This window comes from Pseudooceanicola sp. HF7, from assembly GCF_011806405.1.
In the GTDB taxonomy this organism is placed as follows: domain Bacteria; phylum Pseudomonadota; class Alphaproteobacteria; order Rhodobacterales; family Rhodobacteraceae; genus Pseudooceanicola.
The window spans coordinates 1-45989 of record NZ_JAATOW010000037.1 but is presented as its reverse complement, the minus strand read 5'-3'; the positions used below and the strand labels follow the sequence as shown (position 1 = coordinate 45989).

General features: G+C 61.5%; 48 protein-coding genes and 1 riboswitch. Of the genes, 11 read left to right on the top strand and 37 right to left on the bottom strand.

Translation table 11 applies throughout. The features are described 5' to 3' along the window. From HCZ97_RS17025 to HCZ97_RS17010, 4 genes are all read left to right on the top strand, one after another. Positions 1-297 (top strand): DUF2796 domain-containing protein (locus HCZ97_RS17025; RefSeq protein ID WP_167690259.1); only part of this gene is annotated, 297 nt, incomplete at its 5' end. A gap of 16 nt (positions 298-313) precedes the next feature. Then, complete coding sequence (locus HCZ97_RS17020) at positions 314-994, top strand: ABC transporter ATP-binding protein (protein WP_167690264.1); 681 nt, start codon at positions 314-316, stop codon at positions 992-994. Further along, on the top strand, positions 991-2241 hold the full coding sequence (locus HCZ97_RS17015; protein ID WP_167690258.1) for an ABC transporter permease: 1251 nt from the start codon (positions 991-993) through the stop codon (positions 2239-2241). The genes HCZ97_RS17020 and HCZ97_RS17015 overlap by 4 nt, the downstream gene beginning before the upstream one ends. Before the next feature lie 34 nt (positions 2242-2275). Next, entirely contained in the window at positions 2276-2785 is a 510-nt protein-coding gene (locus HCZ97_RS17010; protein WP_167690256.1) for a DUF3299 domain-containing protein, read from the top strand. Between the two features lie 124 nt (positions 2786-2909). Here the strand turns inward: HCZ97_RS17010 and HCZ97_RS17005 are convergent, their stop codons facing one another. The 4 genes from HCZ97_RS17005 to HCZ97_RS16990 all read right to left on the bottom strand — a co-directional run bounded on the left by HCZ97_RS17005 (position 2910) and on the right by HCZ97_RS16990 (position 7972). Then, positions 2910-3659 (bottom strand): ABC transporter ATP-binding protein, encoded by a 750-nt coding sequence (locus tag HCZ97_RS17005; protein ID WP_368484389.1) that lies wholly within the window; start codon positions 3657-3659, stop codon positions 2910-2912. A gap of 8 nt (positions 3660-3667) precedes the next feature. Beyond that, on the bottom strand, positions 3668-4720 hold the full coding sequence (locus HCZ97_RS17000; RefSeq protein ID WP_167690262.1) for an iron ABC transporter permease: 1053 nt from the start codon (positions 4718-4720) through the stop codon (positions 3668-3670). A 2-nt stretch (positions 4721-4722) separates the two neighbouring features. Further along, on the bottom strand, positions 4723-5733 hold the full coding sequence (locus HCZ97_RS16995) for an ABC transporter substrate-binding protein (protein ID WP_167690253.1): 1011 nt from the start codon (positions 5731-5733) through the stop codon (positions 4723-4725). Positions 5734-5835: 102 nt separating this feature from the next. Then, positions 5836-6026, bottom strand: a riboswitch (cobalamin riboswitch). Positions 6027-6193: 167 nt separating this feature from the next. Beyond that, positions 6194-7972, bottom strand: a complete 1779-nt coding sequence (locus HCZ97_RS16990; protein ID WP_167690251.1) for an SLC13 family permease — start codon at positions 7970-7972, stop codon at positions 6194-6196. Positions 7973-9033: 1061 nt separating this feature from the next. Between HCZ97_RS16990 and HCZ97_RS16985 the strand changes: the two genes are divergently transcribed. The 4 genes from HCZ97_RS16985 (at position 9034) to HCZ97_RS16970 (ending at position 14380) form a co-directional block, all read left to right on the top strand. Beyond that, entirely contained in the window at positions 9034-9702 is a 669-nt protein-coding gene (locus HCZ97_RS16985) for a hypothetical protein (protein ID WP_167690249.1), read from the top strand. Then, positions 9684-11876, top strand: coding sequence for an NACHT domain-containing protein (locus tag HCZ97_RS16980; protein WP_167690248.1), 2193 nt, complete (start codon positions 9684-9686; stop codon positions 11874-11876). Before HCZ97_RS16985 ends, HCZ97_RS16980 begins: the two co-directional genes overlap by 19 nt. Before the next feature lie 304 nt (positions 11877-12180). Next, on the top strand, positions 12181-13191 hold the full coding sequence (locus HCZ97_RS16975) for a hypothetical protein (protein WP_217701814.1): 1011 nt from the start codon (positions 12181-12183) through the stop codon (positions 13189-13191). Between the two features lie 337 nt (positions 13192-13528). Further along, positions 13529-14380, top strand: a complete 852-nt coding sequence (locus tag HCZ97_RS16970) for a hypothetical protein (protein WP_167690246.1) — start codon at positions 13529-13531, stop codon at positions 14378-14380. Between the two features lie 298 nt (positions 14381-14678). Here HCZ97_RS16970 and catB read toward each other — a convergent pair whose 3' ends face one another. From catB to HCZ97_RS16910, 12 genes are all read right to left on the bottom strand, one after another. Beyond that, positions 14679-15314: a type B chloramphenicol O-acetyltransferase gene (gene catB, locus HCZ97_RS20485; protein WP_167690244.1), complete on the bottom strand. Its 636-nt coding sequence runs from the start codon at positions 15312-15314 to the stop codon at positions 14679-14681. 975 nt (positions 15315-16289) lie between these two features. Continuing rightward, positions 16290-17480 carry an HNH endonuclease gene (locus HCZ97_RS16960; RefSeq protein WP_167690242.1) on the bottom strand — a complete coding sequence of 397 codons (1191 nt, stop codon included), beginning with the start codon at positions 17478-17480 and terminating at the stop codon, positions 16290-16292. Continuing rightward, the gene (locus HCZ97_RS16955; RefSeq protein WP_167690240.1) at positions 17481-17813 is read right to left on the bottom strand and encodes a nucleotide pyrophosphohydrolase; all 333 of its coding nucleotides are present in this window, start codon (positions 17811-17813) and stop codon (positions 17481-17483) included. It lies immediately after the preceding gene. A gap of 538 nt (positions 17814-18351) precedes the next feature. Further along, on the bottom strand, positions 18352-18714 hold the full coding sequence (locus HCZ97_RS16950) for a hypothetical protein (RefSeq protein WP_167690238.1): 363 nt from the start codon (positions 18712-18714) through the stop codon (positions 18352-18354). Further along, on the bottom strand, positions 18711-18986 hold the full coding sequence (locus tag HCZ97_RS16945) for a hypothetical protein (protein ID WP_167690237.1): 276 nt from the start codon (positions 18984-18986) through the stop codon (positions 18711-18713). Before HCZ97_RS16945 ends, HCZ97_RS16950 begins: the two co-directional genes overlap by 4 nt. A 10-nt stretch (positions 18987-18996) precedes the next feature. Next, positions 18997-19812: a M15 family metallopeptidase gene (locus HCZ97_RS16940; protein WP_167690235.1), complete on the bottom strand. Its 816-nt coding sequence runs from the start codon at positions 19810-19812 to the stop codon at positions 18997-18999. Between the two features lie 65 nt (positions 19813-19877). Further along, positions 19878-20372, bottom strand: a complete 495-nt coding sequence (locus tag HCZ97_RS16935) for a hypothetical protein (RefSeq protein ID WP_167690233.1) — start codon at positions 20370-20372, stop codon at positions 19878-19880. A gap of 3 nt (positions 20373-20375) precedes the next feature. Next, positions 20376-20576 (bottom strand): hypothetical protein, encoded by a 201-nt coding sequence (locus HCZ97_RS16930; protein ID WP_217701812.1) that lies wholly within the window; start codon positions 20574-20576, stop codon positions 20376-20378. Positions 20577-20687: 111 nt separating this feature from the next. Continuing rightward, positions 20688-21683 carry a phage late control D family protein gene (locus HCZ97_RS16925; protein ID WP_167690229.1) on the bottom strand — a complete coding sequence of 332 codons (996 nt, stop codon included), beginning with the start codon at positions 21681-21683 and terminating at the stop codon, positions 20688-20690. Continuing rightward, on the bottom strand, positions 21683-21892 hold the full coding sequence (locus tag HCZ97_RS16920) for a tail protein X (RefSeq protein ID WP_167690227.1): 210 nt from the start codon (positions 21890-21892) through the stop codon (positions 21683-21685). Before HCZ97_RS16920 ends, HCZ97_RS16925 begins: the two co-directional genes overlap by 1 nt. After that, complete coding sequence (locus HCZ97_RS16915; RefSeq protein ID WP_167690225.1) at positions 21892-22314, bottom strand: phage tail protein; 423 nt, start codon at positions 22312-22314, stop codon at positions 21892-21894. The genes HCZ97_RS16920 and HCZ97_RS16915 overlap by 1 nt, the downstream gene beginning before the upstream one ends. Before the next feature lie 29 nt (positions 22315-22343). After that, positions 22344-24941, bottom strand: coding sequence for a phage tail tape measure protein (locus HCZ97_RS16910; protein WP_167690223.1), 2598 nt, complete (start codon positions 24939-24941; stop codon positions 22344-22346). 49 nt (positions 24942-24990) lie between these two features. Here HCZ97_RS16910 and HCZ97_RS16905 point away from each other — a divergent pair, with 49 nt between their 5' ends. Next, positions 24991-25209 (top strand): hypothetical protein, encoded by a 219-nt coding sequence (locus HCZ97_RS16905; protein ID WP_167690222.1) that lies wholly within the window; start codon positions 24991-24993, stop codon positions 25207-25209. A gap of 180 nt (positions 25210-25389) precedes the next feature. Further along, a complete protein-coding gene (locus tag HCZ97_RS16900; RefSeq protein WP_217701809.1) occupies positions 25390-26046 on the top strand; it encodes a hypothetical protein in 657 nt (218 codons plus the stop codon). Positions 26047-26302: 256 nt separating this feature from the next. Here the strand turns inward: HCZ97_RS16900 and HCZ97_RS16895 are convergent, their stop codons facing one another. The 21 genes from HCZ97_RS16895 to HCZ97_RS16795 all read right to left on the bottom strand — a co-directional run bounded on the left by HCZ97_RS16895 (position 26303) and on the right by HCZ97_RS16795 (position 43889). Further along, positions 26303-26608, bottom strand: a complete 306-nt coding sequence (locus HCZ97_RS16895) for a phage tail assembly protein (protein WP_167690220.1) — start codon at positions 26606-26608, stop codon at positions 26303-26305. Positions 26609-26620: 12 nt separating this feature from the next. Continuing rightward, positions 26621-27127, bottom strand: coding sequence for a phage major tail tube protein (locus HCZ97_RS16890; protein ID WP_167690219.1), 507 nt, complete (start codon positions 27125-27127; stop codon positions 26621-26623). Between the two features lie 86 nt (positions 27128-27213). Then, positions 27214-28392: a phage tail sheath subtilisin-like domain-containing protein gene (locus HCZ97_RS16885; protein ID WP_167690218.1), complete on the bottom strand. Its 1179-nt coding sequence runs from the start codon at positions 28390-28392 to the stop codon at positions 27214-27216. A gap of 96 nt (positions 28393-28488) precedes the next feature. Beyond that, the gene (locus tag HCZ97_RS16880) at positions 28489-28992 is read right to left on the bottom strand and encodes a phage tail protein (RefSeq protein WP_167690217.1); all 504 of its coding nucleotides are present in this window, start codon (positions 28990-28992) and stop codon (positions 28489-28491) included. 55 nt (positions 28993-29047) lie between these two features. Further along, positions 29048-31489, bottom strand: coding sequence for a hypothetical protein (locus HCZ97_RS16875; protein WP_167690216.1), 2442 nt, complete (start codon positions 31487-31489; stop codon positions 29048-29050). Then, complete coding sequence (locus HCZ97_RS16870; RefSeq protein ID WP_167690214.1) at positions 31489-32166, bottom strand: phage tail protein I; 678 nt, start codon at positions 32164-32166, stop codon at positions 31489-31491. The genes HCZ97_RS16875 and HCZ97_RS16870 overlap by 1 nt, the downstream gene beginning before the upstream one ends. Next, positions 32159-33115, bottom strand: a complete 957-nt coding sequence (locus HCZ97_RS16865) for a baseplate J/gp47 family protein (RefSeq protein ID WP_167690212.1) — start codon at positions 33113-33115, stop codon at positions 32159-32161. Before HCZ97_RS16865 ends, HCZ97_RS16870 begins: the two co-directional genes overlap by 8 nt. Next, entirely contained in the window at positions 33112-33501 is a 390-nt protein-coding gene (locus HCZ97_RS16860; protein WP_167690210.1) for a GPW/gp25 family protein, read from the bottom strand. The genes HCZ97_RS16865 and HCZ97_RS16860 overlap by 4 nt, the downstream gene beginning before the upstream one ends. Position 33502: 1 nt before the next feature. Then, positions 33503-33706 (bottom strand): hypothetical protein, encoded by a 204-nt coding sequence (locus tag HCZ97_RS16855; protein ID WP_167690208.1) that lies wholly within the window; start codon positions 33704-33706, stop codon positions 33503-33505. A gap of 82 nt (positions 33707-33788) precedes the next feature. Continuing rightward, positions 33789-34376, bottom strand: coding sequence for a phage baseplate assembly protein V (locus HCZ97_RS16850; protein WP_167690206.1), 588 nt, complete (start codon positions 34374-34376; stop codon positions 33789-33791). Then, positions 34369-35151, bottom strand: a complete 783-nt coding sequence (locus tag HCZ97_RS16845) for a hypothetical protein (RefSeq protein WP_167690204.1) — start codon at positions 35149-35151, stop codon at positions 34369-34371. Before HCZ97_RS16845 ends, HCZ97_RS16850 begins: the two co-directional genes overlap by 8 nt. Continuing rightward, positions 35151-35522, bottom strand: a complete 372-nt coding sequence (locus tag HCZ97_RS16840; RefSeq protein WP_167690202.1) for a hypothetical protein — start codon at positions 35520-35522, stop codon at positions 35151-35153. Before HCZ97_RS16840 ends, HCZ97_RS16845 begins: the two co-directional genes overlap by 1 nt. After that, positions 35522-35950, bottom strand: coding sequence for a hypothetical protein (locus HCZ97_RS16835; protein ID WP_167690200.1), 429 nt, complete (start codon positions 35948-35950; stop codon positions 35522-35524). The genes HCZ97_RS16840 and HCZ97_RS16835 overlap by 1 nt, the downstream gene beginning before the upstream one ends. 130 nt (positions 35951-36080) lie before the next feature. Then, positions 36081-37070: a major capsid protein gene (locus tag HCZ97_RS16830; protein WP_167690198.1), complete on the bottom strand. Its 990-nt coding sequence runs from the start codon at positions 37068-37070 to the stop codon at positions 36081-36083. A 12-nt stretch (positions 37071-37082) separates the two neighbouring features. Continuing rightward, on the bottom strand, positions 37083-37463 hold the full coding sequence (locus tag HCZ97_RS16825; protein ID WP_167690197.1) for a head decoration protein: 381 nt from the start codon (positions 37461-37463) through the stop codon (positions 37083-37085). A gap of 3 nt (positions 37464-37466) precedes the next feature. Then, positions 37467-38531 (bottom strand): head maturation protease, ClpP-related, encoded by a 1065-nt coding sequence (locus HCZ97_RS16820; protein WP_167690195.1) that lies wholly within the window; start codon positions 38529-38531, stop codon positions 37467-37469. A gap of 45 nt (positions 38532-38576) precedes the next feature. Next, positions 38577-38846 (bottom strand): hypothetical protein, encoded by a 270-nt coding sequence (locus HCZ97_RS16815; RefSeq protein WP_167690194.1) that lies wholly within the window; start codon positions 38844-38846, stop codon positions 38577-38579. Continuing rightward, positions 38843-40423 (bottom strand): phage portal protein, encoded by a 1581-nt coding sequence (locus HCZ97_RS16810; protein ID WP_167690192.1) that lies wholly within the window; start codon positions 40421-40423, stop codon positions 38843-38845. The genes HCZ97_RS16815 and HCZ97_RS16810 overlap by 4 nt, the downstream gene beginning before the upstream one ends. After that, positions 40420-42384, bottom strand: coding sequence for a phage terminase large subunit family protein (locus HCZ97_RS16805; protein WP_167690190.1), 1965 nt, complete (start codon positions 42382-42384; stop codon positions 40420-40422). The genes HCZ97_RS16810 and HCZ97_RS16805 overlap by 4 nt, the downstream gene beginning before the upstream one ends. After that, positions 42384-43094 carry a hypothetical protein gene (locus HCZ97_RS16800; protein WP_217701808.1) on the bottom strand — a complete coding sequence of 237 codons (711 nt, stop codon included), beginning with the start codon at positions 43092-43094 and terminating at the stop codon, positions 42384-42386. Before HCZ97_RS16800 ends, HCZ97_RS16805 begins: the two co-directional genes overlap by 1 nt. Before the next feature lie 222 nt (positions 43095-43316). Continuing rightward, positions 43317-43889, bottom strand: coding sequence for a phage tail protein (locus tag HCZ97_RS16795; RefSeq protein WP_167690187.1), 573 nt, complete (start codon positions 43887-43889; stop codon positions 43317-43319). Between the two features lie 715 nt (positions 43890-44604). On the opposite strand from HCZ97_RS16795, the gene HCZ97_RS16790 reads away from it, so the two are divergent. Then, complete coding sequence (locus HCZ97_RS16790; protein WP_167690185.1) at positions 44605-45714, top strand: hypothetical protein; 1110 nt, start codon at positions 44605-44607, stop codon at positions 45712-45714. The last annotated feature ends 275 nt before the right edge of the window (positions 45715-45989 follow it).

The window sequence follows — 45989 nt, the reverse complement described above, 5'->3', positions numbered from 1 at the left end:
CACGACCACGACCACGACCACGACCACGACCACGACCACGACCACGACCACGACCACGACCACGACCACGACCACGAAGAAAGTCACGACGACCACGCCGAAGGCCACACGGAATTCCACGCCGAATATGCGATCGATTGCACCTCTCCGTCCGATCTTGCTCAGATTGAGTTTGCCTATTTCGACAACTTCCCGAACGCGCGCGAACTCGACATCCAGCTGCTGAGCGACACAGGCGCGCAAGCCTTTGAAGTCGACAGGGACACTCCGGTGCTCACCCTTGCCGGAAAGCTCTGATCTTCACACGCCGGCCATCGATCTTACCGGGGTAGAGTTTCACTGGGGCCGCAGGTCGGGCTTTTCGCTCGACGTGCCGCGCTTCCAGGTCGCGCGCCGCGAAAGTGTGCTTCTGCTGGGGCAAAGCGGCTCGGGAAAGTCGACGCTGCTGTCGCTCATCTGCGGTATCGTGACGGCCCAAAGCGGAAAGGTCACCGTCGGGGGTACGGATCTTGCGACCCTGCGCGCCGGGGCGCGGGACCGCTTCCGGGCAGAGCAGATCGGCGTGATCTTCCAGCAGTTCAACCTGCTGCCCTACGGCAGCGTGGCCGATAACATCCTGCTGCCGCTCAACTTCGCGCCAGAGCGGCGGCAGCGCGCCGGTGACGCCCATGCCAAGGCCGGGCACCTGTGCCAGGCCCTTGGCCTGCCGTCCGGGCTGCTTGCCAGTCCCGCCGGGCGGCTCAGCGTGGGTCAGCAACAACGGGTGGCCGTGGCGCGCGCGTTGATCGGAAACCCGCCGCTGATCGTCGCGGATGAGCCGACCTCGGCACTGGATGCCGCGACGCAGGACAATTTCCTTGGACTGCTCTTTGAACAGACTGCCGAAGCGGGCTCAGCCCTCTTGATGGTCAGCCATGACGAACGCCTCGCCCCGCGCTTCGACCGCGTGCTGCGGCTTGAGGACATCGCCCGCATCGAAAGGGCCGCCGCATGATCCTGCGCCTTGCTTTCGGCTCGCTCCGGGCCCGCGCGCTGACCGTGGGGCTGACCGTGCTTGCCATTGCCCTTTCGGTGGCGCTTTTCCTGGGCGTGGAGAAGGTGCGCACCGGGGCCCGCGCCAGCTTTGCCGACACGATCTCTGGCACCGACCTGATCGTCGGCGCGCGCTCGGGTTCGGTTCAGTTGATGCTTTATTCGGTCTTCCGCATCGGCAATGCCACCAACAACGTCACTTGGCAGAGTTACCAGGACATCGCGGCGCGGGACGAGGTGGACTGGATCGTGCCCATCTCCCTGGGGGACAGCCACCGGCAGTTCCGCGTCATGGGCACCACGCCCGCCTTCTTCGAGCATTACAAGTACCGCGGCGGCCGCGCGCTGCAGATCACGCCGGGGGCCGGCCTGGACGATCTCTATGATGCGGTCATCGGTGCTGATGTGGCGGCGGCGCTTGGCTATGCGGTGGACGATCCGATCGTGGTCTCGCACGGGCTTGCCTCCTTCACGGAGCATGACGATCAGCCGTTCCGCGTTGCCGGGATCATCGCCAAGACCGGCACGCCGGTAGATCGTACGGTGATCGTGAGCCTGCAGGCGATCGAGGCGATCCACGTCGACTGGCAGAGCGGCGCGCAGCAGCCGGGTCAAAGCACGCCGGTTGAACAGATCCGCCAGATGGACCTGACCCCCAAGGCGATCACCGCCGCCATGGTCGGGGTGAAATCGCGCCTGCAGGTCTTTGCGCTGCAACGCTGGATCAACGAATACCCCGAGGAGCCGCTGCTGGCCGTGCTGCCGGGCCTCGCGCTGCAGGAGCTCTGGCAGATTGTCGGCCTGGCCGAGACCGCGCTTGTCGGCGTCTCTGCCATGGTGGTGGTCACCGCGCTGCTGGGGATGACCGCGATGATCTTTTCAAGCCTGAACGAACGGCGCCGCGAAATGGCGATCTGGCGCGCCATGGGCGCCCGGCCGGGCGTGATCCTGGGCCTGCTTGTGCTGGAAGCGGTGCTGATGGCAGCGCTTGGAGCGCTGCTGGGAATGGCGCTGCTCTACGGGGCGCTGGCCCTGGCACGTCCCCTGATCGACGCGGCCTTCGGCCTCTGGCTGCCGCTCGACCCGCCGGGACTGCGAGAGCTCTGGGGAATGCTTGCCGTGATCGGCGCTGCGGCCCTCGCAAGCCTGCTCCCCGCGCTCAGGGCCTACCGCCTGTCTCTGGCCGATGGCATGATGGTGCGGATATGATCAGAACCGCCCCACCCGAACGGAGGTTAATGGAATGACTGCATCTCTCAAACGTCGCGCGTTCTGTGCCGGGACAGCCCTGCTTGCGGCCCTGCCCGCCTCCGTGCTGCGCGCCGAAAGCACCACGGTGCTGACCTGGAAGGACCTTCTGCCCGAAGGGGAAACCACCCTGCCCCCGTCGTTGCAGGGCATGGTGCAGCATGACCAGGCGCCGCTTGCCAGCCAGCAGCCGGAATCCTCCGGCGTGCGCACCGACTGGAACGGCGAGACGGTGCAGCTGTCGGGCTTTGTCGTGCCGCTCGATTACGAAGGGACCGCGATCACCGCCTTCATGCTCGTGCCCTACGTCGGGGCCTGCATCCACGTCCCACCGCCGCCGGCAAACCAGCTGGTGCTTGTCACATCGGCAAAGCCCTATGAATCCAGGGGTCTGTTCGAAGCCGTCACGGTCACGGGCATGTTCGGCACCGCCGCGACCGCCACCCAGCTGGCCGATGTGGGCTACGCGCTTTCGGCGGATCGGGTCACCCCCTACAGGGGCTGAGACCGCGCCGCACGCCGCTTGAGCGGCCTGGGCGTCCTGCATTGCGTCCCCTCAGATCGACTGCAGACCGTCGCCGTCTGGCTTGTCGCTGGCACAGAGGTCGTGCTGCCCCGGGTGCGCCTCTTCAAAGCGCATGCGAGAAATGAAGATGCGTTGCGCCGCCCTCAGAGACACTGCGCGTCGCGGCCACCCCGAAGACCTCCGCCAAGAGAGCCTCATCAAGGATGTCGGCAGGGGTCCCAACAACGACCAGACGTCCGCCTTGCATCACGCCGATACGGTCACAGGCCGCGGCCTGGTTGAGGTCGTGCAGCGCGACGACACGCGTGATGGGCAAGTCCCGGATCAGCGCCATCAGCGACAGCTGGTGGCGGATGTCGAGGTGGTTCGAGGGCTCGTCCAGCATCAGAAGTTCCGGATCCTGGGCGAGTGCGCGGGCGATATGGACACGCTGCCGCTCTCCGCCGGAAAGCGTGTGCCAAAGGCGCTCCGCAAAGGCGGTCATTTCCACCGCGCTCAGCGCGGCCTCAACAGCGGCGGCGTCCTCCTCGCTCCAGCCGCGCAGAGGCGACAGATAGGGCGTGCGCCCAAGCTCCACCGCCTCCCGAACTGTCAGGCGATCGGTCGTGTCGGCCTGCTGCTCAACGAAGGCAATGCGCCGGGCGCGGTCGCGGGCGGGCATTTTCCTCACCTCCGTCCCCTCCGCAAGAACCCGGCCCGCACTTGGCCTGCGCAGCCCGGCAAGGCATCGCATCAGCGTGGACTTGCCCGACCCGTTGGGCCCGACAAGGCCAAAGAGCTCTCCGCGCTCGATATGCAGGGAGATGCCCTGCAGAAGCGGTACCCGGTGAACCTTTGCGGATAGGGCGTGCACCTCGATCCTCATCGCCGCGCCCCCCGTACCAGGATCAGCGCAAAGGCGGGTGCCCCGACCAGTGCCGTCACCACGCCGATGGGCAAGACCTGGCCCGGCACGATGATACGGCTGATCACGTCGGCGGCGACCAGGAAGACCGCCCCTGCCAAGGCCGAGGCCGGGACCAACCGGTCGTGCCGCGTGCCCACCAGGAAGCGCATGGCATGCGGCACGACAAGACCGACGAAGCCGATCGCGCCCACCTTCGACACAAGAACGCCGACCATGATCGCGGTCGCCGTGATCAGACTGCCACGGAGGGCCTGCACGTTGATGCCAAGTGCCGCCGCGCCGTCTGCGCCAAAGGTAAAGGCATCCAGGCCACGCCTGTGCCACAAGCAAAGCGCCACGCCCCCAATCGACACGAAGATGCAGGCGCCCACGTCTTCCCAGCGGATGCCGGAAAGATTGCCCATCAGCCAGAACATGATGCCTCGCGCCTGTTCGGCATTGGCAGACCGGGCAATCGTGAAGGCGGTCAAGGCGTTGAACAACTGCGACCCGGCGATCCCCGCCAGAATGATCGCAGCGGCGGCCTGGTTCGCACGCCCACCGCCCGCGCCACCGCTCACCGCATGAGCCAGCAGGATGACACAGGCAAAGGCCAGAAGCGCCCCGCCCAAGGCCCCGAAGGACATGGAAACCGCGCCACCCCCGACGCCGGCAATGGTCACTAGAACCGCCCCAGTCGACGCCCCTGCCGAAAGCCCCATCAGGTAGGGATCAGCTAGCGGGTTGCGCAGAAGCGCCTGCAAGACGACTCCTGTCAGCGCAAGACCCGCCCCGCAGCAGGCCGCGACAATGGCCCGCGGCAGGCGGTAGCTCCAGATGATCCCGGCATCGATCCTGTCGACCGGATAGCCCGCCCCCCAAAGCTTGTTCGCCAATGTCTGCAGCACCGTCATGAGCGGCAACCGGGTCTCTCCGATTGCCGTGCCCACCAGGATCGCCACCCCCAGCAAAACTGGCGCGAACCAGAGACGGCGCCGCGCCGCCAGGCGGGGGGTCGCGGCCACCATGGTCATTCGAAGGACATAGTGGAAAGGGCTTCCGAAAGCGCCTCCAGCCCGTAGATGGTCCGCATCGTCGCGCTCATCGCGTGCGCGTCCATCTGGACGATGCGGCCTTCCCGAACCGCTGTCATCTGGCTGGCAACGGGGTCGGAGCGCAGAAACTCCAGCTTCCTGTCGATGTCATCCGCGGGGAAACGTCGACGATCCATATAGGCAATGACGATGAGATCGGGATTCGCACGGGCAATGCTTTCCCATCCCACGGTCGGCCATTCCTCGTCCGACGTGATGACGTTCTCGATGCCCAGCTTCGCCATCATGTAGCCCGGCGCGCCAAGCTGGCCGGCAACATAGGGGTCGCTCTCCAAATCGGGGGAAGAGAACCAGAACACGGCCGACAGGTCATCCGGCAGATCCAGACCTTCGGCGCGCGCGATGGCGGTCTGCTCAGTGGCCTGCAGGTCGCCTGCAAGCGCCTCGCCCTCTGCCTGTACGTCGAAGATCTGCGCCAGTTCTCGAATGCCCTTGTAGACGGAAGCTGTCTCGAAGGCGCCCGTTCGCGTGCCGTCCCCGCCGGTGGAATTGTCCTTGGTGTCGCAATCGGCCGGCATGATGTAGGTGGGGATGCCGATGTCGTGGAACAGCTCACGCGTCCCCACGCTCCCACTTTCGCCCACGTGCCATTCGTATTGCACGGCAACAAGCCCTGGCTTCTTCGCAACGACGCTTTCGAAGCTCGGGTCGTTATCGGCAAGCCGCTCGATGCCCTCGTTCACCTCCGCGAATTCCGGAAGGACCGGGTTGAACCAGACCGAGGTGCCCAAGACCTTCGGCGCAAGGCCAAGGGAATAGAGGATCTCTGTCGCGGACTGGCCGATGGTCACGGCGCTTTTCGGGGCGGCGTCGAAGGAAACATCGACACCACAATTCCGGAGAGTAAGGGGATAGTTTGTGTCCTGCGCGCGCAGGGGAAGGGCAACGCTGGCCAGCAAGGTGGCTGCAATCAAGGTCTGTCTCATCCGATCCGTCCCGTCAGATAGGACCGTCAGGGGCAAGACGTGAAACGAAAAATGGCCAAGGCGGCCACGTTGAGTTTCCCGCCCCGGCACACCCCGTCCAGTCGTGATTTCACATCCGTCGGCAGGTCTCCTGACTGACGGGTCACGGCATCTCTCGCCTTCCCGGGAAGGTCCCAGTGGCATATCGAGAGACACTCGCCGCCTACAGTTGCGGGGGCAGTTCCGTTTGCCGGACAAGCCCGGAACGGATTCCCTTTCAATTCCCGAAGGAAACCGACGCTGGGATCAATGGCAAAGGTTCCAACTGTTTGCAAGCGCGCGGCGACTGCTCCCCCTGCGGCCCGTGGAAGTCTCTGGATCTGCAAAAAGGGTCGAAGACTCCAGGCGCTTCGGCCCCTTAAGGCGCCATTCTCAAAGGAACGGCGGCTCCCGGCACCTCCCTATGCCCACCCTGACCCGCTCAGGGCTGCAACGGCCAGAACACCGGCGCCAGAAGGACCGTCACCACCCCCGCCATGATGTTCATCGGCAAGCCCAGGCGCAGGAAGTCGGTGAACCGGTAGCCGCCCGCGTTATAGACCATCGTGTTGGTCTGGTAGCCGATCGGCGTGGCAAAGCTGGCACTGGCGCCGAACATGACGACCACGACGAAGGCGCGCGGATCCAGCCCAAGCGCGCCGGCCACGCCAACGGCTATCGGGGTCATGATCACCGCAACAGCATTGTTCGTGACCACCTCGGTCAGCACGGAGGTCACCGCGTAGATGAGCGCCAGGGCAAGGATCGGGCTCAGCTGCGCCAGCGGCACGGAGAGCCCCTCCACGATCAGCGCCATGGCCCCGCTGCGCTCCATCGCGGTGCCCAAAACCAGCATGCTGACGATCAGCAACAACAGGCGCCCGTCAATCGCCCCGATGCCCTCGTCCGGCTCGACACAGCGGGTCAGCAGCACGATCGCGGCACCGATGACCGCCAGCGGCAGGATAGGCGCCAGGTCCAGCGCCGCGCCCAGCACCACCAGGGCCAGGACGCCAATCGCGATGGGTGCCTTGGTCCTGCGGAAGGCACGGGCTTGCAATGGCGACAGCAGGACCAGGTCCTCGTCCCGCGCAAGCCGCGCGATATCCTCTGCCGGCCCGTCCAGCAGCACCGTATCGCCTGGCCGCAGGTGCAGCCGCGTGTCCTTCAGATCGCGCGCGCTGCCCTGGCGATGCAGGGCGATCGGATAAACGCCGTGGCTGCGCCGCCAGCCCAGGTCAGCAACCGGGCCCTTGCGATCCTTCACCAGCGCCTCCACGACCTGGTGACTGCGCGCGGTCCCCGGCTCAAGCCCGGGAATGGCAAGGTTGCGCGCACCCTCCGCCCTATAGCCCGCCACCTCGGCGTCAGAGGTATGCACCACCACCCGGTCCCCCATGGCCAGCACCTCTGTCTCCAGCCCGAGCTGAAGGGAGATGTCGTCGCGGATCAGATCCACGAGCCGCGTGGCGCTACGCCGGAAGTCGGCAATATCGCAAACCCTCTGCCCAATCAGGGGCGAATCCGCCGGCACGAAAAGCTCGACCCGCCAGGACCGCCCGCTGCGCGGCTCCTGCATCTCTGCCAGGGCAACCCGCTCAGGCAAGAGGCGCGGCGCGGCGATCGCCAGGAAGAGACTGCCCAGCAGCGTCAAGGCGATGCCAAGCGGCGCAATCTCGAACAGCGAGAAAGCCGGCAGGCCAAGGTCACGGGTCACGCCGTCCACCAGGATGTTCGTCGACGTGCCGATCAGCGTGCAGGTGCCCCCCATGATCACCACGAAGCTGAGCGGCATGAGGAAGCGCGAGGCATTGGTGCCAAGCTGGCGGGCCAGCCCGAAGACCACCGGAATCAGGACCATCACCACCGGCGTGTTGTTCATGAAGGCCGAGGCCACCGCCGCCAGCGCGAAGAACAGCAGGATCGTCTGCTTCGGACGCCGGACCATGCTGCGGCCCAGCCCTTCGGCCACGCCCTCCAGAACCCCGGTGCGCACAAGCGCAGCACTCAGCACGAACATCGCGCCGATGGTGGCGGGCGCTGAGTTGCTCAGGGCCTTGAGCAGGTCATCCGTGCTCACCAGGCCCAGTAATAGTGCCATGGCCACGCCGCCCAGGGCGGTCACCTCGGCGGCAAAGCGTTCGCTCAGGAACAGGGCAAAAACGGCAGCCACCAGAAGAAGGGCGCCCTGGGGCGCATAGGAACCGAGATCGAAAAACATGGAGAACACCCGAAGAAACGCCGCGCTGTACAGGCGCCGTCGGCAAGGCGCAGGTGGCAGGCGGACGATGATCCCCGCCGCTTCCTCTTTGAGTCGGCGGAGACTGCCACCGATCCTGCGACACGAGAAGAGGGATTCTTGTCCCCAAGATCCCGCCTGTCGCGCGACCCGTCGGAAAGCGGTCCCCCAGGCCCGTATCGCATCTGAAAAGGCCGCCGAATTGGCGGAATTCCGCGCTCATGCCCGCTCAAAGCCGTCCTTGTGGGCATGTCCTGCAGCGGCGCCGATGGCACGCAAGGCGCGTCACATGTTCCAGCCATGCCAGCATCACGCGGCCCCTGGCAGATGGGAAACAACCAAGCTAGATTCGGCACAAGATATGCGAAGGATGGTGGGTGATGAGAGACTCGAACTCCCGACATCTTCGGTGTAAACGAAATCCAAACTACCCTAGTCCCTTGAAACTAGGCGATGTTGGTTTCCCGGCAGTGGTGACGACTGCACGCCAAACAAGCGGACCAAAACGTGAACTTGGGAAACGCTGATCGCGACGCCATAGGGAGCGCCCAGCAGGCAAAGAAAGAACCGTTCAGAACCTGCCCGCTGTCCATCTTACTGACTCATTGAAGTCATGAAGGGCGGTTTCCGGACGTTCTCCGCACGTGCGAACCCAACCTTGCCAGAATGTAGAAGCGGACATTCCGGAATGTTGACACCGCCAGACCTGGCGCGAACTTGACAAGTGGCGGGAAAACAGACGTACGTCGTCGTGCGATGTCGGTCGCGGAAACCGACGAAGCCGCCGCTCTCGGTCGTCCTGGATAACCTGAACTCATGCCCGCAACGGTTGGAATTGCACCTTGTAATTCGAACGTCGGCCCATTAGCCAATAAAAAAACGTCGGCCCATTAGCCAATAGAAAGACGAGAAGAATCAAAGAAACTCGACCTATTGCGCTATGCAATGGCAGTGCTCGTGCGCTTGTAGTAGGTTGATTGGGCTTCTCCCTGACAAGCGGTTCCCGAGGAGGGCGAAATGGTGCTCACCGCTTAGGAAACAGCATGGCCAGACGCCCAAGGCGCACTCATGTTCTCATCGATTGGAACAGTGAACTTCACGCTCTACGTGGACAGCCTGCTTCCGAAAGCCCGGATGTTGCGCGTCGGGTTCTTAAGTCGGTGTGCCGCCAAGTCGGCAAACACCTTCTTCAATTGGCATCCGACGAAAACTTCTTTCTGTTCCTCCGCGCCTATCATGGATGGCGGCGGGGCTTTGAGCCGACACCAAACCGGACGGCATTGGAGGCGGCCCGCGTCTTCGACCCGAATGCCGATGAAGGTGGCGGCCTTAACGAGTATTCGGCGCACCCCCGACAGGTGGTTGTGCGGGAGCTGGAGTTTGGGGATCGGCTGCTTGGAGCAATGAATGAACGTCTATGTGGGCAGAGACGGGATCACCATTTGCCGAGCACTCTCCAAGCCGATCGTCGCGGCGTTCTGGGTGAAAAAATGGTGGACACGGCGCTGGTTTCCGACTTGCTTTACCTTGCGGCGGAAGAGGACGACAGTTGGCTGATCGTGGTTGGACAGGATGCGGACCTGGTTCCCGGTATTTTGACGGCAGAAGGACTATTGCAGGGAACAGGCCGCCGCGTGGTCTATCTTGCTCGCGGCGGAATAAAGAATAACAACCCCACAATGGCGGAATTGGTATGGCACCGGATAAATTGACACCCAAAGATCTGCGCCCGTTCGCGGATATCGGAACTTCGGTCGAAGTAATCGAGGCTGGGTTCATGCTGACCAGCAACGAACGCCCCATCACGGTCTCGAGAGAGAATGCGGGTTACGAGGTTTCCGCCGATGGACAAACCCGCCGCTACACGAGCGCTGGCGCGGTCCTAGCGAGCCCGGTGTTTGCAGATCTTTCCAAAGTAGCGAGGAATCAGGTAGCTCTTCTCGCTCCTAAAAGGATGATTGGTAGACCGGTCCCGATTACCTGCCAAATGAAGGTAGTAGAAGGACGAGTTCCGGGATGGAGTAACCAAGTAAAGCCTTGGGAAAGCCTCAATGACTGGCTACGCGACGTCCCTTCATCGCGGCGGCCGGGCGGAACCGATTTCCTCCTGATCGACGGCCCCGCAGGTGTCGGGAAGACGACGATTGTTCGTGAGGCCGCACTTTCCCGTGCTGAATCGTATGATGGGTCGGCACCATTGATCCTGCAAGTTGTCAGCCGAGGACGTGTTCTTCAGAATATTCCGGACCTGATTGCTTTCGCGTTGCAGGATGTTCGGTCGAATTTGACAGTAAATCAGTTGATCGTGTTGATGCGCCACGGTCTTGTGACACTGGCTATCGACGGGTTCGACGAGCTTTCCGATCCCAACGGATTTGAAACGGCTTGGAGTGGCCTCAACGGCTTAATCGAAGAGGCTCGTGGCTCGGCGACGCTCTTGCTTGCTGGGAGAGAAACTTTCGTATCGACCGACACTATTCGGAAGCAGTTGTCCTCTTTCAGCGCCAACCGCGACCGGCTTGCCGCCTTGTCTCTGACCGATCCAGACCCTGACGCCGCCCGGGCCTGGCTCCTTGAACAGGATGGTTGGAGCCATACACTTCTGGATAAAGAGTTTGTCGAGCCGATTTTTGATTCCGGCTCCTTTGCCCTTCGCCCCTTCTTTTTGCATCTCATCTCACTAGAGCCCGACGCTTTGGCAAGCGACGAGCTCCCGGCGTCGGACCTTTTGACATACCTCGTGGACACAATGACTCGCAGAGAAGCGACGAAATTCGTGGAAGCGCTTGATCCGCCGGATGGAAGCGAGGCAACCGCAAAATATGAGCTCTATGTCGGGCGCTTCCTTGAAGAAGTTGCACGCGACCTCGCCGAGAACCAGTCAGAAGCGATTAACGATGACGCCCTTGATCTGCTTGCCAGGGTTGCTGCGGACGGCTTGTTGCCCGACGATCAGATTGCCGCCGTAGCGCAACGTGCTCGAACCGTGGTGTTTCTTGCAAATGATCTGAGGGCTGGCGACGTGCGTTTTGCTCACGAGCAGCTTCAGCAACATTTCTTGGCACGCGAAGCTCTGAGGTCAGTGGGCGAGGGTGAAATTCCTCGCTACGTCAGGCGTAACTTGTTCGGTCGTGAGGCCTTGGATGTCTTTGGCCATGTGGCGCGCGGAAAAGGGGAAGAAGCAAATCGGTTTCTGATAGCTGTTCGCAAACAGCTTGCCTCGCCCTCGCGGGATCGGACCAGTATTAACCTTGCCGTGCTGGGTGTTGCCGCCGCATGCGCAGTGGTTCTCAAAGACGCTGATCTTCAGATTAGGGATATCGGCATCGGAGAGCTTCACTTTCCGTTTGCTGCGCCAGACGGGATCTCGTTCCGAGGCACTACGATCAGTATTTTGTACGCCGCTGGCGCCGATCTGCAGAACGTGCACTTTAATGATGGCGTTGTCATTGTGACTTTAGAAATCGACGCTCGCACACTTTTGCCTTCGCCCATTCCGCTGCCACAGATACTGGTTGGTCCGGAGGGGACGACAGCCGACGGAAGCGTTATAAGAGGGACTTTGTCACCAGAAGGAGTTGTCAACGATCCTACCAAGTTTGTCTGGTCGGAGAGCCTTGCTGAACTCCTGGGTCGGATTGACCGATATCGCGCATTCTGGCTGCGGACGAATATCGATGACACGGACCCGCCGGGCCGAAGGATCATCGCGCACCCGGATTGGGACAGAGTATTTGCGGCTTTGAAAGAGTTCGATCTGGTGACGGTAAGAAACCGCCAAGCTTCCGGAGCATGGGCGGCATTCGTTCATTTCCGGAAAGATATCTCGCTAGTAGAACATCCAGATTTGTATCGGAAGCTGATGCCGAGTGGAGTGGAGGGATGATCCAGAAACGCGCTTGTATCGCAAGATGATGCTCAAACGATACAGCCTCGAACGGCGGCTTCGCGGCGACACAATCCAGCGTTCGGACAGGTCGAGAATGGCAGCACTGGGCCGGTAGCGACGGCTGTCGGTGTATCCCGGGCGCTCGAACCGCTGCGACGCCGCATGTCCGCTTGGAGCCCACTTTGCATGATGCTGTATGTTGCACGAACGTCAGCTTCGACGCATTCTCAACGTAGTGTAACGGCCAAATGGCTTTACTGAATTCACCATTTTTAGTTCCTGATCAATCTTTGGCGGAGATATGGAATTTCACTATACGGAACCGCAGAACGAACTAGAGAAAATGTTCGGTGGCTTCTTTTGCATTAACGCAGTTGGCACTATTGAGCACGGCGATGACCTCAAGTTCATGAAGTTCCTTGATGACCACAAACCACCAGCTCACATGGTCGTTTACATCGACTCTACAGGCGGCGATTTAGAGGCTGGGATTGGAGTAGGCAGGCAAATTCGGCAGTACGGTCTATGGACAGATGTAGGCAGCTTTGTGTTGGAACCACCGGACCCGTCAAAGCCCTTGGTCCCAAGAAAACGTGTCAATGGTAGATGTATGAGCGCGGCCACCATGATCTACTTAGGCGGCCGCTTGAGGTTTTTTTCTGAGGGCAGTCAATTTGGAGTGCATCGCTTCTCATTCAAGGATCCACTTCCAGAACACATTGGGAAATCCCAAGAGCTTTCCGCAAAAATCGCGTCCTTTGTCAGTGATATGGGAGTCTCCCCCAAGTTCTTGGAACTGTCATCCGCCACCGATTCAAAAGAGATCAACCTAGTACCCGAACAGCGGCTTAAAGAACTTCGCGTAGTCACAGGCGGTCAAACCGATGTGGTTTGGACTGTACAGGCTCGCAGAGGGATCATGTACGTTAGAGGCGAACGGGATTCCATCTACGGACGCCACAAGGTAATGTTGTGCTTCGCTAAAGATGCTGGCTTTATCTTCTGGGCAGTCATTGAAGCCCAGAACCGCTTCAATGAATTGACAGGCTTTGGCGTCGTGGAAATCAATCTCAACGGAGAAGATATTAAGATTGACATATCGGAGAAATGTAAACGTTTCCAAGTTGGAGCAGACGTACATGTTATCGCTAAAGTATCGAGCGATCAGGCTCGTATAATCAGCGAGTCGGATAGCATTGGTGTTCAAATCAAGTTCGTGCATGAGGCTCCTACGTTTTTAGGTATCGGAGCGATGGATACAGAAGGGGGCGTCGAACAACTCTCGACATTTTACCGTAGTTTTTCAAAGTGATTCTGGTACCAGAGGCTTTGAAAACGGACATTCGACCGACCAATGTGAATGACGGCTAAGTCCCGCCCAGCCGACCTTCAGCCTCCGAAAATGCTGCGCGATGGACGAATGGCCGGTATGGGGAAGCCGCACCGCGGCGATCGGCCAGGGACTGAACGGCAGGTTGGGGCCGTCTCAGCCAAGCAGACCCAATCACCTGAGCTTCCAGCACTCTGCGGCGCCGTATATTTACTTAGAGCCCATAAAAAAGAGACTTTTTTGGCTCCGACCAGAAGATGGTTGGACGAACAATCCGCCTATGGCAGCATGGTTGTGAATAAGAATGGGGGGGGCGAGTGTGAGCGCCGAAGAGCCGATGGTTCATAATGTCAAAATAGACATTGATGCCATGCGAGAGATGGTCAACCTAGCAATTCGTCGGGTGAGCGCGTTTGTTCGTTTTGGTTTGGATGATTTGGATGCGAGGGATGGTGGGGACTTCAACCTTGCAGCGAGTATTGTTTATCGCTTCTGGCCCGAAGAAATAACCTCGGATTCTCGAGACGCTGCACGGGAGGAGTATAGGGCTTGGCTTGTCGGTTCCTGCCTCCGGGAGCTTGATCTGTTCTATGGGTTGTTTTTGGACAAACTTTGGTTCGCGATCGAGGTCGGCGAGTTACACGGATCAAGGATTCGATCTGATCACACGTTCGATCCAAAGTTTGCTCGGAAGACAAACGTCGCTGCGAAGCAACGTGCGGTGGCTATTAAGCTGGAAATTTCCGATTACTTTGCTGAACTCAACTCCCTTAGTCTGGCGCGAAACGCTCTAACTCACCACGCGGGAGTGGTGCGGTCGCCGTCTGACTGCAATAATGATGCTCGGAATACCCTGATCATCCAATGGCTCGCCTTTGATATGCTGGCGCGTCGAGGTAGCGAAGAAAGAGTGGTCGATCATGCGCCTTTCGACACTCATACCTTGCCTGGCGATGGCCCAGTTGAGATCGGCCTTCGCTTCACGCCACGCGAGTTAATCTTCCCAGCCGGTCATCAAATCAAACTTGCCCACTCGCAGATCGCCGAACTGTCTATGTTCTACAAAATTCTGTGTGACAAGGCGATTGCTGGCTACAAGTCCTTCCTCAAGGAGAAGGGAATATTGCAACCCGAGTCTGACGAAGACGCTGCGAACCCTGGCGCGCGCTAAACTAGCCCAAGGGCAGCATTGTCCCGCACTGCCGACTTCGGATCGCTTGAATTGCTGCGCCGAGGCCCGAGCGGCCGGTTCGGGGACGCTGCGCCGCGGCGGGGGCCAACCTGGCGAACGGCAGCTAATGGGATTGAACCGACCATCTGCTGCGCTTGGTTCGAATGTCCGCAGAGGGCCGTCAGCGACGACCTGGCTGGGCGACGAGGCTGTGGGGCTCGCGGCGCCGCCGCATGTCTGCTCCGAGCCCGTTGCGGACGGTTGCGCGCGCCATGAGATTGATGGCGCACGCGTTGGTTTAGCGGTCGCGGATATGGGTGCTCCAATGCACGTGAAGCGCTTTGATGTCGCCACTGGTTAAAAGCGGCATCGCGACATTCAGTTGGTCTTCAGACCACTCCCACCACCGCAGTTCGAGCAAAAGATTGACCAGACCTTCATCAAACCGCTTCCGGATTTCCTTGGCCGGGTGTCCGCCGACGATAGAGTAGGGTTCTACATCCCTTGTCACCACGGCGCGCGTTCCGATGACGGCACCATCGCCGATCGTGACGCCGGGCATGACGATGGCTTCGGAGCCGATCCATACGTCGTTGCCGATGACCGTGTCACCGGCTGGCCGGAAACCGTTCTCAGCGCCATTGAATGCGGGCACGTCGGACATCCAGTAGAATGGAAACGTGCTAACCCAATCGTATCTATGGCCCTGATTTCCCGCCATGATGAAGGCGGCGCCGGAACCTATTGAGCAAAAGCTCCCGATTATCAATCGGTCGACGCCCTGATCTGGCAACAGGTAACGGGCACAGTCCTCGAAGCTATGGCCATGATAGTAGCCTGAGTAGTAACTGAATCGCCCGACCAGGATGTTGGGATTGCGAACCTGCTTGTCCAGGGTGATGCCCCGGAAAGGGCTCTCGAAGTAGTTCTGCATTTTCAAACCTCTGAAAAATGGCTTGTGTTTGCACATGCAAGCCAGTCGCGACCGCCGGTGGCGACGCGCTACTCCCCTGCGCTTTCGCACAGGGACTTATTCAGATGGTTCGGTCCGCAGACTTCATCAGGTTTTCAGCCTTTCAAATCCTGCCCAATGATAAAGTCACAGTCCGTAAGTGCAAGTCGCAACATCGGCAGCTTTGTCCGCACAGCTGACCTCGGGGCCCTGGAACATGCTGCGCGGTGCCATGAAGGTCCGGTATGGGGAAGCCGCGCTGCGGCAACGTTGAACCTGGCCAAGGTCGGCTTCGGGCCGAGACCGGCAACGTTAGGCGGGCGTCAGTGGGAACCTCAGGCCTCATCGAGCCAGATATCGAAATCGCTCTACTTACCTTTATTTAATCGTTGTCTACCAGTGTCGGGCTATGCGTGTATGGAAGCTCGAAGCCAGCCTGACCGAAGAGAGACACCCCTCGAAATGGGGCTATGCCTTAGCTTCAAGCGCGGATGAAGCTCTTGAGCGCTACAAAGAGACCAGCGGCCTTCCATTTAATTGGGTCCATGCGAAGCACTTCGAGATGCTCTGGCCTGGATCGCCAGACCGGCAGGTGGACTGGTCTTAGTGGACTCATCTGCGAGATGGTCGAGAGCCGACATTGGCTCCGCCTCGGATGAACGCCAGCGATGCGCAGAAGCCGAGGTGCCTGGTCAGGCAGCGTCAGTTTTCACTTTGTAGGCGCTCACGGCCCTTAGAGGCCCTTCGCGTCAGGCGCAGCGAAAGCTCGGTCGCAGCCATTCCGCAGCGTTCGGGCAAGGCGCAGCGGTCGACTGGTGCCGACCCGAGTGCTGAGATCGGTCACCCGCAGCGTTTGGCGCGAAGGCCGACTCAGAGCCGGCCGCGCCGGTTTAAACAAAGCTCAGGAAGCAAAAGTTCGCTGGGGACGGACAACACATCGGAACAACAGAAGTTCATTTAGCTGTCGTTATAGTGCTGCTCTAAGGCCAAATAGCTCGGGTGATCTGTTGCCTTAAGAGGCAAGGATAAGCTGCGATTGTGGTAATTCCAGTATTGAGTCCCATAAAGCGTCGACGAAATTTCAACTTTGACTGACGTCGGATTTATTCTGATGAGGTGGAGATCGAACAACGTATGTAGATCAGCCCGTAGCAACAGTCCGTTGGTTATGTGATTCGTGTACTCTCCAAGGTACGGAGTGATGTGCGCGGCCTCTAGGACGGCTTCCACCCTAGTTTGGCTTATCGCGCATGCGCCATCATATGCCTTTAACAGAGCTTGCCGAAATTTCTTTTGCCCTCGTCGTTGAGCAATCTCCCTGAGCGTTTTCTCCCGCGCGTCTTTCAAGGTGTCCGGATAGAATTTAACGTCATCACTCAACTCATCTACTGTCTTGTGGGTCGCAACAAGTTGTGTATCCCAAGAGTTTGGCAAACAATCCATTAGAATAGGGTGAAAGATCTTTGCCATATGGCTAAATTCCTCAGCCAAAGACAGGCCCTCTAGTTCCTCCAATGAGAAGAACTTGCAAATAGAGCCGCCTCCTTTGTCGGTGCCGGAGCTCTTAGTTGTCTCTATGAGATCAGCCAGCGAACTCCATTCATCGAACCCGTCTTGTCCAGGCGATAGACGCGCCTTCAAGTTGAAGTGCCAACCGCCTTCGCGTTCAATATATTCTGAAAGTTCAACGGCCCGCTCTCCCTCAGGAAGTGGCAGCTTTCTATTGATGAGAGGGACAATTGTTCTATTCCGAATTTTGACCGCCAAATCGTGGTAGTCATCTTCGCTAATGCTTATTGCTAACCCCATTTCGAGACCGCGTTCGGATGCGATTGCATAGATCTGTGGCATTCGGGCAAATTCCTCAGATCCTGCACCACAAAGCGAGACCCAAACATCCACGGGTCTATGCCCCCTGGATCCATACTGCGGAGAGTAGTTCATGCGCTTAATCTCTACGGTCTCTGGCGCGGCAAGGCTGGATCTTGCGGCCTCAGCCGCTTCAACGAGTTCATCGTGAATGAGAGTATATCGCGCTTTGTCCTGCTCAGATATGACACCGGGATTATTCTTGCTACCAAAAGCATTGGCTGGTGCGTCTCGCCACTTCGCAAAGACTTCAAATGCCGCTCGATCATCGTTGAGCATTCATACTTCTTTTCTTGGCTTGGCAATTCCCCTACTAGCGTCAGCGGGGAAGCGCTGTTGGTTTGCATCGATCTTCTTATTCGTGACCTCAACGAGGTTGATGTCGGTTTTGTCGCAAAAAAGCAATAGATACGAGAAAATATCCGCAACTTCATCTTCGATAGCGCGCTTCATTTCCTCGTCCACTGGTGTGGATTCAGGCTTCCATTGAAAAATTTCCAATAGTTCCGAGGCTTCAACTGAAATTGATAATGCCAGGTCCTTCGGTGTATGGAATTGGCTCCAATCCCGATCATCACGAAATTTTCTAAGGCGCTCTGTCACTGACTGCATTTGGCTCGATCCATTTACTGTTGATGAGAGGATTTCAATAACAACTCGAGTGCAAAACTGATCTTTCCGGGTTGAACGATAGCCCTTTGAAAGATCGGCAACAAGCCATCGTCGCCCTCTTTGGCGTACTCGTAACGAAGCCAGCTTCGTCCGCAATGGATGAGTTCGCGGCCCACGCAGCAACCGTCGGCTACTGCAAATTCGCACTGAGGACCATGCCTCCACTTTATGCTGGGACCGGTCCTCCGCTGCGTGGGCCACGAATGGCAGCATTGGGCCGTGACGCACGGCGGGTCGCTCCTATTCTTCCGCAGGGCTCATCCCCTCGCGCAACCCATCATACCACTCCGCACAGTCATCCACCTGCCCCCATTGCCTTGCCAACGCCGCGTCTGTCCTGCGCAACGCAACGTCCAGGCGGTCCCCGACCGCAACACCACTGCCGATCTTGTGGCGGCACGCGGCTGGATACTCGGGCAGCTGGATCGGCGCAAACTGTACCTGACGGACAGCAGCAGACCGCAAGCGGCCTTCGGCATCACCGCGCCCGCAAGAGGCGCAGCAGATCGCCATCAACAACGCCATCAGGATTGATTGTCGTGTCACGTTCAAACGCCTCCAATTCTGTGGCGAAGCGCAAGGCTTCCGCCTCGGCAATCTGCATTCTTTCCTGAAGCTGGCGTGCCGTGCGATCTGCAGCTGCCAGACGCCGCTTGAGCCCGACCAATTCAGCTTGCGCCGCCGCAAGTTCGAACTGTCGTACATATCCAGCGCGCGCGGCCTCAACCGCTGCTGCACGATCCTGAAGGTGCCAGCCCCAAAGCAGGCCACAGGCGATCACTGCCAGCCCCAGGCGACTTGTCAGCGCTCGCCAACCCCATGACATCATAAGGGGCATCATGGCGCACCGTCCGGCGGGTAACGCGGCGGGCGGCGACGGTCGATCACGTCACGTCCGCCCAGGTGATCCAGCGCGGTCGCACCGACCAGCCCGGTAAAGGTGATGACCGTAACCGTGCTGGCCAGCCCGACGACCTGCGCCATATCCACCCCCTGCCCCACCTTCCAAAGAATGAAGCTGTCCCAAGCGACCGAAATCAGGAAGGCAAACAGCGTGGCCTCGCGCTTGTTGGACCGACCGCCGAACACCAGTTTCATGAACCATCGAAGCATTGGCCCGCCCCTAAAGCCGCGCGAACTGGAAATGCATCCAGTCCTTGCCCCAGGCGTAGCCCGCAGGCGTGCCGCCGTGGGCCATGACGATATTCCAGAACGGCACGTAGTCCGGCCCGGCGAACTGCGCCCGATCCGCGCCCCACCGCAGCTGATTGCGTTCCGGGTTCAGATCCACGGCAGCGCCATAGGCATGAACCGACAGCGACGCGCCGCCACGCATCTTGCGGTAGTTGAAGCATCCCCCGAACAGGTTCAGGTCCAGGCGCTCGATGTCTGCCTGCCCGTAGTGGGCCAGCGCGTGTCGGAAGATGTCCGACAGTGGGCGGGCAAGCTTTTCATGACAGGAAAAGCGAGTGACCGACTGGCTCTTGTTCCAGGCGATCAGCATGGGGAACGGCAGGTCCACCTTGCCTGCGGTGCATTGCGGGCCACCCGCCGGGCCATAGAAAGCCTGCATGTCGGCCTGGCGGGGATAGCGCGCCTGTTCGGGATGACTGCGCGGCGCGTCCAGCGGCTTGCGCCCTACGGCGGCCACGCGGCCCAGGGCAGCGTCATGCCAGGCGGTCAGTGCCTCTGCGGTGTTTTGGCCAGCGTACCCGTCGACCGAACCGGGTTCGAAGCCTTGCTGCGCAAGACCCACCTGCCCCGCCGCGATCAGGCGACGGCTTTGCGGCCAGCCGGACGGATCCCCGACAAAAGATGCGCGATGATGCAGTTCCGCCTGCGCGACAGCCTGCAGGGTCTGCGGCCCCGCGTCCCCGTCGATGGCACCAGAATACCAGCCAGCAGCTGCGCACAGCTGCTGGATTTGCGACACGTTCATGTCAGCACCTCATATGAAGATTTCAGAAGCTCACGCTGCGCAGCCACACCCGCGCAGATCGAAGGTCAGCCCTTGACCGACCAGGGGGCGGAGGCGAACAGATTGGCCTGCCGGCCCTCGGGGCACAGATGGAAGGACCAGACTTCCCAGGCCACGGGATGCCCTGACGGCGGGGCATCCAGACGCCAAGGCCCCCAGACTTCGGCCTCGCTGGAAGGCGGGCGGGATCCGCCGCCCCAAAGCGCGATTTCGGCAGACAGGTCCAGCCGGATCGGCCTGCGCAGCGCGCTCGGCATGACCGCATATGCCATCATCCCGTCATAGACACAGCGCGCCTTGACCATCGTTCCGCGCAGGACCAATCCCCCGGCGACCGGTTCTTGTTCGACCGTTACCCGCCGGAAAGGTGTCTGCAGGGTGATGTCGCGAAAACCGCGATAGCGCGACAGCTGGTCCCAGACTTCCGTCCCGCCGCTGATCGCCACCACCGCTGCCAGCACCGCGAACATGCCGACATTGGAACGCACCGCCGCCCGTGTATTGCCCATTGCATCGAACATGCGTCAGCCCCTGCCACCGATCCGCCGCCGGATCATTTCCTTGATGAACTCGCGATCCGAGATAAGGCCAGTGGCCGTGTCCAGCGCGATCAGGCCTAGGGCCATGACCCCCAAGGCGGCCAGAACCTCGGAATCACGCGTCCAGGGCGCAATGGTCGGTGAAAGCCCATAGGCCAGAAAGGCGCTGGCCGCCGTCTTGATCATTCGCCTGTACAGCGGTTCGCTTTCCGCCTTGACCATCGCCCACAGGACCATCCCGCAAACCACAGTCCAGAATTCCGCGCTCTTTCCGAACACCGCCGCCCCCCCTTCAGGTTATTCAGCCCGTAGTTTTCCCGATAGGGACGTGCGCAAACCGCCGCCCTTGCTGAAGCTCTGCTGCACGGTTTCCAGGATGAATTCGCGCCCATCCACTGAAGGCCGAACACCCGCAAAGGTCACCGGCTGACCGGCCATCAGATCCGGCCTGCCGTTGATGGCACAAGACATCTCGACCAGTCCGCGCTGGCCCTCGCGCGCCGCCGCCTGCGCCGCAGCGCGGGCTTCGGCCGCGGACCCGAAGGGCGACCGCAGCACCCGTTCACCCGTCGCTTGCGGATCCGCCGCCACGACGACCTCCCGCCGGGCCGCGCCGCCCAGATCCTGCCAATAGGCCTTCACGGTAGCGAACCGATCCACGTCCTGTTCGGAAATTCGGCAGCTGCCAGCGATCAGCGACGCGGCATCAATCACGGATGCGTCCATGACGGTGCCGCCCGCAGTTTCCCCGGCACCACGCTTCAGCCATAACAGCACACCCGCCTTGATGGTGAAAAGCGCGCCGTGCCGTTCCGAAAGCCGCTCAAGAAAGGCAAGGTCGGTTTCGTCCTGCTGGCCGATCCAGTCGTATTGATGCCCCGACACCGCATCGGACACCTTGGACTGCAGCCCATATCCACCCGCGATGTCCTGCACGATGTCCCGGACCGTCCGGCCATCCCAATGCCGCGTCTTGTTCGTCTTCATCTCGGATCGGAAATCGGCCGAATGACCACGCACGGTCATCGTGTAAGGCAGGCAGGTCATGTCGACCTGATCTACGACATATGACCCGGCGAAACCCCCGCCCGTCCCGGTCTGGATCGTCACGGACACCACCGCGCCGCGCCGGGGCGATTCAAAATGCGGCGCGGCATCGTTGAAGGTGAATTCGACCGCGTCGGACTGGACGCCCTCGCGATCCGTCACGGCCAGGGAAATCAGCCGCTCGAAGAACAGGCCCGACACGGGCTTGCCATCCACGGTGACCAGAACTTTCGGATGCGTGGCCATCAGTCCCAGAGCCTCGCAGCAAGAGTCTGGGTTTCAGCGGCCAGGTCCGGCAAGACCAGCTTGACCCCGGCAGGCAGACAATGGGCTTCATCGGCGGCATGGGGATTGGCCGTCAGCACCTGTTCGACGGCCCCGGCCTGCTGGCCATAGTGGCGGTAGCAGATCAGGTCCATCTGGTCTGAGTGCGCGGTGACATAGATCGTGGACATCAGACCACCCCCAGCAGCGACGAAAGCGACAACCCGCCCGACATCTTGCGGACCTCGATCGAATAGGCGATGCGCCCCGGTGTCCCGTTGCGATCATGAAAGGCCCGATCCTCTTCGACCCCCTGAATGGCGTGCCGCCCGAAGACGCGCCCGCCAAGCGACACCAGCATCAGCGGCACGCCGTTCTTCGCCGCAAGCCGGACGCCGTCCAGCGTGATCAGCCCGCCGAACTTCTGCGGAAAAAAGACACCGGAAATGGTCACCGTCTCGGAACGCGGGCCGGTCCATTGCAGGGCGTTGAACCCGCCGACGGTTTCGACCTCGGCCCAGGACGTATCCAGCTTGCGCTGCATGCCCGCAAAGCCGAAGCCATGCGCCTGAAAGAAGAACGGCCCCAAGGCCATGGTCACTGGTCCAGCCATGACACCCCCAATTTTTCGGATTAGTCGCTTCAGTCGGTAAAGCTGGCCCGCAGGGTCGCCGCCAGGCGATCCCCAAGGCGCGCTTCCAGGTGACCCACAATCGCTTCGGGGTCGGTGATGCCGGATGGCACGGTGACATGGATGCCGCCGTTGATCTCGACCCGCGCCCCGGCGGCAGACCCAACACCGGAGGTCACCGGCCTCGCCGCCGCAGGCAGGCCCATGACAGAGGCAGACAAGGTTGCCAGCCCCGCCGCCCGGATCCGCTGCGCGGCCCCCTGCATCTGCATCAACTGGCGGTTCGTGGCGATGAACCCGGAACGGTTCGGGAAATAAAGCTCTGCGCCGCGCTCGCCCACCAGCAGCGGATCGCGCCCGAACGGTCCGCCGGTCGCGCGCTGCTGCAGGCCCGATCCGCCGCTGATCACATCCCCGGCAGCGGGCGGTGGCGCACCATGCACGAATTCCACCGCGCTGTCATAGGCCGACATCACCGAGCCGATGATCGGCGCGTTGCGCAGCCCGCTTTCCATCGTGTCCCTGTTGTTCTGCCGGAAGGCCTCCTGCGCTTCCTCGCCTTCAGGGATGCTGCGCAGCGTCTGAAACGCCAGTGCGCCCGCCGTAAAGGCCTTCCAGTTAACCCTGTTCAAGCTGCGCTGGATGGCCGACGACTTGGCGCTGACATGCGTTGCAAGGCGGGTCATTTCGCCCGAGGCACCACGCCGAAACCCGGCGAAACGTGCCAGCGCGGGCGCAAAGCTTGGCAGCAGCTTCCCTGTCCAAAGCAGCGGCTTGATCAGGGTCGACAGGGCAAACTTCGGCAGCCGGGACAGCCCCCGGAAGATCCGGCCCAAGCCGCCGACCTCGCCAGCAGCGAAGGCAGCCCGCGCCCCGAAACCGACCAAGCCGAAGCGCAACACTGCAAGCGTGCCGATCAAGCCCGCCGCCGCGCTCATCAGCACACCACCGACAACGGCCAGCGCCCCGGTGGCCGCTGCCCCGGCCATGATGAACTTGGTCAGTTCCGGGTGCGCCTTTGTCCAGGCCGTCATCCGTTCGATGATCGGTTGCAAGGTGTCCAGCAGGTCATTCAAAGGTGGCAGCAGGACATCCCCGATTGTGACAGCCAGCACACCCATCTTGTTCTGCAGCAGCTGCAGATTGTTCGCCGTGGTCGCCGCGCGTTCGGCATATTCCGCTTCGGCACTGCCCGCGTAGGCCGGCTGATCCGCGACATATCCAAGCGCCTCGCGCAGCAGGTCGACGTTGTTCACCAGCGGATTAAGGCCGCGCGCCTCATCCCCGAAGATGTCACTGACAGCGCTGGTGCGCAGGTAGTCCGGCAGTTCGCGGATGCGTTCCAACACGTCGATCAGCGTCCCGCTGGCATCCTGGTGCATGGCCTTGGCCACATCTTCAGCCTGCAGGCCGATACGCTGGAAGGCCTCCACCTGACGGTCGGTCGCCCCTGCACCGCGCTGCAGATTGCGCCCAAGGTTCATGAACGATGTCGCCGCGACATCCGCCCCCGCGCCCGCCGCAATCATGGCAGAGCCAATCGCCATGGTGTCATCAATGGAGAAACCTGCGCTCACACCCGCCGACCCGGCCCGGTTCATGAAATTCAGCACATCCGGCGCGGTCGATGCCATCTTGTTGGACAGATGGTTGATACCATCGAAGATCAACGCAGTTTCATCCAGCGTCGTGCCCAGGGCGGCACGAATGCTGGCCATGGCCTCGCCCGATTGCTCTGCCGAAATATCGAAGGCGACACCCACTTTTGCCGCCATCTCGGCAAACTGCAGAAGCTGGTCGCCCTTCAGCCCCGACTGTCCGCCTGCCGCGACGATCTGCGCCAGATCCTCTGCGGCCATGGGAATGCGCCCTGACAGCGCCTGAATGTCATCCGACATCTGCTGAAAGGCTTCGGGCGACTCGAAGTCCAGAACCTTCTTCACATCGGCCATGGCACTTTCGAACTCGACCGCCTTCTGGATCGGGCCGGAAATCCCCGTCATGATCCGGCGCCCGGTCTGCATTGACGCAAAACCGACAAAGGACAGGTTGGCCGCCCCCGCCAGCGACCGTTCCATGCGCTCGCGCCCCTCGGCAATGCGATCCTGCATCTGCGCCAAGCGCTGCATCTTGGCGACCTGGCGACCGAAGGCCGTGGTGCCCTGATCCAACGCCCCCGTAAGGCGGCGCTGTTCGCCGCTCAGATCGCGCAGGTTCACGCCTGCCGTCGTCAGCTGCTTCTGCAGCCCGCGCAGGGTCTGGCGGTTCTGGCCATGCTTCTGTTCCAGGCGCTCGGCAGCGTCGCGGGCGCGGGCAAATTCGCGACGCATCTGCGCGGTCGGATTGGCCGTCGCTGTGATCTCGCGCCGCAGCTGGCGAACCTTCTCGCGCGCCTGTTCCATCGCCGCGCCGCTGTCGCGCACCACGCCCTGCTGTTTGCGGAAATCCTCGATCAATTTGAGGGGGCCGCGCATTTGCTGCAAACGGCCCATTTCCGTGCGCACCCCTTCCGCGAAACGCCCGGTCGCGCCGGACATCTTGCGCAGCTGGCTGCTGTACTGATCCACCGCCTTGATGGTCAGCTGAGTTTCAATGCGCTTGGTTGCCATCTGCGTCACTCACCTTGAAGTTTTCGTGCGAAATCCCCACCTTAAGAGCATGGAAGCTTTCGCGATGTTCTTCGCTGTCGTCATGATCGGCCTCGCCCTCGGCGCGGTCGCATTCGTCGGCTATGTGGCGGGCGGCATTCCTGCTGCCCTGCTGTTCGCGGCGCTACTGTTCGGGGTTTATCATTTGGTCACTCGCGAAAGCGGGCGGGCGCGACCCTTGAAAAAGGACCGCTTGAACGCCTTCCAGCGTCCCCTTTCAGAAGACTGAGCCCTGCCATTCCTCTACTGGCCGTGAACCGAGAGTTTGCGCGAAGATGTCGCCTTTAGGATTTGGCTCTGAAAAGGACCGCTCGTTCCGAAAGCACATACTTGATTCAAATGCAGTCCACGGCTTCACTGCAGGCGTTCCCAGATGCAGGAGGGCGATTGCGTGCGGTTTTGGACAGTCATGGCGGTTGTGCTGCCCCTGACGCTTGTGACCGAGGTGCTGAAAGCCGTCCCGGCAGAGGCCGGACTTTGGCGATGGGTCGCTCTCGTTCTGGCCAGCGTCTGTGCCGCCGGCATCACTGCCTACACAGCTGCATCGACGATCAAAGGCGACCGGGTCAATTCGCCAGCATCGCGTTTTCGGCAGTCCGCCTGGCTGCTCATCTCATTGTTTATCGGAATTTGCGTTGCCGCGCTCCATCACGCCGCATCCATCCCGATTGCCTATGGTATAGTGGTTCCACTCGTCTCCGCCGTGTCAGCGGTGCCCTTCGATCCAGCAATGGCAAGTCCCGCCCAGCTTGTTGCATTGGCCGTATTGACGTTGATCCCGACAGTCCTGCTGTCTCTCTTGGTGGCCCTTGTCGTCGGGCGCCTGATCCTTGTTCACGCGCCGAACCGTGGCTGGGCGGCCTTGCTTGCGGGAGCCGGCTTCATTCTACCGGTCGCAATCGCCATGGTCACTCTCCCCTCGAATGACAGGGCGGAAATGCTTGCTGCCATGGGCGGGACGAGCCTTCTTTTCCTGTCGCTGTCTGCTTTGCCCTGGGCAGGCCTCTACTCAATTGCCTATCTTGCAGGTGCGGCGTCTTTCGGTGCGCGCAAGACCGTGAACTAGGTCCGCCCCACTTACATAGCCTTGCGGAAGCGCCGTGCTTTCGGACGGACTTAATAGGGGTGCAGACCATGCAGCCCCACGCAGGGCCCCATATGTCTGCACCGCTGTTACCGCCCTGGCGGATGCTCCATCTTCCAGAGGTCCTGCGCCGCCTGCTGCCACTTGGAAAAGTCCCCGACCTTCATGCGCAGGACATCCGGCAAGGGGGTCGACAGCACCCGCGCCACGAAGGCGGCGGCAAAGCGAAGGTCTTTCGCTAGGTCGCCGCCGCCACGTTTCCCGATGCAGCATCCTCTGCCGCCCGGTCCTTCTGCAGCTGCTGATAAGGGTCCAGCACCAGGCGGGTGATTTCGCGATAGTCGCTTTCCTTCCCCCGCTTGATGGCCTCGACCGACACGCCCGCCATACCAGCCAGCAGGATGACGGTCTGACCCCAGGGCGTCTTGGCTTCTTCGACCTCGATACTGGTGCCCAGGTCGGGTTCATCGAAGGTCAGCGACTTGATGTCCTGATCACCCACCGACAGCGGGCGCTTCAGGTTTACGGTTACGGGGAAATCCATAGTGCGCACCCCTTACAGCAGCAGCGCGGCGCGGATGTCGCCGGTCTGACTGGTGCCGTTGATCGAGACATCGAAATCGTCCGCTTCGATCAGGGTAGCGCCACCGATCTCAAGCTTGAGATATTCCCAGACGAAGGCGTAGTCTGTTTCCGCCTTCTCGCCCGACGCCCAGGATCCGAAATCCACTTCCTTCAGGAAGCCGCGCATGTAGACGGTGGCATTGCTAACGGCCCCGTCTTCATCGACCAGCGCCCCGGTGATCATCAGCGTGCCATTCGTTCCGGGCATGCCGTTGATCGTGGCGACGGTGGCGGGATCAAGCGCGGTCATCTTGAACTTGGCGTTCTCGCGCTCATAGCCCATGGGCACTTCACGCTCCATGACCATGCCGGCATTGCGCATGGTTTCGGTCTTCACCCGGAATGGCGGCACGGTCATTTCCGAGACCTGGCCGACTTTCACGTCTTCATTCAGCCACATCGCCGCGTTGCGCAGGATATAGGCGGGGGTCGATTTCATAACTCAGTCTCCTGATGCAGACGGGCGCCGCAGAATGCGGCCCCCGTGAAGGTGTTAGGATTGGGGGGCGACGGCGCGACAGCCGGTCACGCGGCCTGCAGCGCGGCCTTGGTCAGTTCAAGATAGTAGTCGATATTGCGATGCGCGATGAACCGGATGTCTTCCATCGGCGCGGGCGGCTCGAACTCCATCGAAAGCGTGATCTTGCCCGCTGCTATGTCGGTCGGATCGTTTTGCCTTTCGTCGATCCAGACCTTGCCGCCCAGGATGACGCCCTGCGCCTTAAAACTGCGCATGGCGCCATTGCCGCTTTCCAGCATGAACTTCAGATTGGCCGACGAAAACGGCTTGTCCACGAATTCCAGGTAGGCCTTTTCCATCGCTTCGTTGATGAAGTCCGCCGTGCGCCGCACCGAGAGGAACGCCCAGAGGCTTTCGGTGCCGCAGCCCCGGTTGCCCCAGGTCATGAAACCGGACCCCAGGTTGATGATGGTGCCCACGTTGTTTTCGTTCAGGTAGTTCGCCTGCGCGCCATAGGTCACCGCACGGGATACCCCGCCGATGCCGTTGATCGCCTTGTTCGACAGCGAATGCCAGAAGCCCCGTTCTGTATCCACGCGGGCCTGCACCCCCGCAAACCGGGCCGATGCGGGCCGGGCCACATAGGCATCCGTTTCGCTGTCCCACACCTGCACCTTTGGATCGACCAGATAGATCCGGTCGGACCCGATCAGCGCCTGATAGGTTACCGCCTCTGCATCGGTGGTGTCCGGGCCATCCACGAAGGCGACCGCCCCCAGATCCGCCAGAACCCCGGTCAGTTCGGCCACCACCGGATTAAGCACCGAGGCATCGGACGGGGCCGACAGGCCCGGCAGAGCGATCAGGCGCGGCTTCATCCCGACCACCGGCAGGGATTTCTTCAGCGCGTGAACCCCCGTCAACGCCGCTGCATCACCCACCAGGTTCGTCAGCGTCGCCGCTTCATCCACGCCTTCTTCCACGCGGATGATGATGGTGTAGGGGGCGATCTGGTCAAAGACATCATCGACCGCATCCTTCAGCGTGCCGCCGTCGCCTAGAAGCGCCGCCAGGGCGGAATTGCCCGACAGCAGCACCGGCGTATTCGCCGGGAACACAGATGCATCGGCATCCGGTGCGGTGCCGATCAAGCCGACAACTGCCGACTGTGACACCTGGACCAGAACCGGGGTTTCATTGGATTCCTGCAGGCGCGTGCCATGATGGAAAGACGTGAAGGCCATGATTGTGTCTCCATGAGAGTTGGGAAGCCCCGACAGGACAGTGCCGGGCTGCGCCGGTCGCCCGGCAGTTGAGGATTTCGCCAGGAAGGAAGAAGGTTACGCCAGCCCGAGGGTCGCCAGCCTGTCATCCAGATACCTTGCCACCCATTGCTGGCTGGCCATCACCACCGCCGGATCAATCAACAGATCGACCAGCGCCGCATTCGAAACGATGAACTCGACCCGCACCACGGCGTCGAGTATCGAACCGTCATCCGCATGCGGCTTGGTGACATGGGGCGTATTGGCCACCACAAAAAGCCGCCCTTCGGCATCGTACAGGCCCACCTCGCGCATCACGAAACCGGCCACAGCGGCGGGCACGTTCATCGTCGCGGCAAACTTGGTCGGGAATCCCACCGGGTCAGGCTGATAGATCCGGTCGATGGACGCTCGATAGCGTTCGCGCACCAGTCCGGTCTGCCCCGCGTTAGGCACCACCGACTGGCCGCCACCATCACCAACCGCGATGTCCGCCAGGGCGATCTGTGCGCCCATGGCCTGGGCCTGCGCCATCAGGTCCAGCCCCACATCCGTATGGATCGCAGAATACTGCGGCATCAAAAACTCCTTTTCCTGCAAGAGAAAGCCGTTGAAAAAGCGGCACCGGGCCGCTTCAGACCGCGAAACCCTCGCGGTGGAACTCGCGTTCGATGGTGCGCACGATCAGGCTTTCGCCGTCTTCCGCGACGAAGCCTGAGAGTTCATAACGCACCGGATGACTCTGATGATCGACACTGATATGCCGCCGCACATCGCCAAAAACGGTGCCATTGGTCAGATCGAACACCTTCATGTCGGTATAGACCAGCGTTTCGCCCTCGAACCGCGCCGAAGCCTCCAGGGACCATTCAGCGCAGTTTGCCGGCAGCACAACAGTGGCAGCGATGTTCTGATCGTCGTCACTGTCCAGCGGCACGCCATCATCATCGACATCCACGGCCACGCGCCAGATAAGCGTCTTGGTCCCGACCAACCCCAGGGTCTCGCCGGACACGCTCCAACTCGCGCGGGTGCGCCCAGAGTGAACACCTGCGGGCACCACGACAGCCGCACCAATCAGCGCCTCTGATGTGGACAGAACTGAATGACCGCCAAAATCGTCCATTGTAGCCCCGGCAAAGGACAGCAGCTGCTCGTCCGTGCCGACATTGTCGCGCGCCCAAAGCGCTCGACCTGCCGAGTTCTCGATACTGGTCAGGCCATAGTTGCCGACGATATGCAGCGCCCGGTCATCAGCGCTCGCACTGGCATCGAGCAACATTTTTACCGAACCTCCGGCAGGCCAACGGCAATGCTCAAGAAGCCCACCACGAGCAACACCATTGCGCCGATAGGCATAGAGGTCAGCAGGCCCGAACCGCACGCCGCTGACCAGACAGTCCGTGCCGTAGTCCTCGACAGAAACGTTGGATGGCGGCTCGATCCGCCCGCCGACCACCTCGCAACGCACCGCGGATTCGGGAAACGCCACGACGCTGGAATATTTGGACGGGCCAAAAATGTCGGGCTGCTCTATCCGGCAATCCGTAGCGCCCGAGAAGGCGATCAGGTTGCCGCCCCCGGTCTTGGCCGGATCGATGAACCGGCCCACATCCAGCCAGGGACGGATCAGACGGATGTCGCGGGACCGCTCCCCAATCGAGATTGGCACGTCCTCTTCCGCATCCACAGGAAACCCGCTGTTGCGTTTCCAAGCGCGGATGTCCTCGAAAATCGAGTTTTGGGACAGGAACTTCAGCTCGATGGCGCGGCGGGTATAGCCACCACGGATATTCTTCCAATAGGATCGGACATAGCCATTGCCAAAGACCAGGTTGGACACTGGTCCAAGTGCTTCGATGTTCTCGACATGACCGTTATACATCCCGCTTCGGGCCGAAAAAGGCGCTGATCCGTAGGTTTGATTATTGCCGCTTTGCATCAGGCGATGATTCACCAACGCGATGTCGCGGGCGATGTGGCGAGTGCCCATCATGGCGCTACCGCCCTTGGCCGCACTCACACGGAAATCGACATTCGCAATCCATGCGCCGACCGGGTCGACGCCAATTGTGCCCGCACCCGCCCCTGCCACGGTAATCCCCACAGGGTGTTCGAACTCGAACACCCCATTCTTGATGGCCACGATCCGGGCGATTTCCGACTGACCCGGCATGATGCCACCGGATCCGAAAGTCGTGCCTTCGGTCGCTTCGACAATCCAGACGATGTCGCCGACCTGATAGGATGCCAGATGGAAGCTGTCGGTCAGCCGCGCCGCACCATCGCCCGCCGCAATGGGGGCCAGCGGATGGAACGTGTGGTCATCATCATCATGCCGGGCAAATGCCCCCATCAGATAACAGTTGTCTTGGGTGTAGACCGAAGCGTCAGCCGGGTCTGCTCGGTTCCGAACATTGTCGGTGATCGAGCCCTTGCCATCAATCTCGATACCGTTGCGGCACATGATGGCGCTGTCGATTTTCATGTGGCCCTCAGAGGCCAGTTCGATACGCCCGCCCTGCCCTTGTGCGGCCAGCCAGTCCAGCGCCCGCTGCATTTGCACCGCGTTGCGCGGCGCATCTTCAGCCTTGCCGGTAAAGGCCACATCGAAGGCTTCTGCCTTGAGGTCAAAAGCATTCAGGTTCACGTAAAGACGCGCGAGGCCCGGCGTCTCGATATGAAACGCGTCGTCATCCGGCTCGGCGACGCGATAGGAATATGGAATGCCCTGCCAGATTTCACCGGGGATCGCCCCGCCGTTCTGATAGCTGCGCATCGCGTCCTTCAGCACGTCCTTCGACGCGGCCACCACCGTGGCATCAAAGAAGCGCACCCGCTTCAGCTCATGGGCCTTCACACCACCGTCTTCCAGCACGTGAATGTCATAGATCCCATTCATGACTGAGAAGGACAGCTTGCCGTCCTCACCGGCATGGAACGGGTTGGGCATCTCTAAGCCCGCCAGATCATATAGTTTCGCCAGTATCTCCGTGCCGGATTTGCGCACTGTCACAAGGGCGGCGGCCATGACGTTGCCCGCAAGGTCTTGTGCGAAGAATGATTTGTGTTCCATCAGCTCACCGCGATTGTTGTTGTCTTGAGGGCCGCGACAGGATGCAGCGCGACCACGTGTTCAGAGAGGACCAGAGGTGCGCTCAGCACGATGGCGCAGGTGTTCGCCACCATCGGGCGACCGCGAAACCCCACCCGAAGATCCGCGCCTGCCACGGCGACAGCCCCGAGGTGCAGCTTGGTCGCGGGCGCCACTCCGTGTCGGATGCGCAGGCGGCGCGACACCGGGGCAGCGCCAATGGCGGCCTCGCGCAGATCCGTCATCACCCTGGTGTCCATCACCGGCGAGGCCGGGTCATAGAAGTTGTGGCCTGGGTAGAGCGTCACTGCGAACGCCCCGCGATCCATCGCACTGCCGTTCTGCCACCATTCTTCCAGGTCGCAGTCCGCCCCCATGGCGGCCAGCACCATGCGCACCGCGTAGGGCGTGCCCTTCAGGCGGTGCAGATCCACGGCCCCCGCGATCACATTCCGCTTCAGCGCTTCCGGCCAGGCACCGTTCCAGACATCGACCGAATATTCCCACGCCAGATGGTCGATGAATTCAGGTGCCACCCCATCCGGTGTCTTGCTGATCGCCGCCATCGGCAGATCGAACAGCCGAGCTTCCAGCGCATCCAGCGCCTTGGCCAGGTCCGTCGCAGTCGGGGGCAACAGCGTCTTGCAGTCGTCAGACATCACGCCACCCGCCGGTGATCGACTGCAGTGACAGCTGGATGTCGTCGCAATAGGGGGCATCGAACGGCCCCACGTCTATATTGGCCACGGGCTGGATCAGTTCGACATCCACGACCCCCGTGACGTTCAGCGCCGCCGCGATGGAGGTGCGATAGATTTTCCGGCCGATCCTGATGCGCCCGTCGATGAACGCCTGCAGCGCCTCGTGCGCCGCTTGCTGCACAAGGGCTGCGGTTTCCGGTGTGGTCACACGCAGCACGGCTTCGACCTGGTAGGCCACCGGGTTGGCGGAAATCACGGTCAGCTTGTCACCGACCGGGCGGCGCGTATCCATCGCGCAGTTGTCATAGACGGCCTTCAGAAGACCGGCATCCGCCGTTCCGTCGCCCTCGCGCGTCAACACCACCATCTTCGGTTCGGCTGGCGGTATCGGCGGATCCAGATCATGGTTCGGCCCATAGACGGCGACGTCCACGATCCGGTCATCCGCGTCCAGCGCCCAATAGACATAGGAGCCTTCCGTGCCATGTGGCGACCAAGCTTCGACCACCAGCTGGATCCGGGCACGAAAGGCTTCATCCCCTTCCAGCACCGGATTGTCCAGGTCGCTGTCGTCCAGCACCTTCCGCGCCACCCCGCGCCCTGCCCCGATCTGATCCAGATCGTCCCCCGTGGCCGTCGCCAGGAAGACCGAGCGCACCGCCTTGTTGATCCGGTTTTCCAGATAAAGTTCGCGCGCCGCTGCGGCTTCGTTCAGGTAGCGCATCGGACTGGCCGCCACATTGCGCGCCAGACCCATGATTTCCGCCACCCGCGTCGCATCGAAGACCTCGCCCAGTTGGCCTTCCAGTTCTGTCAGGCGGGCTTCAAGGATCGCTTCATAGTCCAGCACTCCGACGCCTGAAGGATCGGGAAGGGATGCCAGGTCCAGCGCAGAAAATCGGCTCATAAGGTCAGCCTCCAGGCATCGGTGCGGTCGCTCTGCACGCGCACTGTTCGCTTGTCGTCGGTCACGGTGGTGCGGTCGCCAAGGTGGCCCCTCGGCAGGTAGGCCCCGGCAAGGGTCATGCTGAAGCGGCCCTGCGCGGTGCCCTCGACCTGCACATCCGTCAGGTCGAAGCGCGGTTCCCAGAGGTCTATCGCCTCGGCCACGGCCACATAGACGGCCAGCACGTTTTCATCATTCATCGGGGCATCGACCAGGCCTGGCAGGTCGGACCCGAACTCGCGGCGGAAGACACGGGTGTTCAGCCGGGTGCGCAGCAAGGTCTGTATGCTCTGGACCACATGCGGCCAGCCTTCGATGGTCCCGCCAGTCAGGTGGTCCAGGTCCATGTCAGCTGCCCGCCTCTTCCACGCCCGTCGCAGCGGCTGCGACGACCTTGGGCTTGCGGCGCGATGGCAGCACCAGACCGCTGCCGTAGGGCGCAAGGTAGTATTTCGCGGCCCTACGGGTCAGCCGCACCGTTTCGCCCCGCCGGCACCAGCGCCCCGCTATCTCGCGGCTTTGAGTCACTTCGAAGTCCAGTTTTTCCGACATTGTTTTTCCTTTCCTGAAAGCCCCCGGCGCGGCCTGAGCCCCGGTTCGATGAAACCCCAGCGGCCCTCAAGGCGCGCAGGTATCAGCTCGGAACCGAAGTCATCGACGGGCCAGCCGCGACACCGCCATGCAGATGCGTGTCCCCGACGTTCACCCCGTTGTGCGTCAGCGATACGCCTTCGATCATCACGCTGTCGCCCCGGATCACCACCGTGCTGCCGTTCAGTTCGATGCCCCCGGCGGTCAGCGTCACCGCGCTGGATCCGACCTGCACCACCACCGTCGCCCCGCCGCCGGAAATCGTCACGCTGGCCGCGCCGACCGAGGCCACCACATAGGCATCCCCTGCCCCGGAAGGCCGCCCGTTGGCATCCGAATTCAGACTGCCCTGGATGCTGGCATCGACCAGGTCGCCGCTTTCCGAAAAAAGGCGCACCTGCTGGCCGACGGATGGCGGATTGTGTGTCTTGTTTGCCCCCGCCGCCGGTTCTTCCCAGGGCAGCCAGCCGGTCAGAAATGGCATCTCACCGTCCTGCAGGCGCACCCGCGCCAGCCCCTTGGCCGGATCCACTTCGGCCACGACGCCCGTACGGGTCTGCCCGCGCAGGCGGCGTTCCAGATCGGCCACCCGGCGGCGCAGATCCGCGATGATCGAAGACAGGTTAGACATGGGGCACCACCTGACCGCCGCCGGGCGGGGCAATCTCGACATCGCGCGCCACACCGCCAAAGCTGTAGAGCTTCAGCGCCTCGGCATCGGCGCGGGTCATGCCGGTCAGCTGTTCGAAATCGGCGTAGGGCCCGCTGGAAGGCGCGCCTAGCGCCATCTGGAACAGCTTCAGCTGCGGCACGGAATGCGCTTCCATCAGCGCCATGAACCGCCCCCAGGGGCCTGACGGATCCAGCACCTGACCGGGGGCCGGATCCGCGAAAGCCTCGACCCGCAGCTTGGTCTGACCGGCAGCAACGCGCACCTGATCCGCTGCGCTGCCCGACCTGGCATGATGCTTGGCGACATGCGACAGGATGAAGCCCCGGAAGACTTCGGACCACGGGTTTTTCGGGTCGGACAGGACGCTGGAAATTTGCCAGTCCAGAAGATCCAGAACCGCTTCGAAATGCGCATCGGTGGCCGGTAAGCCCTCGACGATCTCGGCTTCCCCGGTCGCGCGGTTGGTCTGCGTCATGGTCATGGCCACGCCGGAATTGAACAGGATGTCCACCCGACCATTGCCGCGCAGCCCGACCTGCCCCGGACCATCGACCCGCGCCGCATCCGTATAGACGGCGATGAAGGGCTGTTGCTGATCGGTGCGCAGCCCCTGGCCGTTCGGGTGATCGAAGGCCGAAATCTGGCTGTCTAGCACGTTGTGGCCCACCAGCGTATCCCCGGCCTTCAGCGCCTCGATTGCGGCGATCCGCAGGGCCATCATCATCAGCGACATCAGTTCGCATCCCCCAGGTCACAGATCAGGCGCAGGTGCGACCGATCATCCACCGCCAGTACGTCGAAGACCGGCTGGCCGGGGCGATCCAGCGCCACGACCTTGTCACCTTTGCGCGGCGTCAGGGCGGGCCATGCCGCGCGGTCGATCTTCAGCCAGCCGCCCGACGCCAGGACACCGCGCCTGCGCCCCGAGGATCCGACAAAACTTGGCCGGTCTTCGTCCCGCATGCCGGTGCGCAGGATCGCCGCAATCTCTGCCATGTCTCGGGACATATCGCTGACCGCACCGGACATCGGCAGGTGCCGAATAGGCTCGGACCAGACGTCATCCACCTCGGCCTGCAGGTCTGCGCGCAGGTCGGCATCCATCAGGACCGCGCCGCGTCTTGCGCCTGGGCCAGCGCAGTTGCCGCGTCATCCAGATCAGCCTGCAGCGCCTGCCAGCGCGGCTGATCTTCGGTCAGCGTTTCCATTTCCGACTGGATCACACCATAGGCCGCCTGCGCGTCCGCGACCGACAGCACCACGCCGCCCGGATCCGGGATCAGCGACGCCTGCGCCTTGCCCGTCGCACTACCAGCGGCAGATGCCTTGCGGGCCGCCTTCGTCACGGACTTCATCGGCGCGGGCGCATCAACCGCCACCGCAAAGCGGTCGGCAATCATATGCGCGGCGTAGTCTGCAGGCAGCTGCACCGGCGTGCCGATCATCATGCGTCGGTCTTCTTTCTCGCCCAGAATTTCCGCCGGAACCGGCGTGGCGCTGGTGAAGCTTACCCAGCTTTTCTTCGTGGCCATGCTGGCCCCCTTTCACGTTCTGAAGCTTTTGCCCGCTGCGGGCGAATGGCCCTTGTGGCCGCGACGAAAGACCCGTTAGTCAAATGCCGGGCCTCTGTTCCTGTCTTCCCGATGACCCATGCGGGTCAAATCAGATGGTGATTTTGCGCAAGACGCCCGGTTTGGTGCAGAGCGAAATGGCGTTCATCTGGCTGTCCAGGTGTCGCCCCTTGCCGTTCGCCATCGGATACTGATGGCCGTAGCGCGGCAGGCCGATGGTGTTCACCGTCTCTTCCAGATCCGCCGGGGCGAAGCGGGTGATGAACAGTTCCGGCACACCGAGCGGCACAAGGCGGGCTTCATTGGCCGCGATGAAGGGCGCCCCCCCATTGGCCGCCGACGCCTTCTTGCCGGTGCGGTAGCGTTCCCAGGTGACCTGACCGAAGCGGAAGACATCCGGCGCGCCGTCCCGCAGGGTGCCCCCCGATTGCGCCAGGTAGGTTTCGCGCACTTCCGGCTGATCCCAGAGATAGGCGTGCAGCTGATCCCCGCACCAAGCATGGATGCCCGAATAGGCTTCGTCCAGCGCGTCTTCCATGGGGATAACGATGTTCTGCTTGATCGCCGTCGCCAGCTTGGACACGTCACCATCCAGGCCAAGCGACACCGCCCCTGGCACCGCGATGCCGAAGCGGTCATAGAGGTTGTGCAGCACCTTCCCCTTGCCCGACAGGATAATGCCCTTGATCGCGCCGACGCGCTGGTGTTCCAGCGTCGCGTCAAGACGGCGCGCGTGACGTTCCAGCTTGCTGTCGACCCGGTTCTGCATCGTTTCCAGCTGGTCGGTGCTGCCAAGAAGACGGACGCCCTGCACCTCGTCCGCCTTGACGGAATCGTTGATCTCGAAATGGTCGATCTCGAACGGGATCAGGCGGCGGTCATCATCCGCAATGGTCACGCCCGGCCCGCCGCGTTCGGTCGGTTCGATGATCGACAGGGTGCCGTTCTGTTCCTCGACCTTTATCGTGGTCGATTGCACCCCCTCTTCATGAAAGATGCCGGTGGCCCCCACCTGCCCCGGCACGAAGGGCTGGCTGTTCAGCGCTGCCGTCAGCGCGATAATCGAAAAGTCTTCCCACATATCGCTGTTCCCCTAGCGAGCGCGAATGCCGACAGCCTCAAGCTGTGCAATCTTGGCATCCGTCTTGGTTTCATCATCGACGCTGGCGTCGAAGCTCAGCATCGGCAGCTTCACCGTGGCGTCACGGTCCACCACGACCGCATCCACGTCCGCATCCGTCGCATTTACGCCGTAGCCTAGGATCGCAGTCGCGACCTCGGCCCCTTCCTTGCCCACCACCTCGCCAGCCGGTGCGGCGGTGAACTTGTCGCTGGCGGTGATCCTGCCCAGCACGGTGCCAGCTTCCAGCTTGCCCGCGCCCGCCGCGATCACGACCTGGTTGAAGGAACGGTTGCCCGCAGCCGGCACCAGCAGGAAGGCAAGGTTCCGCTTCGGCATGGTTTCATTATCCATCGGTTATGCCCCCTTCAGGGTACGGGCGGCATAGATGCCGCTGGTGTCGATGACGGCGCGCGGCTTTGCCGGGGCACCGCCGCCGGGCTGTGCCAGATCCTGCGCCGCCGTGCGGCGCTGCTGGTACTGCTGTGCGGTCGGCTGCCCGCCATCCGGCGCATCGCCGTCAGGGTCTTCCTGCGGGGCCTGCGCATCGCCTGCGGCTGCCGTCATCACGGCTGCGGCCTCTTCCACCGGCAAGTCGGTCTCGAATGCCAGATGTGCGGCCAGCGTGGCGCGACCAGCTGCCGACGCATGCGTGGTGATGGCCTTGATACGAGCCTTCACATCTTCAGCGGTCGGCCCCTCGGGGGTCGGGTTTGCCATGGGCGGTGTCTCCTTTTCATGGGCTTTGGGTTGCGGGGCTTGATGCTTGGCGGCTTCGGGCCTGGGGGCCTCTGCCGGGGCGGCAAGCGCCTTGAAGGACCATCTTTCCTTGCGGGCCGTGGTCTTCAGATGCTTGGGCGCCTGCGCATAGGCGCGGTAGTCGAAGGCGGCGACGGCCTTGGCCTTGCCGGCTTCGGTATCCGTCGCGAAGCCGCGTTCAACCGCCTCTGCGCCGGTCAGCCAAAGCTCATCCTTCATTTCGCTGCGGATGTCGTCGGGATCGTCGCCGGACCGTTCGGCGTAGATGTCGGCCATCAGGTCGGCCAGCTTGTTCAGCTGTTCCGTCGATTTCTCATGATCACCGGCATTGCCCCAGGTCATCATCGCCGGGTCATGGATCATCATCAGGGCACCGGCCCGCATGGTGATCGTGTCCCCCGCCATGGCGATGACCGAAGCTGCGGATGCTGCGATGGCATCGACCACCACGGCCACCGCGCCGCGATGGCTGGTCAGGGCGTTGTAGATGGCAATGCCATCGTCGGTATAACCACCGCCCGAGTTGATCCGCACGGTGATGTCGGTATCGCGCCCGACCTCTGCCAGTGCCCCGATGACCTCGGATGCCGTGAAGCCATCGCCCCAGAAGTCATCTCCGACGACCCCGTAAAGCAACAGTTCACCGTCCACCAAAATTGGCATGGTGCTGTCTCCTGATTGTGTGAAGGAAGGGAAAGCGGCCCGGCCTCAGCCGAAGCGGAACCGCTTTGCGTATCGGACCCGCCGCCCGCTGCCGGACTGGCGGTCGCATTCGGCTTGGTACTGGTCGATCAGACTCGCCAGCCGCCGATCATTCGGGGATTGAAACGTCACCTCTTCCCCGTCGATCCGCACCGTCTGGCGCAGCCCGCCGGTCGCCAGCTTCAACTGCATCTTCTTCAATGCGCCCACCACGTCACAGGGCCGGGTGATGTCGATGGTGTCTGCCCCGATCCGCACCGAGCTGGAAATCGTCATGGCACTCGCTCCGTCTCGGTCAGCGGCACCGGGTCACGCGCCGCATAGGGCGAGGACATGCCCGCATCCACATAACGCCGGTGTTCGCGCTGACGTTCTTCAAACAGGGCATCCGGGTCCACGCCCAGATCACCGGTTTCGATTGCGATGGAACTGGTGCCGTTCGTCAGCCGCTCCGAAGCTGCGCGGGCGCTCTTGTAGTCATCCGCTGTCGGTTTGGCCGGTCCTTGCCAGCTGGCCGTCACCACCCGGTCGCGATGCGCCAGAAAGGCGGCATAGCCGCCCTTGAACGGGATCCGGCCTTCGCCAATCTCTTCATCCAGCCAGTTTTCATAAGGCATCTGGCACATCGGCGCGGCGATGCGCTCGCGCCGCCGGGTTACCACCGACCAGATGCTGGCGTTTTCCATCCGCACGCTGGAGTAGGTGGCCTTGCTGTGATCCATCGTCAAACCGCCGTAGGTGATGCCGATGGTCCGCGCCATGTCCCGCGCCAGGCTGCCCGAGAACGGCAGGAAATCCTTGCCCGGCACATTGGCCGTTTTCAGGTCCAGCCCCTCGCCCGGCCCCAGGTGCGACACCTGCGGATCCGCCCCGACCGAAATCCGGCTCTCCGCCGCCCGGTCCATCTGCGCGCCCAGGTAGCCAAGGTACTCCTGCGCCAGCTCACCCCCGCCTGCCCCGGTTTCCTTCAGGGTTTCCAGCGCCTCGAAGGCATCCTGGCTCGGGCTTTCGCTGGTCAGCGTGATCGCGAAGACCGTCTGCAGGATCGCCATCTGCAACGTGGCATCGTCCAGCATTTCCGCCTGGATATGCTTGCGGAAGGCCGGGGCCAGCTGCGAAATCCCGCGCACGTCTTCGCTGTCCATCGGGTCGAAGATGTGCATGACCAGCGGCCTGCCGTCCGCATCGAAGGCCGCGAAGTCGCCTTTCACTTCTCGCCCCGCAGGCCCCGTGCGGAACCGATAGGACACCGGACGCCCGTTTTCGTCATGCTGCACCCCCTGGAACAGGCCCGCGCCCGCATTGGTGTCCTGCACAAGGCGGTGCGGCGGCACCAGGCGCAGCTTCGTGCCCGTCTTGATCCCATAGCGGCGGCGGGTTTCCGTGTCGAAGAAGTCGAAGACCCCGGTTGCTTCGCCATAGGCGATGTGCCAGCGCAACCCGATGTCGACCATCTGCGCGCCCGTCAGCTTGCCGTTCATCGAACATTCCGAAGCCGTGCCCCAATAGCGCCGCCAGCGTTTCTTCACCAGGCGGATCCAATCGGCTTCCTCTTCGCGGGTCCAGCCAAGTGCCTGAAGATCCGGCTGCGGTGACAGATTCAGACCGACCCCTACCGTATCGGCCAGTACCTGGTCCGTCGCGCCCTTCAGGCGGCCCGAATTCTGGATCAGATCCATGGCCAGACCGGCGGCGCGTTCCCAGCTGCGCCGCACATCGTCTTCGTGTCGGGTCAGCGGGGCCATGCGCGATGCGATGACACCGCTCTTGGTATCGCGCAGATAGCGGGCAACAGGGCGCTGGCCCTGCTCCGCGATCAGGGGCGACCCATCCGGCTTGATAAGTCCTTTCATTGCGTGCGCCTCTTCCACTTGGATCGCGCAGACGGCACCGGGGCCGGTGCATCCGGCGCAGGCGCTGGCTGCGGGTCATCGACCGGGGCAATCGCGCCCGGCATCAACAGGTCTTCGAAGTCGCCCTGCACCGCCTCGGGCGGGCATTCCCGTTCGGCCATCAACTGGTCCCACTCGACATCCTGCAACGCCCGGATACCCAGACGGATGCCCGCTGCTTCGGCCTGCAGATGCGTGTCCAGGCCCTCATTCGCCTGGTTCGGATCCTTCACCCACAGATACCGGGTGAAGCCGCTCTTGGCCTTCTGTGCCTTGCGGCTTTCGGCGGTCAGCTGGCGGAAGTATTCGTCTTCCAGCCCCTTCGGCAGCGCGATGTAGCCGCGTTCTTCCGGGTCTGTTTTGCGCATGTTGCGGTAAAGACCCATCTTCAGAACCGAAGACGCAAAATTGAAGAACCGTTTGGAATAGCGCAGCAGCTTGCCGCGCCGGTTGCGTTCGCGCTTCACCTGCTGCAGCAGCGGCGCGGTATCGGGATGCACCCCCCGCACCATGATGACGCGGGACGCCGGATGCTTGCGCGCCCAGTCCCAGACATCCTCCGTATAGGCGTTGCCGTCGATGGCCAGCGCGTCGATCTCGATCTTTCGGCCATAGGCATTTCGAAAGCCCTGCTTCAGCAGCGCGTTCAGCTTCAGCTGGCACTGTTCCTCGCTGATGTGCCCGTTGAAGACGCCGTATTCCACGACAGCCCGACGCCGTTTCGTGCCCCAGGCCACCACCTGCCATTCAACCCGGTCGCCCTGACAGTCCACGCCGCAGGTCAGAAGGGGGAACCCCGCCGGGATCGTGCCGCGCGGATAATCCGATTCCGATGCCCGGTCGCGGATTTCTTCCCAAGGCGGGGCCTCGCCAAGAATGCGGTAGGCCCGCCCCACGACGTCATTCCAGAACGTCTGTTCGCGCGGCGGATCGCCCTTGGCATCCAGCCAGCTGCGCGCGATCCGCTCGAACGACTGCAGCAGCGAATAGGCCGACCAGATATAGAACGACCGATGCACCCGCTTCATCTTCGGGTTCATCGCCCGCCATTCGGCCCCTCGCAGCATCTTCGCCCGGTGGTGTTCTTCGATCACCGCCCCGCAGGCTTCACAGGTGAAATGCGCCTGTTCGGCATGGTCTTCATCCAGCGACCCGAGGAAGTTCTCCCAATCCAGCGTCTGCATATGGGCGCATTCATCATGCGGGCATGGCAGATACAGGAACTCCTGCGACCCGGCTTCGAAATTCTTGGTAATCCGGCAGCCCGGCACCACCATCGGCGTGCTGATCTTGAAGATCTTGGCGAACTCATAACCCTGCGACCGGCTGTCGGCCTGTGTCTCGGGATCGCCTGCGCTGTTCATGTCCCACTTGGCCAGGTCATCCTGCACCTGGCGTGACATCGACACCTGCGACAACGATGCAGGCGAATTCGCCCCGGAAATTTGGATCGCCCCGCGACCGTCGCGCCGCTCCTTGTAGAAGACCGAATCCTGCCCGTCCCGCGCTTTCATCGGGAAGATGCGTCGCAGGCTGCTGGTGCCCTTCAGCATCGGCGCCAGCTTCATCTTCGACCAGCGCCGGGCGTTTTCCTCGGTCGGATGGACATAGAGGAAATCGCCCGGATCCATATCCATGGACCCACCGGTGAAGATGTTCGCCAGCACGGTGCCCCCCAGCTGCGCCGACTTCGAAAGGGTCACGACGCGGCAGGGATCATCGGGCGAAAGCGCCTGCAGGATTTCGTTGAAGTAGCTGAACCGCTCGGCGCTGTAGGGGCCGGGCAGCGGGCTTTCGCGTCTGGAAAACACGATGTTCTGTTCCGCCCATGCCAGGTAATTGACCGGCGGCGGCGGATCCAGCACATCGGCCATGATGTCTGCCGCCATCCATTCGGCACTGGTCACATCAATATCAAGCATCAGTCTTCCAGGTCGATTTCGGTGGTGACGTCCTTTTGCGCCGCCTCGGCGCGGGCGCGCTCCTTCATCGCCGCCGCGCGCCGCACCTTGACCATTTCGGCGCGCAGCAGATGCAGGACATCGCGCTGCGGGACGTTGAACTGCCCCGACACGGCAGCCGCCAGGTCCGGCAGCGCCCCTTCGAAGATCTGCAGCATCATGCCCGCGATCCGGGCCAGCTGTTCGCGGGCATCATCCGCCGCCATCAACGTGCCGGCCTTCACGGCTTCATCCGCCGCCTGCAGGCGGTTGCGGCGCAGTTGTTCTTCCAGCTTGGCCCGCTTCAGCTGGTCTTCGATGCTGTCGACCTTGGCCAACAATGGCGCGGGTGCTGGTGCATCAGGTTCGAAGGGCTCGATCACCTCGGGCGACGCTGGCTGAAGCGGGATCTGCCGGGGAGGATCGGCAGGCGCTTCAGCCGCCGCCGAACGCGGCGCAGGATGCCCGGTGCCCGCCGGTGCATCCCCGCATGTCCGCGTGGCGATCCCGTTGCCCAGGGACTGGCCGATGTCGCGATTGCGGCGGACCTGTTCCAGCGCGATGTCAAAGCGGATCTTTCCCTTCTTGCCTTCGCCCGAGAAGGCATCCTCGCGCAGGATATCCTTCGTCTTCCACTGGCTGACAGCTGCGCGGCTGACACCCAGCTTGCGTGCGAAATCGGCCTGGCTCATTTCCTGCATTTGCAAAGCCCCCTCGCATCGGGACCGGATCGCCGGGCCTGTTAAGCCCAAGGCGTTAAGTGGCCCAAGTGTTAAGGCTTTGGAAAACCCGTCAGACTGGCCACCCCTCGGGCGCTATCCGCACCGCGTCACCTCAAGACGGGCTACGGTCCCTTTTTTCCGCGGCCGAGTTTGACCTGATTTTGAAACAAGAGATCTCTTGCCTTGCTGGCTTTAGCGGGCCAACAGGCGGCTGAATTCATGATCCAGGCGTTGCGGCAGAACCCGCGCAACGGTATCGCGGAAAGCCTTCAGGCTTGCGCCCTCCACCATCTCCTTGGGGATGAAGACACCGGACGTGACCCGTTCCAGATCAGTGCGCCCGTCCGCCCGGACGAAGACATGGCCACCCATGCTGCGGATGTCGACTCGACGACCAGGGAATAGACCACCGCGAAAGAAGCTTTCCGCGAACCAGTCATTGCCCCGTGCATCCCCCAGCTTTGCCACGACGCCGTCACGGGTCTCGCGCTTCTTGAAGTACTTCAGCGACACATCCCCGCCTGCGCTGTTCAGCTGGTACTCGGGTTCCGACCAGGTAGAGCGTTTGACCTTCACGGATCGCCGGATCAGCTTCTGCGGCAGGCCCGTCTGCTTTGCCAGCGCCTTGACCACCTGCGTGCGCCCCATGTCGCCCGCCCGGTTCATCGCTCTGACAGCCACCTTCGGGCCATCTTCACCCAGGCCAATCAGCATGTTGTCGAACCGCTTCAGATCTTTCACATCGACTTCACCAACGCGGAACATGACCGCACCCCCAACATTCCACTATGCATCAGCCCGAACACGAACTGACGCTGCCTGACGCGAAAAGCCAGCCGTGGGTTTCCACGACTGGCCGACAGATGGGATTTTGAAAGAGCCTTGCCCGATACGAGCAGCCCGCACGAAAATAGGCCCGCGCACTTCAGCCGGGCCATTCGGGAATTGCAGCAGCAGTGTCACAGGCAGCGGCGCGTTCGCGCGGTGGCCTGGACATGACAGAATGTGAAGCGAAACGGGATTGTCTCTTGCGCGTCTCTTCACCCGGAAGCCAAGCGTGCATCTTTCTGCAGTGGGTCAGCAACCTTCGTCGCCCAAGTGTTAAGCGCAGACGGTATTTTGCGTCAACCCCCCTTAACATCGTGCCGGGGCAGCTTAACGGTCTGACAGAAGGTTGCTCAATCGGTTGGAACCTACATGGTATGGGCGGACAGCCGACCTTAGCTGCGCTGTGGAGAAGGGCAGAAAAGCGCATTTTGCGCACGATGCGTTTGCCCACTTGGATTGGTCAGGCGGCGCAGGATTTTGCTCTATTAGAGTTAGGTTGCGGGCATTTTCCACATGCCGACCTCGGGCTGAAACCTTCATGCGCCCCCGTTCCCCCTGTAGCGATAGAGCTGACAGAAGGCAGACGCGGCTCATACGCATGTGCCTAATGGCGCGGCATCGACACGTTTCATCATATCAAGCTATAGAAAACATGAATGATCTAAAACGCGGGGCAGGAACAGTGTTCGCCACATTATACGGAGAACTATCAGAAACTAAGCCAGAAGGCAGGCATTTCGTCCGGAGTTCTGACGGCATTTGGCACCTTCAAGAAGCCAACTTGCCCACCAGCGATATCATGGATGCCTTCGAGAGGTTAAACATGAAATCCCTTCAACTGCTGTTTGATACCCCAGAGCAGTTTTGGGATACGTTGGAAGCTTCCGATTTTAATATTGTGCATGCAGGCTTAGACCCAGAGGCACTATGCAATCGAGATGACTTCAATCGCGCAGCTCTCGCGATGAAGTGTCCTAATACGAAGAAGCTTCTGTATTACTACTCAATTCGACACCATAATCACGTGGCGCAAAATATCATTAGCCATATCACCGTCAGTCTTGGAGACGCCTACGCAGCTCTTGCTTTACCAAATTTGCATGAAAATGTTCCGCTCGACGAACAAGCTTTCGCACCCGGAGAGGCTTATCGTAGTACTGTGTCGCCTTTGGGCTTTAGGATATGGGCCAATCTCAATTTCTGCATAGAGAAGACTATCAGTTTTCTTGATTTCAGCGCGAAGTACGTTGCCGACTTATCAAGCATAAGGCCAGGAATGACGTCTTGGAAGTCGAAGGCTCGCGACGTGACGTTTGGAAAATGGAAGCACACTCGCTTAGGGAAAGAAACGCCCTTGTCCGAGTTTAGCGATGAACTGCGTCTACTCATGTCTTTGCGTGACGAAACCGTCCACAATGGAACAATTGACCACTTTTCAAGAATCTATGAGCATACCTCTGGAGCGAAGGTAAATAGACGCTTTGTGCTTATGCCCGATCATGACAAAGGACGGTTACTTACGGCAGCTGGACGCAAGCGTTTTTTCTCTCAAGACAATCACCTCAACGCCATGCTTCCGGATATGTTAGATCGAGTGCTTGGTGATGCACTCGCCTCCCTAAACCTGATAGATGAACGCATCGAGAAGCGATGGGACGACATGGAGGGTTATTTCAAACGATATCCTGATCTGTTTAGCGCTTTGAAGATAGCCGAAGAAGAGAACGCCTTTTTGAAGTTCACTCCGTCAGACGAGAAATAGCTCGAAAAATTGACCAGGAGACGGAAGTCTTGGAAGTAGTTGCAAGACTGACCGCTATGGGCTGACACCGGCCATCCGCGGCGCTTGACCCAAAGGTCGGCTGTGGGCCGCGAGCGGCGGGCGCTGCGTCCCGCCAGGTGTTCGGCTCACTGCGTCGCCGCAAGTCTGCTCCCAGCCCGTTCCCCTCATTGGCGACGACGCGCGTTGGGCCTATCCTCTCCTGAAGAAGAGCAAGGAAACACGATGGGCGTACCAACATCGAAAACAGAACTTCT

Bases quoted from the DNA above. Each gene is read 5' to 3' on its own strand.
- HCZ97_RS17015 (WP_167690258.1), top strand. From the start codon at position 991: ATGATCCTGCGCCTTGCTTTCGGCTCGCTCCGGGCCCGCGCGCTGACC.
- HCZ97_RS17010 (WP_167690256.1), top strand. From the start codon at position 2,276: ATGACTGCATCTCTCAAACGTCGCGCGTTCTGTGCCGGGACAGCCCTG.
- HCZ97_RS17000 (WP_167690262.1), bottom strand. From the start codon at position 4,720: ATGGTGGCCGCGACCCCCCGCCTGGCGGCGCGGCGCCGTCTCTGGTTC.
- HCZ97_RS16995 (WP_167690253.1), bottom strand. From the start codon at position 5,733: ATGAGACAGACCTTGATTGCAGCCACCTTGCTGGCCAGCGTTGCCCTT.
- HCZ97_RS16990 (WP_167690251.1), bottom strand. From the start codon at position 7,972: ATGTTTTTCGATCTCGGTTCCTATGCGCCCCAGGGCGCCCTTCTTCTG.
- HCZ97_RS16985 (WP_167690249.1), top strand. From the start codon at position 9,034: ATGGCCAGACGCCCAAGGCGCACTCATGTTCTCATCGATTGGAACAGT.
- HCZ97_RS16980 (WP_167690248.1), top strand. From the start codon at position 9,684: ATGGCACCGGATAAATTGACACCCAAAGATCTGCGCCCGTTCGCGGAT.
- HCZ97_RS16975 (WP_217701814.1), top strand. From the start codon at position 12,181: ATGGAATTTCACTATACGGAACCGCAGAACGAACTAGAGAAAATGTTC.
- catB (WP_167690244.1), bottom strand. From the start codon at position 15,314: ATGCAGAACTACTTCGAGAGCCCTTTCCGGGGCATCACCCTGGACAAG.
- HCZ97_RS16960 (WP_167690242.1), bottom strand. From the start codon at position 17,480: ATGCTCAACGATGATCGAGCGGCATTTGAAGTCTTTGCGAAGTGGCGA.
- HCZ97_RS16955 (WP_167690240.1), bottom strand. From the start codon at position 17,813: ATGCAGTCAGTGACAGAGCGCCTTAGAAAATTTCGTGATGATCGGGAT.
- HCZ97_RS16950 (WP_167690238.1), bottom strand. From the start codon at position 18,714: ATGATGCCCCTTATGATGTCATGGGGTTGGCGAGCGCTGACAAGTCGC.
- HCZ97_RS16945 (WP_167690237.1), bottom strand. From the start codon at position 18,986: ATGCTTCGATGGTTCATGAAACTGGTGTTCGGCGGTCGGTCCAACAAG.
- HCZ97_RS16940 (WP_167690235.1), bottom strand. From the start codon at position 19,812: ATGAACGTGTCGCAAATCCAGCAGCTGTGCGCAGCTGCTGGCTGGTAT.
- HCZ97_RS16935 (WP_167690233.1), bottom strand. From the start codon at position 20,372: ATGTTCGATGCAATGGGCAATACACGGGCGGCGGTGCGTTCCAATGTC.
- HCZ97_RS16930 (WP_217701812.1), bottom strand. From the start codon at position 20,576: ATGATCAAGACGGCGGCCAGCGCCTTTCTGGCCTATGGGCTTTCACCG.
- HCZ97_RS16925 (WP_167690229.1), bottom strand. From the start codon at position 21,683: ATGGCCACGCATCCGAAAGTTCTGGTCACCGTGGATGGCAAGCCCGTG.
- HCZ97_RS16920 (WP_167690227.1), bottom strand. From the start codon at position 21,892: ATGTCCACGATCTATGTCACCGCGCACTCAGACCAGATGGACCTGATC.
- HCZ97_RS16915 (WP_167690225.1), bottom strand. From the start codon at position 22,314: ATGGCTGGACCAGTGACCATGGCCTTGGGGCCGTTCTTCTTTCAGGCG.
- HCZ97_RS16910 (WP_167690223.1), bottom strand. From the start codon at position 24,941: ATGGCAACCAAGCGCATTGAAACTCAGCTGACCATCAAGGCGGTGGAT.
- HCZ97_RS16905 (WP_167690222.1), top strand. From the start codon at position 24,991: ATGGAAGCTTTCGCGATGTTCTTCGCTGTCGTCATGATCGGCCTCGCC.
- HCZ97_RS16900 (WP_217701809.1), top strand. From the start codon at position 25,390: ATGGCGGTTGTGCTGCCCCTGACGCTTGTGACCGAGGTGCTGAAAGCC.
- HCZ97_RS16895 (WP_167690220.1), bottom strand. From the start codon at position 26,608: ATGGATTTCCCCGTAACCGTAAACCTGAAGCGCCCGCTGTCGGTGGGT.
- HCZ97_RS16890 (WP_167690219.1), bottom strand. From the start codon at position 27,127: ATGAAATCGACCCCCGCCTATATCCTGCGCAACGCGGCGATGTGGCTG.
- HCZ97_RS16885 (WP_167690218.1), bottom strand. From the start codon at position 28,392: ATGGCCTTCACGTCTTTCCATCATGGCACGCGCCTGCAGGAATCCAAT.
- HCZ97_RS16880 (WP_167690217.1), bottom strand. From the start codon at position 28,992: ATGCCGCAGTATTCTGCGATCCATACGGATGTGGGGCTGGACCTGATG.
- HCZ97_RS16875 (WP_167690216.1), bottom strand. From the start codon at position 31,489: ATGGAACACAAATCATTCTTCGCACAAGACCTTGCGGGCAACGTCATG.
- HCZ97_RS16870 (WP_167690214.1), bottom strand. From the start codon at position 32,166: ATGTCTGACGACTGCAAGACGCTGTTGCCCCCGACTGCGACGGACCTG.
- HCZ97_RS16865 (WP_167690212.1), bottom strand. From the start codon at position 33,115: ATGAGCCGATTTTCTGCGCTGGACCTGGCATCCCTTCCCGATCCTTCA.
- HCZ97_RS16860 (WP_167690210.1), bottom strand. From the start codon at position 33,501: ATGGACCTGGACCACCTGACTGGCGGGACCATCGAAGGCTGGCCGCAT.
- HCZ97_RS16855 (WP_167690208.1), bottom strand. From the start codon at position 33,706: ATGTCGGAAAAACTGGACTTCGAAGTGACTCAAAGCCGCGAGATAGCG.
- HCZ97_RS16850 (WP_167690206.1), bottom strand. From the start codon at position 34,376: ATGTCTAACCTGTCTTCGATCATCGCGGATCTGCGCCGCCGGGTGGCC.
- HCZ97_RS16845 (WP_167690204.1), bottom strand. From the start codon at position 35,151: ATGTCGCTGATGATGATGGCCCTGCGGATCGCCGCAATCGAGGCGCTG.
- HCZ97_RS16840 (WP_167690202.1), bottom strand. From the start codon at position 35,522: ATGGATGCCGACCTGCGCGCAGACCTGCAGGCCGAGGTGGATGACGTC.
- HCZ97_RS16835 (WP_167690200.1), bottom strand. From the start codon at position 35,950: ATGGCCACGAAGAAAAGCTGGGTAAGCTTCACCAGCGCCACGCCGGTT.
- HCZ97_RS16830 (WP_167690198.1), bottom strand. From the start codon at position 37,070: ATGTGGGAAGACTTTTCGATTATCGCGCTGACGGCAGCGCTGAACAGC.
- HCZ97_RS16825 (WP_167690197.1), bottom strand. From the start codon at position 37,463: ATGGATAATGAAACCATGCCGAAGCGGAACCTTGCCTTCCTGCTGGTG.
- HCZ97_RS16820 (WP_167690195.1), bottom strand. From the start codon at position 38,531: ATGCCAATTTTGGTGGACGGTGAACTGTTGCTTTACGGGGTCGTCGGA.
- HCZ97_RS16815 (WP_167690194.1), bottom strand. From the start codon at position 38,846: ATGACGATTTCCAGCTCGGTGCGGATCGGGGCAGACACCATCGACATC.
- HCZ97_RS16810 (WP_167690192.1), bottom strand. From the start codon at position 40,423: ATGAAAGGACTTATCAAGCCGGATGGGTCGCCCCTGATCGCGGAGCAG.
- HCZ97_RS16805 (WP_167690190.1), bottom strand. From the start codon at position 42,384: ATGCTTGATATTGATGTGACCAGTGCCGAATGGATGGCGGCAGACATC.
- HCZ97_RS16800 (WP_217701808.1), bottom strand. From the start codon at position 43,094: ATGAGCCAGGCCGATTTCGCACGCAAGCTGGGTGTCAGCCGCGCAGCT.
- HCZ97_RS16795 (WP_167690187.1), bottom strand. From the start codon at position 43,889: ATGTTCCGCGTTGGTGAAGTCGATGTGAAAGATCTGAAGCGGTTCGAC.
- HCZ97_RS16790 (WP_167690185.1), top strand. From the start codon at position 44,605: ATGAATGATCTAAAACGCGGGGCAGGAACAGTGTTCGCCACATTATAC.